General features: G+C 73.8%; 55 protein-coding genes (2 of these 55 only partly in view). 29 read left to right on the top strand and 26 right to left on the bottom strand.

Annotated elements, in window-relative coordinates; all coding sequences use genetic code 11:
* Positions 1-1,277 carry the 5' portion of a histidine kinase gene (locus ACQPY0_RS29000; protein ID WP_432994772.1) on the bottom strand. The gene continues 511 nt to the left of window position 1, outside the view, so the window shows 1,277 of its 1,788 coding nt (coding positions 1-1,277); its start codon is at positions 1,275-1,277; its stop codon lies off the left edge, out of view.
* A 149-nt stretch (positions 1,278-1,426) separates the two neighbouring features.
* A complete protein-coding gene (locus ACQPY0_RS28995) occupies positions 1,427-2,182 on the bottom strand; it encodes an alpha/beta hydrolase family protein (protein WP_432994770.1) in 756 nt (251 codons plus the stop codon).
* Positions 2,183-2,551: 369 nt separating this feature from the next.
* On the opposite strand from ACQPY0_RS28995, the gene ACQPY0_RS28990 reads away from it, so the two are divergent.
* Positions 2,552-3,631, top strand: coding sequence for a glycoside hydrolase family 11 protein (locus tag ACQPY0_RS28990; RefSeq protein WP_432994768.1), 1,080 nt, complete (start codon positions 2,552-2,554; stop codon positions 3,629-3,631).
* A 70-nt stretch (positions 3,632-3,701) separates the two neighbouring features.
* On the opposite strand, the gene ACQPY0_RS28985 is transcribed toward ACQPY0_RS28990, so the two are convergent.
* Entirely contained in the window at positions 3,702-5,039 is a 1,338-nt protein-coding gene (locus ACQPY0_RS28985; protein ID WP_432994766.1) for a M20/M25/M40 family metallo-hydrolase, read from the bottom strand.
* A gap of 54 nt (positions 5,040-5,093) precedes the next feature.
* Here ACQPY0_RS28985 and ACQPY0_RS28980 point away from each other — a divergent pair, with 54 nt between their 5' ends.
* The 4 genes from ACQPY0_RS28980 (at position 5,094) to gdhA (ending at position 8,353) form a co-directional block, all read left to right on the top strand.
* Positions 5,094-5,408 carry a hypothetical protein gene (locus ACQPY0_RS28980; protein WP_432994764.1) on the top strand — a complete coding sequence of 105 codons (315 nt, stop codon included), beginning with the start codon at positions 5,094-5,096 and terminating at the stop codon, positions 5,406-5,408.
* 148 nt (positions 5,409-5,556) lie between these two features.
* On the top strand, positions 5,557-6,396 hold the full coding sequence (locus tag ACQPY0_RS28975; protein ID WP_432994762.1) for a rod shape-determining protein: 840 nt from the start codon (positions 5,557-5,559) through the stop codon (positions 6,394-6,396).
* Between the two features lie 82 nt (positions 6,397-6,478).
* Positions 6,479-6,796 (top strand): TraR/DksA family transcriptional regulator, encoded by a 318-nt coding sequence (locus tag ACQPY0_RS28970; RefSeq protein WP_432994760.1) that lies wholly within the window; start codon positions 6,479-6,481, stop codon positions 6,794-6,796.
* Between the two features lie 210 nt (positions 6,797-7,006).
* Positions 7,007-8,353, top strand: a complete 1,347-nt coding sequence (gene gdhA / locus ACQPY0_RS28965) for an NADP-specific glutamate dehydrogenase (protein ID WP_432994758.1) — start codon at positions 7,007-7,009, stop codon at positions 8,351-8,353.
* 40 nt (positions 8,354-8,393) lie between these two features.
* Here the strand turns inward: gdhA and ACQPY0_RS28960 are convergent, their stop codons facing one another.
* The gene (locus ACQPY0_RS28960; RefSeq protein ID WP_432994756.1) at positions 8,394-9,638 is read right to left on the bottom strand and encodes a PucR family transcriptional regulator; all 1,245 of its coding nucleotides are present in this window, start codon (positions 9,636-9,638) and stop codon (positions 8,394-8,396) included.
* Between the two features lie 384 nt (positions 9,639-10,022).
* Between ACQPY0_RS28960 and ACQPY0_RS28955 the strand changes: the two genes are divergently transcribed.
* On the top strand, positions 10,023-11,039 hold the full coding sequence (locus tag ACQPY0_RS28955) for a cellulase family glycosylhydrolase (protein WP_432994755.1): 1,017 nt from the start codon (positions 10,023-10,025) through the stop codon (positions 11,037-11,039).
* 94 nt (positions 11,040-11,133) lie between these two features.
* Complete coding sequence (locus ACQPY0_RS28950) at positions 11,134-12,594, top strand: glycosyltransferase family 2 protein (RefSeq protein WP_432994753.1); 1,461 nt, start codon at positions 11,134-11,136, stop codon at positions 12,592-12,594.
* A 37-nt stretch (positions 12,595-12,631) separates the two neighbouring features.
* Here ACQPY0_RS28950 and lgt read toward each other — a convergent pair whose 3' ends face one another.
* From lgt to ACQPY0_RS28935, 3 genes are all read right to left on the bottom strand, one after another.
* On the bottom strand, positions 12,632-13,477 hold the full coding sequence (gene lgt / locus ACQPY0_RS28945) for a prolipoprotein diacylglyceryl transferase (protein WP_432994751.1): 846 nt from the start codon (positions 13,475-13,477) through the stop codon (positions 12,632-12,634).
* A gap of 111 nt (positions 13,478-13,588) precedes the next feature.
* The gene (locus ACQPY0_RS28940; RefSeq protein WP_432994749.1) at positions 13,589-15,235 is read right to left on the bottom strand and encodes a metallophosphoesterase family protein; all 1,647 of its coding nucleotides are present in this window, start codon (positions 15,233-15,235) and stop codon (positions 13,589-13,591) included.
* Between the two features lie 174 nt (positions 15,236-15,409).
* Complete coding sequence (locus tag ACQPY0_RS28935; protein ID WP_432994747.1) at positions 15,410-16,039, bottom strand: RNA polymerase sigma factor; 630 nt, start codon at positions 16,037-16,039, stop codon at positions 15,410-15,412.
* Between the two features lie 114 nt (positions 16,040-16,153).
* Here ACQPY0_RS28935 and ACQPY0_RS28930 point away from each other — a divergent pair, with 114 nt between their 5' ends.
* From ACQPY0_RS28930 to amaP, 7 genes are read left to right on the top strand one after another with little or no spacing between them, the layout of a single operon-like run.
* Positions 16,154-16,648 (top strand): Asp23/Gls24 family envelope stress response protein, encoded by a 495-nt coding sequence (locus ACQPY0_RS28930; protein WP_432994745.1) that lies wholly within the window; start codon positions 16,154-16,156, stop codon positions 16,646-16,648.
* Positions 16,645-16,980, top strand: coding sequence for a hypothetical protein (locus tag ACQPY0_RS28925; RefSeq protein ID WP_432994743.1), 336 nt, complete (start codon positions 16,645-16,647; stop codon positions 16,978-16,980). The genes ACQPY0_RS28930 and ACQPY0_RS28925 overlap by 4 nt, the downstream gene beginning before the upstream one ends.
* Positions 16,977-17,207 (top strand): hypothetical protein, encoded by a 231-nt coding sequence (locus tag ACQPY0_RS28920; protein WP_432994741.1) that lies wholly within the window; start codon positions 16,977-16,979, stop codon positions 17,205-17,207. The genes ACQPY0_RS28925 and ACQPY0_RS28920 overlap by 4 nt, the downstream gene beginning before the upstream one ends.
* Before the next feature lie 26 nt (positions 17,208-17,233).
* Positions 17,234-17,413, top strand: a complete 180-nt coding sequence (locus ACQPY0_RS28915) for a hypothetical protein (RefSeq protein WP_432994739.1) — start codon at positions 17,234-17,236, stop codon at positions 17,411-17,413.
* Between the two features lie 59 nt (positions 17,414-17,472).
* On the top strand, positions 17,473-17,796 hold the full coding sequence (locus tag ACQPY0_RS28910) for an Asp23/Gls24 family envelope stress response protein (protein WP_432994737.1): 324 nt from the start codon (positions 17,473-17,475) through the stop codon (positions 17,794-17,796).
* Positions 17,797-17,820: 24 nt separating this feature from the next.
* On the top strand, positions 17,821-18,357 hold the full coding sequence (locus tag ACQPY0_RS28905; RefSeq protein WP_432994735.1) for a DUF6286 domain-containing protein: 537 nt from the start codon (positions 17,821-17,823) through the stop codon (positions 18,355-18,357).
* Positions 18,357-18,932 carry an alkaline shock response membrane anchor protein AmaP gene (gene amaP / locus ACQPY0_RS28900; protein ID WP_432994733.1) on the top strand — a complete coding sequence of 192 codons (576 nt, stop codon included), beginning with the start codon at positions 18,357-18,359 and terminating at the stop codon, positions 18,930-18,932. The genes ACQPY0_RS28905 and amaP overlap by 1 nt, the downstream gene beginning before the upstream one ends.
* A gap of 28 nt (positions 18,933-18,960) precedes the next feature.
* Here amaP and ACQPY0_RS28895 read toward each other — a convergent pair whose 3' ends face one another.
* Positions 18,961-19,839 (bottom strand): undecaprenyl-diphosphate phosphatase, encoded by an 879-nt coding sequence (locus ACQPY0_RS28895; RefSeq protein ID WP_432994731.1) that lies wholly within the window; start codon positions 19,837-19,839, stop codon positions 18,961-18,963.
* A 90-nt stretch (positions 19,840-19,929) separates the two neighbouring features.
* On the opposite strand from ACQPY0_RS28895, the gene ACQPY0_RS28890 reads away from it, so the two are divergent.
* Positions 19,930-21,285, top strand: coding sequence for a sensor histidine kinase (locus tag ACQPY0_RS28890; protein WP_432994729.1), 1,356 nt, complete (start codon positions 19,930-19,932; stop codon positions 21,283-21,285).
* Here ACQPY0_RS28890 and ACQPY0_RS28885 read toward each other — a convergent pair.
* Positions 21,275-21,964: an HAD family hydrolase gene (locus ACQPY0_RS28885; RefSeq protein WP_432994727.1), complete on the bottom strand. Its 690-nt coding sequence runs from the start codon at positions 21,962-21,964 to the stop codon at positions 21,275-21,277. The genes ACQPY0_RS28890 and ACQPY0_RS28885 overlap by 11 nt on opposite strands.
* Before the next feature lie 67 nt (positions 21,965-22,031).
* Positions 22,032-22,238 (bottom strand): DUF7489 domain-containing protein, encoded by a 207-nt coding sequence (locus ACQPY0_RS28880; RefSeq protein ID WP_432994725.1) that lies wholly within the window; start codon positions 22,236-22,238, stop codon positions 22,032-22,034.
* Positions 22,239-22,500: 262 nt separating this feature from the next.
* Here ACQPY0_RS28880 and ACQPY0_RS28875 point away from each other — a divergent pair, with 262 nt between their 5' ends.
* On the top strand, positions 22,501-23,097 hold the full coding sequence (locus ACQPY0_RS28875) for a hypothetical protein (RefSeq protein WP_432994723.1): 597 nt from the start codon (positions 22,501-22,503) through the stop codon (positions 23,095-23,097).
* A gap of 33 nt (positions 23,098-23,130) precedes the next feature.
* Positions 23,131-24,003: an alkaline phosphatase family protein gene (locus ACQPY0_RS28870; RefSeq protein WP_432994721.1), complete on the top strand. Its 873-nt coding sequence runs from the start codon at positions 23,131-23,133 to the stop codon at positions 24,001-24,003.
* A gap of 220 nt (positions 24,004-24,223) precedes the next feature.
* On the opposite strand, the gene ACQPY0_RS28865 is transcribed toward ACQPY0_RS28870, so the two are convergent.
* The 3 genes from ACQPY0_RS28865 to ACQPY0_RS28855 are packed head-to-tail and all read right to left on the bottom strand — an operon-like array spanning position 24,224 to position 26,689.
* Positions 24,224-24,688 (bottom strand): M48 family metalloprotease, encoded by a 465-nt coding sequence (locus ACQPY0_RS28865; RefSeq protein WP_432994719.1) that lies wholly within the window; start codon positions 24,686-24,688, stop codon positions 24,224-24,226.
* Complete coding sequence (locus ACQPY0_RS28860; protein ID WP_432994717.1) at positions 24,685-25,527, bottom strand: BlaI/MecI/CopY family transcriptional regulator; 843 nt, start codon at positions 25,525-25,527, stop codon at positions 24,685-24,687. The genes ACQPY0_RS28865 and ACQPY0_RS28860 overlap by 4 nt, the downstream gene beginning before the upstream one ends.
* Positions 25,528-25,552: 25 nt before the next feature.
* Positions 25,553-26,689, bottom strand: a complete 1,137-nt coding sequence (locus tag ACQPY0_RS28855; RefSeq protein ID WP_432994715.1) for a glycosyltransferase 87 family protein — start codon at positions 26,687-26,689, stop codon at positions 25,553-25,555.
* Between the two features lie 146 nt (positions 26,690-26,835).
* Here ACQPY0_RS28855 and ACQPY0_RS28850 point away from each other — a divergent pair, with 146 nt between their 5' ends.
* The gene (locus ACQPY0_RS28850; RefSeq protein WP_432994713.1) at positions 26,836-27,555 is read left to right on the top strand and encodes a COG4705 family protein; all 720 of its coding nucleotides are present in this window, start codon (positions 26,836-26,838) and stop codon (positions 27,553-27,555) included.
* A 10-nt stretch (positions 27,556-27,565) separates the two neighbouring features.
* On the opposite strand, the gene ACQPY0_RS28845 is transcribed toward ACQPY0_RS28850, so the two are convergent.
* Positions 27,566-27,922 carry a winged helix-turn-helix domain-containing protein gene (locus ACQPY0_RS28845; RefSeq protein WP_432994711.1) on the bottom strand — a complete coding sequence of 119 codons (357 nt, stop codon included), beginning with the start codon at positions 27,920-27,922 and terminating at the stop codon, positions 27,566-27,568.
* A complete protein-coding gene (locus tag ACQPY0_RS28840) occupies positions 27,919-28,626 on the bottom strand; it encodes a hypothetical protein (protein ID WP_432994709.1) in 708 nt (235 codons plus the stop codon). Before ACQPY0_RS28840 ends, ACQPY0_RS28845 begins: the two co-directional genes overlap by 4 nt.
* Before the next feature lie 259 nt (positions 28,627-28,885).
* Here ACQPY0_RS28840 and ACQPY0_RS28835 point away from each other — a divergent pair, with 259 nt between their 5' ends.
* The 3 genes from ACQPY0_RS28835 to galE are packed head-to-tail and all read left to right on the top strand — an operon-like array spanning position 28,886 to position 31,550.
* Positions 28,886-29,896 (top strand): MGDG synthase family glycosyltransferase, encoded by a 1,011-nt coding sequence (locus tag ACQPY0_RS28835; protein ID WP_432994707.1) that lies wholly within the window; start codon positions 28,886-28,888, stop codon positions 29,894-29,896.
* Positions 29,893-30,600: a polysaccharide deacetylase family protein gene (locus ACQPY0_RS28830; protein WP_432994705.1), complete on the top strand. Its 708-nt coding sequence runs from the start codon at positions 29,893-29,895 to the stop codon at positions 30,598-30,600. The genes ACQPY0_RS28835 and ACQPY0_RS28830 overlap by 4 nt, the downstream gene beginning before the upstream one ends.
* Positions 30,597-31,550 (top strand): UDP-glucose 4-epimerase GalE, encoded by a 954-nt coding sequence (gene galE / locus ACQPY0_RS28825; protein WP_432994703.1) that lies wholly within the window; start codon positions 30,597-30,599, stop codon positions 31,548-31,550. The genes ACQPY0_RS28830 and galE overlap by 4 nt, the downstream gene beginning before the upstream one ends.
* A gap of 52 nt (positions 31,551-31,602) precedes the next feature.
* Here galE and ACQPY0_RS28820 read toward each other — a convergent pair whose 3' ends face one another.
* Together ACQPY0_RS28820 and ACQPY0_RS28815 are read right to left on the bottom strand one after the other, a co-directional pair.
* Positions 31,603-32,292, bottom strand: coding sequence for a response regulator (locus tag ACQPY0_RS28820; protein ID WP_432994701.1), 690 nt, complete (start codon positions 32,290-32,292; stop codon positions 31,603-31,605).
* Entirely contained in the window at positions 32,289-33,404 is a 1,116-nt protein-coding gene (locus ACQPY0_RS28815; RefSeq protein ID WP_432994699.1) for a sensor histidine kinase, read from the bottom strand. The genes ACQPY0_RS28820 and ACQPY0_RS28815 overlap by 4 nt, the downstream gene beginning before the upstream one ends.
* A gap of 193 nt (positions 33,405-33,597) precedes the next feature.
* On the opposite strand from ACQPY0_RS28815, the gene ACQPY0_RS28810 reads away from it, so the two are divergent.
* Entirely contained in the window at positions 33,598-33,930 is a 333-nt protein-coding gene (locus tag ACQPY0_RS28810; protein WP_432994697.1) for a DUF6223 family protein, read from the top strand.
* 128 nt (positions 33,931-34,058) lie between these two features.
* Here ACQPY0_RS28810 and ACQPY0_RS28805 read toward each other — a convergent pair whose 3' ends face one another.
* A complete protein-coding gene (locus tag ACQPY0_RS28805) occupies positions 34,059-36,557 on the bottom strand; it encodes a DUF4118 domain-containing protein (protein ID WP_432994695.1) in 2,499 nt (832 codons plus the stop codon).
* Positions 36,558-36,676: 119 nt separating this feature from the next.
* Between ACQPY0_RS28805 and ACQPY0_RS28800 the strand changes: the two genes are divergently transcribed.
* Positions 36,677-36,802 carry an ArsR/SmtB family transcription factor gene (locus ACQPY0_RS28800; RefSeq protein ID WP_432994693.1) on the top strand — a complete coding sequence of 42 codons (126 nt, stop codon included), beginning with the start codon at positions 36,677-36,679 and terminating at the stop codon, positions 36,800-36,802.
* A 13-nt stretch (positions 36,803-36,815) separates the two neighbouring features.
* Here ACQPY0_RS28800 and ACQPY0_RS28795 read toward each other — a convergent pair whose 3' ends face one another.
* Positions 36,816-38,039, bottom strand: coding sequence for an MFS transporter (locus tag ACQPY0_RS28795; protein WP_432994691.1), 1,224 nt, complete (start codon positions 38,037-38,039; stop codon positions 36,816-36,818).
* 262 nt (positions 38,040-38,301) lie between these two features.
* Between ACQPY0_RS28795 and ACQPY0_RS28790 the strand changes: the two genes are divergently transcribed.
* The 4 genes from ACQPY0_RS28790 to ACQPY0_RS28775 all read left to right on the top strand — a co-directional run bounded on the left by ACQPY0_RS28790 (position 38,302) and on the right by ACQPY0_RS28775 (position 45,579).
* A complete protein-coding gene (locus tag ACQPY0_RS28790; RefSeq protein WP_432994689.1) occupies positions 38,302-39,414 on the top strand; it encodes a hypothetical protein in 1,113 nt (370 codons plus the stop codon).
* 221 nt (positions 39,415-39,635) lie between these two features.
* Positions 39,636-41,630 (top strand): acyltransferase family protein, encoded by a 1,995-nt coding sequence (locus tag ACQPY0_RS28785; protein WP_432994688.1) that lies wholly within the window; start codon positions 39,636-39,638, stop codon positions 41,628-41,630.
* A 25-nt stretch (positions 41,631-41,655) separates the two neighbouring features.
* On the top strand, positions 41,656-42,972 hold the full coding sequence (locus ACQPY0_RS28780) for a hypothetical protein (protein ID WP_432994686.1): 1,317 nt from the start codon (positions 41,656-41,658) through the stop codon (positions 42,970-42,972).
* 138 nt (positions 42,973-43,110) lie between these two features.
* Positions 43,111-45,579, top strand: a complete 2,469-nt coding sequence (locus ACQPY0_RS28775) for an Hsp70 family protein (RefSeq protein WP_432994684.1) — start codon at positions 43,111-43,113, stop codon at positions 45,577-45,579.
* A gap of 63 nt (positions 45,580-45,642) precedes the next feature.
* Here the strand turns inward: ACQPY0_RS28775 and ACQPY0_RS28770 are convergent, their stop codons facing one another.
* The 4 genes from ACQPY0_RS28770 to ACQPY0_RS28755 are packed head-to-tail and all read right to left on the bottom strand — an operon-like array spanning position 45,643 to position 50,000.
* A complete protein-coding gene (locus tag ACQPY0_RS28770; RefSeq protein WP_432994682.1) occupies positions 45,643-47,556 on the bottom strand; it encodes a dynamin family protein in 1,914 nt (637 codons plus the stop codon).
* Positions 47,557-47,572: 16 nt separating this feature from the next.
* Positions 47,573-47,839 (bottom strand): hypothetical protein, encoded by a 267-nt coding sequence (locus ACQPY0_RS28765; protein ID WP_432994680.1) that lies wholly within the window; start codon positions 47,837-47,839, stop codon positions 47,573-47,575.
* Positions 47,840-47,859: 20 nt separating this feature from the next.
* Positions 47,860-49,638, bottom strand: coding sequence for a dynamin family protein (locus tag ACQPY0_RS28760; RefSeq protein ID WP_432994678.1), 1,779 nt, complete (start codon positions 49,636-49,638; stop codon positions 47,860-47,862).
* Positions 49,635-50,000 carry a hypothetical protein gene (locus ACQPY0_RS28755; protein WP_432994676.1) on the bottom strand — a complete coding sequence of 122 codons (366 nt, stop codon included), beginning with the start codon at positions 49,998-50,000 and terminating at the stop codon, positions 49,635-49,637. The genes ACQPY0_RS28760 and ACQPY0_RS28755 overlap by 4 nt, the downstream gene beginning before the upstream one ends.
* A 65-nt stretch (positions 50,001-50,065) precedes the next feature.
* On the opposite strand from ACQPY0_RS28755, the gene ACQPY0_RS28750 reads away from it, so the two are divergent.
* Positions 50,066-50,647 carry an RNA polymerase sigma factor gene (locus ACQPY0_RS28750; RefSeq protein WP_432994674.1) on the top strand — a complete coding sequence of 194 codons (582 nt, stop codon included), beginning with the start codon at positions 50,066-50,068 and terminating at the stop codon, positions 50,645-50,647.
* 3 nt (positions 50,648-50,650) lie between these two features.
* On the opposite strand, the gene grpE is transcribed toward ACQPY0_RS28750, so the two are convergent.
* From grpE to ACQPY0_RS28735, 3 genes are all read right to left on the bottom strand, one after another.
* Positions 50,651-51,517, bottom strand: a complete 867-nt coding sequence (gene grpE / locus ACQPY0_RS28745; protein WP_432994672.1) for a nucleotide exchange factor GrpE — start codon at positions 51,515-51,517, stop codon at positions 50,651-50,653.
* Positions 51,514-52,230 (bottom strand): hypothetical protein, encoded by a 717-nt coding sequence (locus ACQPY0_RS28740; protein ID WP_432994670.1) that lies wholly within the window; start codon positions 52,228-52,230, stop codon positions 51,514-51,516. Before ACQPY0_RS28740 ends, grpE begins: the two co-directional genes overlap by 4 nt.
* A gap of 113 nt (positions 52,231-52,343) precedes the next feature.
* A complete protein-coding gene (locus ACQPY0_RS28735; protein WP_432994668.1) occupies positions 52,344-54,518 on the bottom strand; it encodes a CATRA conflict system CASPASE/TPR repeat-associated protein in 2,175 nt (724 codons plus the stop codon).
* Positions 54,519-54,719: 201 nt separating this feature from the next.
* Between ACQPY0_RS28735 and ACQPY0_RS28730 the strand changes: the two genes are divergently transcribed.
* Positions 54,720-54,985, top strand: the 5' end (the start) of a protein-coding gene (locus ACQPY0_RS28730; RefSeq protein WP_432994666.1) for a tetratricopeptide repeat protein. It continues 2,758 nt past the right edge of the window; only the first 266 of its 3,024 coding nucleotides appear in the window; the start codon lies at positions 54,720-54,722; its stop codon lies beyond the right edge, outside the window.

Here is a 54,985-nt window from a genome sequence, read left to right as displayed (position 1 = left end):
CCGGTGTTGTCCAGGCGTGTGACGGCCCGACGCAGGTACGCGGCGGCGACCGCGAGGTTCTGCTGCGCGCCGTCGTGCAGGTCGCGCCCGAAGCGCTGCCGCTCGGCGTCGGTGGCCTCGACGATGCGTTCCCGCGACCGTTCGACCTCGGCGAGCATCTCCCCCGCCAGGCGCTGCCGCTCCAGCGCGACGGCAGCCCCGCCGGTCACGGCGTCGAGCCGGACCGGGTCCTCCAGCAGCGCCGGGTCGTGCACGAGCACGGCCAGGGGCCGGCCGTCGAAGTCGATCCGGGTGACGGCCCGGGATGCGTCGTTGTCCGGCAGTACCACGGGATGGCCCTCGTCGTCGACGTAGCAGCGGCCGGCCCCGTCCCACAGCCCGACCTCCGCCGTCGCGTCCCCCAGGCTGCGCCGCAGCAGCGCCCGCAGCGCCGGCACCGTCCCGCCGGCCGGCGTGCCGAGCTCCACCAGCAGCGTGTCGACCCGCGTCGGCCCGATCCGGACCCGCAGCACACCGGCGAGGAACCCCAGCGGCAGCAGGCAGCACCAGACCTTGTACGCCAGCAGCACGACCTGGGCGGCGGGGCTGTCGTAGCCGGCGACGCCGCCCACCGCCGTGGCGGTGGCGCCACCGATGCCGGTGACGAAGACCGGGGCGAGGATCAGCCGCATCGGCCGGCCGGCGACGAAGAACCGGTGCAGCAACACCGCGACGACGCCGCAGGCGACGATCCCGCCGCCGAGCTGCATGCTGTCCACCACGAACTGGACGAACCGCGGGTCGTCGCGGATCATCAGCAGGTTGGCGGGCTTGACCTGGCCGCGGCTGACCGGGTTGTAGAACAGGACCCCGATCGCGGGCCAGACGACAGCGACGAGGTAGGCCAGCGCGGCCAGCACCCGCTGGGCCGGCGACGTGAGCCGGCCGGTCGGATACGCGAGCACGAGGTGCGCGCCGAGCGCGGTCGAGACGTGCGAGAACAGGCCGCCGACGGTGAACACCCACGGGATCCAGGAGAACTGCAGGTCCTCCGCGAACCAACCGGTGCCGAACAGGACCATGAGCAGGCCGGCCCGGTTGGCCGGCCGCCGCACGTGGGCCACGACGCCCGCCGCGAGGAACAGGAGCCCGGTCACCCCGCCGAACACCAGATCCGGCACCGGATGCGAGCCGTCCTCGGCCTTGAGCACGAGCCCGGCGACCCCGAGCGCGGCCCCGCCCGCGGCCAGCGATGCCACCAGCACCGACGACCGCGGCGAGTGACCCTCCCAGCCCATGCGCCGCCATCCCTCACCCAGCGTGTGCAGCCGACCAGCGCCGCGCGCTCCCCTCGGGTGCCGATTGTCCCGGACGGCGCGGCCACGATGACAACCACCGATCGGCTGCATTCGCCGGGCCGCCACGCGCTGCGCCCGGAACGCCCGTTCTAAGCCGGTGGGGCGGCGGTGCGCAGGAAGTCGTCCACGGCCTTGGTGGCCTCCGGGGCGCCCTCGGCGGCGATGGTGAGCAGGCCCGTGCCGTGCAGCCGGCCCTCGACCAGGACCAGCTTGCGGGCCTGGCCGGGGGTGTCGTCGTACATCGCCTGCGCCGACGCCGCGAACGCGCTGTCGCCCTTCGCCGCCACGTAGAGTGCCGGCGCGGTCAGCCTGGGCACGGAATCCAGGGCGCGCTCGCCGGCGTAGTCGCCGGGGCCGGACAGGCTGATCACCGCGGCCGGCGGCGGGTTCAGGGCCGCCGCGGCGATCAGGGCCGCCGTCGCGCCCCGCGAGGCGCCGATGAGCACGATCTCGCCGGAGCCGCCGGTGCGGGCGAAGGCGGCGGCCGCGGCGACGTCGTCGGAGTTGTGGCCGGACTCGGCGCGGCGGGAGCGGCCCTCACCGTTGAAGTCGAAGGCCAGGACGCGGTACCCGGCCGCCGCCTGCCGCTTCGCCCACGACAGCCACGAGCAGCCGGTGGTGCTGGCCTGCGGGGCGAGCACGAGCGTGACGGCGCCGGTGCCGAGGACGTAGGCGGCCAGATGAGCCCCGGTCCTGCCGGGGAAGGTCACCTGCTTGTCGTCGAGCTCCGGATCGCCGCACAGGCCGTGGGTCGGGCTCGGCGCGGCGGCCGCGCTCGGCAACGCCGACGTATCCGCCGTAACGGATTTTTCGGAATTGGACGCACAGGCCGCAAGCAGCAGCACGCAGCAGATCCCCGTCAAGATGCGCATACCGTTGCGACCAGCGAACCGGCCCGGGAGTTGCATCACGATTCGATGGACATCCCGGGCCGATGCGGCACAACCGCCCGGCGGCGCCGGGCAATCCGCCGCCGCCGTGACGGCGATCACCCGATGCCGCGGTCGCGAGAACGTTTTCTGAAAGGAGCCGAAACTTCCGGCGATCCGGGCCGGTCCACAGGAGCTGGATCGAGCCCGGCCGACGTGCGGAAATACCCGCTGAATCGGCGGTCGTAGCTTTCGCGGCACTACCGGGAATTCTTGACACGCCGTGGCGCGCGGCAGCACGCTGCACCATCGATCGACGTCGAAATCGAACGAAGGGACGCGCGCATGAAGGTTCTTTCCGGGCGGCGGGGTCGGGTACGGCTCGTGGTCGGCGGTGTCTGTGCCGTTGTGCTGGCCGCCGGCTCGATCGCCCTGACCGGCGTCGCCCACGCCGAGGCCGACCGGACCGTCACGTCGAACACGACCGGCACGCACAACGGCTACTTCTTCTCCTACTGGAAGGACAACGGGAACGTCACGATGAACCTGGGCGCCGGCGGGTCGTACAGCGTCCAGTGGAGCAACATCAACAACACCGTCGTCGGCAAGGGCTGGAAGCCGGGCTCCAGCCACACCGTCAACTACTCCGGCACGTTCAACGTCAACGGCAACGGCTACCTCGCGTTGTACGGCTGGACGACCAACCCGCTCATCGAGTACTACGTCGTGGAGAACTACGGCAGCTACAACCCGAGCACCGGCGCGCAGCGGCTGGGCTCCGTCACCACCGACGGCAGCACCTACGACATCTACCGCACCCAGCGCGTCAACCAGCCCTCGATCATCGGCACGGCGACGTTCTACCAGTACTGGAGCGTGCGCCAGCAGAAGCGGACCGGCGGCACCATCACCACCGCCAACCACTTCAACGCCTGGGCGAGCCTGGGGCTGAACCTCGGCGCCCACGACTACCAGATCCTCGCCACCGAGGGCTACCAGAGCAGCGGCAGCTCGAGCATCACGGTGAGCGAGGGCCCGGGCGGCGGCGGAACCTCGTCGCCGCAGCCGAGCCCGACGGGGCCGTCGACCCCGTCGAACCCGGGTGGCGGCTCCGGCAGCTGCCAGGTCACCAACGCGGTCAACCCGTGGAACACCGGCCTGACCGACAACATCACCATCACCAACACCGGCTCGACGCCGATCAACGGGTGGGCGCTGAGGTTCACGCTCGCGTCCGGACAGGCGATCACGTCGGGCTGGAACGCCACCTACTCGCCGGCCAGCGGGCAGGTGACGGCGAGCAACGTCAGCTACAACGCCGCCATCCCGCCGGGCGGCTCGACCACGATCGGCTTCCAGGCGACCCACACCGGCAACACCGCCGCACCGAGCGGCTTCACGCTCAACGGCACCGCCTGCCGCTGAGCGCCCGGCCGGCCGGGTCCGGAACCCACCGGACCCGGCCGTTGCGCAGGCGGCCAGGTCCGACGGTTCGTCAGCTGTTCAGCAGCAGCCGCGTCAGGACCCGGGTGCCGAACTGCAGGCCGTCGACCGGGACACGTTCGTCGACGCCGTGGAACAGCGCCGTGAAGTCGAGGTCCGGGGGCAGCCGCAGCGGCGCGAACCCGAAGTGGCGGATGCCGAGCCGCTGGAAGGACTTCGCGTCAGTACCCGCCGAGACCATGTACGGCAGGACCCGCGCTCCGGGGTCCTCGGCCGAGATCGCCGCCGCCATGGCGTCCACCAGGTGTCCGTCGAAGGTCGTCTCGACGGGCGGAAGGCTGTCCCATTCCCGCTCGACGTCGGGTCCGAGCACCTCGGCGAGGGTACGTTCGAAGGCCTCCTCGCGGCCGGGCAGCATGCGGCCGTCGACGGTGGCCTCGGCCAGCGATGGCACCACATTGGTCTTGTAGCCGGCGTTGAACATCGTCACATTGGCGGTGTCGCGCAGCGTGGCGCCGATCATGCGAGCGAGCGAGCCGAGCCGGGCGACCGCCGCCTCGGGGTCGTCCTCGTCGAACGGCACGCCGGTCAGCTCGCCGACGCCCTGCAGGAACTCGCGCACCGGGCCGGTCAGCACGATCGGGAAGCGGTGGGCGTCCAGGCGGGCGACGGCGGCGGCGAGCTTCGCCACGGCGTTGTCGGCATGCAGCATCGAGCCGTGGCCGGCGGTGCCGCGGACCTTGAGCCGCAGCCACATGATGCCCTTCTCCGCGGTCTCGACCAGGTAGGCGCGAACGCCGTCGCGCACAGTGAGGGAGAACCCGCCGACCTCGCTGACGGCCTCGGTGACGCCGTCGAAGAGCTCCCGGCGGTGCTCGACGAGCCAGCGGGCGCCCTGGAAGCCGCCGGCCTCCTCGTCGGCGAGGAAGGCGAAGACGATGTCGCGGGGCGGGACCGTGCCGTCGCGCTTGAACTGCCGGGCGACGGCGAGGCTCATCCCGACCATGTGCTTCATGTCGATGGCGCCGCGGCCCCAGACGTAGCCGTCGCGGACCTCGCCGGAGAACGGGTGGACGGTCCACTCGGAGGCATCGGCGGGCACGACGTCGAGATGGCCGTGGACCAGCAGCGCGCCGCGCCCGGGGTCGGCGCCGGGCAGGCGGACGATCACGTTGCCGCGACCCCGGCCGCCGGACTCGACGTACTCGGGCTCGTAACCCGCCTCGGCGAGCCGCTCCGCGACGTACTCGGCGGCGGCCCGCTCGCCGGTGAGCGTCGCCGGGTCGCCGGTGTTCGTGGTGTCGATGCGGACAAGGTCGCTCACGAGGCCGGTGACCTCGTCGGCCGCGGATCTCGTACGTCCCGCCGGCGGCAGGTTGAGAGCAGTCATAGTCTGCATACCGTATGTACTCAGTATGGATTCGTCCACGATCACGCTCGTGCCATGACAGCATTGCGGCGGGTGACATTGCCGGTGACCGGCAATGAGGCCCGGGTGAGCTTGCCGACCGGTGCCGGTGTGCATCGGTGGCCGATGGCCGATGCTGGAAATTCCTTTTCGGCACGGCTTGCAGGGGTGGTGAGGATGACGACCGGCACGTTGCCCGGCGGGCGAACCGCCGCCCTGGTCGCCGCCCGCCCCTGGCCGAGCGATTCGCCTCATATCCGGCCGACGTGGCCGGGCGCCGCCGACTCCTCGCGCACGTGCCGGCAGCCGTCGCCGCCGGGCCGCAAGGTCACGTCGACCACCGCCCGCTGACCGTCGCCGCGCACCGCGACCGCGCTGCGGGCTGGGCCCAGCCGCCCGCTCGACACTCCGCAGCCCGCCGCCATCGTGCCCGGCCGGCAGCCAGAAAACCTCCGCCACCGTCACGGACCGCGTCCGGATACCCGAGAGGAGAAACCCAGTGCTCACTGAACCAACTGACAGCATCGCCCCCGAAGGCCTGGGCAATCGCCGGGGCCGGGCCGGGATGGCGCCTCCCGCGGACGGCACTGTGCCACTCGAGCCCGCGGCCGTCGGGATCGACCTCGGCAGTGCCAACACCCGGATCTGGGCATCCGGCCGCGGCACCTTGCACTCCACCAACCCGGCCCCGGCCGCCGTGGAACGCTCCGGCCCGGTTGTCCGCGGCCGGATCACCGACCCGGGGGCCATGCGGCTGTTGCTGTCCGGCCTCTTGTGCGATCTGCCACGGCCGCTGCCCAGCGGCGCCGTGGTGGTGGCGTGCCGGCCCGTCGGCATCGGCTCGCAGGCCGAGTCCGCCCTGCGCGCGGTGGTGACAACCGCGCTCGATCCGGCGCGGCTGCTGTTCATCGACACCGTGCGCGCCGCCGCGATCGGTGCCGGCGCGGCACCCGGCCCCTTGCTGATCGCGGATGTGGGCGCGCACCTGACCGAGGTTGCCGTGCTCTCGGGCGGTGTGATCGTCGCCGCCCGGCGGCATGACATCGGATTGCGCGACAACGCCGGTGGACCCGACCCCGAGGCGGCGATCATCGCCGCCGTCGTCGACCTCGTCGGCGAGGTGCGCCGCCAGTCCGAGCATCGCCAGGCCATCGCGGCGGCGATGCGCGGCGGTTTGCTCCTCGTCGGTGGCGGCGCGACCCACGTGCGGCTGGCGGCCCGCATCGCCGGCGCCGCCGGCACACCGGTACGCCGCCCCGCCGCACCATATCTGGCCGCCGTGCGCGGCGCGGGCCTGGCCGCTCTCGCCGCGCTGCGTCGCGGTGCCATGCGGATCTGACCACACGCAAATTCAGGTACTTCGCACGGTTCAACCCTGTTGCTGCAATTATTCCTTTTTCCACCAGTTGATGGGAGACCCGATGAGCATCGGCACCGGCCCGAGCACCGACACGTTGCGCCAGACGCTCGAGGCGCAGCTACGCCAGCACTCCGAGGACCTCGCGGCGCTCACCGCCGCCGGCGCCGACCCGGGCGGCACCGGTGAGGATCCGGACACCATCGCCACGCGCGCTGCCGCGGCCCGCCGCGCGATCGAGGAGATCAACGCCGCACTGTCCCGCGTCACGGCGGGCACCTACGGCCGCTGCGAACGCTGCAGGAACCCGATTCCCGACGCCCGGCTGGAAATTCTGCCGCACGCCCGGTTCTGCGTGCCCTGCCAGGCCCGCGCGAGCTGACCGGCTTCCGCCGACTGTCATCGCCGGTGTGTGGATCAACACGGAATGTCGCGCCGGCGCCCTCCGAGATGCGAGGATGGCGAACCATGCTGTTCGGCGTGGACGAACAGCTGGCGCCGCCTAGCAGAGGGTGATGACGGTCCACAACGGTGTGGGCGTCTCAGCATTGCAGTGACCGATGCTCGGACCCACCACACCGGAGGGATGACCGTGTCGACACGGGAAAAGCTTGACTCGATCTTCGCCGCGGTCATGCGCCGCAACCCGGGTGAGAGCGAATTCCATCAGGCGGTGCGGGAGGTGCTCGACAGCGTCGCCCCCGCCCTGGACAAGAACCCGGGGTTCGCCCAGGCGAAGATCATCGAGCGGATCTGCGAGCCGGAGCGGCAGATCATCTTCCGGGTGCCGTGGGAGGACGACCGCGGTGAGGTGCACATCAACCGCGGGTTCCGGGTGGAGTTCAACTCCGCGCTGGGTCCGTACAAGGGCGGGCTGCGGTTCCACCCGTCGGTCTATCTCGGCATCGTGAAGTTCCTCGGGTTCGAGCAGCTGTTCAAGAACGCCCTGACCGGCATGCCGATCGGCGGGGGCAAGGGCGGGTCGGACTTCGACCCGAAGGGCCGGTCCGACCGTGAGGTGATGCGGTTCTGCCAGTCGTTCATGACCGAGCTGTACCGCCACATCGGCGAGTACACCGACGTGCCGGCGGGTGACATCGGCGTCGGCGGCCGGGAGATCGGCTACCTGTTCGGGCAGTACAAGCGCATCACGAACCGTTACGAGTCCGGGGTCCTCACCGGCAAGGGCCTGGCCTACGGCGGTGCCCAGGTGCGGCGGGAAGCGACGGGCTACGGTGCGGTGTTCTTCGCCGAGGAGATGCTGCGCGCCGCCGGTGGCAGCATCGACGGCCAGCGGGTGGTGGTCTCCGGCTCCGGCAACGTGGCGATCTACGCGATCGAGAAGATCCACCAGCTCGGCGGCCTCGTGGTGGCCTGCTCCGACTCGTCCGGATACGTGCTCGACGACAAGGGCATCGACGTGGCGGTCCTCAAAGAGGTCAAAGAGGTGCGGCGGGAACGCGTCGAGCAGTACGTCCGCCACCGCCCGCACGCGACGTTCGCGCCGGGAGGAAGTGTGTGGCGGGAGGTTCCGTGCACGGTCGCCATTCCCTGCGCCACGCAGAACGAGATCGACGAGGTTGACGCTGCCGCCCTGATCGCCGGAGGGTGCACCACGGTGGTGGAGGGAGCCAACATGCCGACCACGTCCGAGGCGGTGCGCCTGTTCGCCGAGGCCGGCGTGCGCTTCGCCCCCGGCAAGGCCGCCAATGCGGGCGGGGTCGCGGCCAGCGCGTTGGAGATGCAGCAGAACGCCAGCCGCGACTCGTGGACGTTCCCCTACTCCGAGCAGCGGCTGCGTGACATCATGCGCGACATCCACGCCCGCTGCTACGCCACCGCCGAGGAGTACGGCATGCCGGGCAACTACGTCGCCGGCGCCAACATCGACGGTTTCCGGATGGTCGCCGAGGCGATGCTCGCTCAAGGACTGATCTGACCCGCGCCCGGCTGCCTGGGAGACAGCCGGGCAGCATGGGCTACGCGGTGCTCGGTGGCGCCTCAGCCGGCCAGTTGAGGACCTTGGCGCCGAGCACCGCGGCCTGCAAGGTGAACCGGTGCGCCGGGTCGGCCGCGTCGTAGCCGGTCAGGGTCCTGATCCGAGCCAGGCGATACGTCACCGTGCGCACTGACACGTGTAGCCGCCTGGCCGATTCGGTGGCCACCCCGCCGGTGGTGAAGTACGCGTCCAGGGTGTCCAGCAATGCTCCGGCGCCGCCGCGGGCCTGCAACAGCGGACTGAGCACCGCGGAGACGAGATCGACGATGGCGGGTTGGTCACGCAGCAGCACCCGGTAGATCAGCAGGTCGTGTGCGGTGATGACGCTCTTGTCGGCGTTCAGCCGCCCGGCCATGGTCAGCGCCTCGCGGGCCTCTTCATAGGAACGGGCGATGCCGTACAGGCCGGGGTGGGGGCGGCCGACCGCGACCCGCCACGGTCGCCCGTGCCTGAGGCGGTTGAGCTCACCGTGCACCAGCCAGCCGAGATCGCTGTCCTGGCCGGCGCCGGGTCCCGTCCGGCCGGCCTCGACGGCCTCGGCAGGGGCGAGGACGACCAGCAGGCCCTCCTTGGTGGCGACCAGGACGTCGCGGTCACCGAGCCGGTCGAAGACGACTGCTTCCAGGGCGCTGATCGCCGTGTCCGTCTCCGGCAGCCGCCGGCTCGGTGCGGCCAGCGCCACCTGGTGCACCCGGGCGAGGTCGAGCCCGAACGGCTCCGCTCGCTCGACCACGCTGCCGAGGTCGGAGTCCCCGCGCAGCAAGTCGTCGATCAACTCCCGGCGCAGCGCTTCCTCCCGGCGGACCAGGTCCCGGCGAGCGACCGCGTAGCCCTCGGCGAGCGTGGCGACCGCCTCATCGATGACTTGCAGCACCGCCGCCGCGGCCGCGCGCACAACCTCGCTGTCCGCGGAACGCACCACCACGGGCAGGTCCTGCCACAGCCGCCGGGCCGCCGACAGGTACAGCTGCACCACCCGTCCGGCCGAGATGCCCTGTTCGGCGGCCTGCCGGCCGAGCTGACCCACCGCGTCCAGTTCGGCGCGCCGGGGTCGGCGTCCGCTGACCGCCGCGTCGGCGAGCATCGGCAGGTAATCGCCGAGCAGCCGCACCGGAACACCGCCGGCGTCGCGAGCGGCGGCGGTGGCGACGTCGGTCAGCCACGCCTGCCGCTCCGGCGGCGGTGCGGGCACGGCGGCACGTCGCTGCCGGCTGCTGTCGGCCAAACCGGGCCCACCTCCCACCCGCATCCACCCCGCCGGGCAGCGCGGGTGACCCCCTTCGACAGCGGCGCCACAGCCGGCGCCGGTCGTCGACCTCAGCGATCACCGGGCCCCTGATTGCCGACCACCGGCAGTTTACCCGCTGCCGTACTCGCCCCGCGCCACGCCGGACCCCACCGCCGACGGCCGCGGGTGACTGGGCGGGTGATCCGATCACCCGTACACTCGACCGCACGCCGCCGGGGTCGAAGGTGACCAGTAGGACGGCGATGGGCCGACGGACACCTTCCGCGACGACGGGGTGCTTCTCCGCCGGCTTCCTGCCCGACGTGGCTTGAAGCCACCCGCGACTTCGCCAGGTCAGGCGATCGAAGCCGACGGAGATACATGAGGAAGACAGTTACCGTGGGTGCGGTGTGCGCCGCGCTCATCGCGATCGTGTTCGTGTTCGCCGTCTCCCGGCCGTCCCGGTCGGGCAGCCCGGTCCAGTCGCCACGCGGCGCCGCCGGGCTGCACGTCAGCGGGGCCGGGATCGCCGAGGGCGGTGGCAGCGCATTCGTCATGCGGGGCGTGAGCCACCCGTACGCCTGGTACCCGGCGCAGGACCGCGCGTACGCCGACGTCAAGCGGCTGGGCGCCAACACGCTTCGGGTCGTGCTGGACTCCGGCGTCGGCCCGGACCGGGTCACCGGCATCATCGCGCAGTGCAAGGCGAACCGGCTGATCTGCGTCCTGGAGTACCACGACACCACCGGCCACGGCGAACAGCCGGGCAGCGTCTCGCTGGACAAGGCGGCCGACTACTGGGCCGGGCTGCGCGACGTGCTCGCCGGCCAGGAGGCCTACGTCGTGGTCAACATCGGCAACGAGCCCTTCGGCAACACCGGCGCCGAGGCATGGACCGCCGCGACGGGCTCGGCGATCCGCAAGATGCGCTCGGCCGGCCTGCGGCACCTGCTGCTGGCCGACGCGCCGAACTGGGGCCAGGACTGGTCCGGCGTCATGCGCGACAACGCCCGGTCGGTCTTCGACACCGACCCGCAGCACAACACCGCGTTCTCGGTGCACATGTACGGCGTGTACGACACCCCGGAGAAGGTCGCCGGCTACCTCGACGCGTTCCGGCACACCGGCGTGCCGCTGGTGATCGGCGAGTTCGGGTGGAAGCACACCGACGGCGCGGTGGCCGCCGACGCCGTCATGAGCGAGGCCCAGGCCCGCGGGATCGGCTGGCTGGGCTGGTCGTGGAGCGGCAACAGCGGCGGCGTGGAGTACCTCGACCTGGCCGACCGCTTCAACCCCGACCGGCTGACCGCATGGGGCGAGCGGCTCTTCAACGGCCCCGGCGGCATCCGGGCCACGGCGCGGGAGGCGGCCGTGTACGCCGGCCGGCCCGCCGCATAGCCGAGATCCGTCGCCGGTACTCCCCCAAAGGTAAGCCCCGGTTCCGCACCCCGGCCCGGGCCGACACCGCGACGCCACCGGGTACCTGCGGGCCGTGGGACCTTCCGAGGCGGTGCGTCCGGGGCAGGACGCCCGGCTGAGCGGCAAGGCCCGGCCCGCGGCCCGGCTCTCGCGCTGGCGGCCGGCGTACCTCCCGCTGATTCTGGCCTATCTGGTGATCGTGGCGAGCGACTTCTGGGTCACCGGCTCCTACGCGGGGCGGCTCGGCTGGCCGCTGACCATCATCTGGACCTGGCCGATCGTCACCACGCTGACCGGCATCATCGGCCTGCGCCGCACCCGGCGGGCGCTGCGCCGGTCGGCCGAGCGGTGGTCCGGGCACGGGGTGACGACCAGCGACGACCTCCTCGTCGTCGCCGTGCCCACCGTCGGGCGGCACGACACGTATCCGGCGCTGGAGCGCTCCGTGCTGTCGTATCTGGAGTACCTCCCCCGCTGCTTCCCCCGGCTGCGCGTCGACATCGTCGTCGACGAGGGATGCGAGGCGGCCGGGCACATCGCCGCGCTGGCCGCCGGCAGCGACCGGGTCCGGCTGGTCACCGTCCCGCGCGCCTACCGCACCCGCAAGGGCACCCGGTTCAAGGCGCGGGCCACCCACTACCTGCACGAGCTGCGCATCCGCGAGGGCGAGGCGCGCGATGACGTGTGGGTCCTGCACATGGACGACGACACCGGCGTCGGCCCCGACACCGCCCTGTCCATGGCCCGCTTCCTCGCGGAGCAGTCCCGCTCCGGCGACGACGCCCGGCATCTGGCCCAGGGCATCCTGACCTATCCCCGCGAGTACGCGGTCAACCGGCTCACCTGGCTCGCCGACGCGGCCCGCCCCGCCGAGGACGTGGGCCGCTTCTCGGCGTGGACCGGCAGCGGTACCCCCCGGGCGGGCGTGCACGGCGAACTGCTGCTGGTCCGGGCCTCGATCGAGGCGACGATCGGCTGGGACTTCGGACCCCGCAGCCTAGTCGAGGACGCCCAGTTCGCGCTCATCTTCAGCGCCCGCTACCGGGGCCGCAGCGCCTGGTTCGCCGGCCGGTCCTACGGCGCGTCGCCGGCCACCCTGCGCGACTTCTTCAAGCAGCGGGAGCGGTGGTCGTGGGGGCTGGCCGCGCTGGTGTTCAACCGCTCGCTGCAGCTTCGCAACCGGGTCCTGCTCGCCTACTCGGTGATGTCCTGGGTGGTCGGCCCGATCCAGAACGTCGCCGTCGTACTGCTCATCGCCTGGCTGATCGCCGATTCCAACACGTCGCCGGTGACGAGCCTGGTCATCCCGCTGTGGGCGCTGAACATGGCCTACGTGGTGTGGATGTACTGGGAGGGGCTGCGGGTCAACGCGGAGGTCTCCGGCGACGGCCGGCGCCGCTGGTGGGAGCCGGTCGCCGTGTTGGCGCTGATCCCGGTCTTCGGCATGATGGAGGGCCTGTCCGGCCTGCGGGGCTTCCTCAAGTTCGCCCGGCGGGTCGAGAACCGCTTCGCGGTCATCGCGAAACCGTCGTGACGCCCCGGCACACGTCGGCGTTGAGTCGCCCGCACGCTCAGGGCGCGGCGCGGCCGCTCACCGGCGAGGCGGCCGGCTCCGGCGGCGCCGGGGCCCGCGGGCGGGTCCGCCACAGCGTGACGACGGCGGCGGTGAAGACGACGGCGCAGGTCCACGTGTTCAGGCGCAGGCCGAGGATGTGGTTGGCGGTGTCCACGCGCAGGGCCTCGATCCACACGCGGCCGACCGTGTACACCGCGACGTACAGGATGAAGACCCGGCCCCCGCTCAGGTGGAAGCGGCGCTGCGCCCAGATGATCAGGGCCGCGGCGGCCAGGCACCACAGGACCTCGTACAGGAACGTCGGGTGGTACAGCGCGACGTCGGGCGTGGCGGCCGGGCGGTGCTCCGGGTCGATCCGCAGCGCCCAGGGCAGGTCGGTCGGCCGGCCGTACAGCTCCTGGTTGAAGTAGTTGCCGAACCGGCCCATGGCCTGGGCGATGGCGAGCCCGGGCGCGCCGGCGTCAGCAAAGGCGGGCAGGGAGATGCCGAGCCGGCGGCAGCCGATCCACGCGCCGAGGGTGCCGAGGGCGACCGCGCCCCAGATGCCCAGGCCGCCGTCCCAGATGTACAGGGCGCGGATCGGGTCGTGGCCGGGGGTGAAGTACAGCTCCGGGTCGGTCAGCACGTGGTAGATGCGGCCGCCGGCGATGCCGAACGGAACCGCCCACATCGCCACGTCCATCACGTCCTCGCGGCGCCCGCCGGCGGCGACCCAGCGCCGGGTGGTGAGCAGGACCGCCACGACGATGCCGGCGAGGATGCACAGCGCATAGGCCCGGATCGGCAGCGGGCCGAGGTGCCACACGCCGCGGGCCGGGCTGGGAATGGCGCTCAGCAGCATGCCACCACTGTTCCACAGTGGCTGTGGGTCGCGGTACCTCGTCCCCGAGCCGGCCCCGCCCGGCACAGTCCCGGTGCGGAACCGGGGTGTGCGGACGGGGCCGGGGTGGCCTCAGCGGCCTGTTTGCGGCCTGGCCACCTCGACTTGGTTGATCTGCTTGCCGGTGAGCACGTCGAACGCGCGCACGATCGTGCGGTCCGGGTACACCGCGATGGTGAGCACCGACGGCGACTCGGGCCGGTCGGTCGCCGAGTCCTCGTCCCACGGGTTGTCCGGGCTGGGCGCGAACTCGATCGCCAGCGCACCGGTGTTGACCGCGGTGTAGCCGTCCGGGTGCCCGCCCTGGGTGACGACCCGCGCCGACCAGTCCCGACGGTACGGCGACCAGTGCGTGTGCCCGCTCAGGTAGATCACGTTCGGGTACTTGCCGACGATCGACTCGAGCTCGAAGTCACGCGGGCCGTTGCCGTAGCCCTCGACGTACGTGCCGGAGACCGTCCACTCGAACGGGTAGTGCTTCATCACCAGCACCTGCTTGCCCTGGCGCGCCCAGTACGCCAGCCGCTGCGTCAGGAACGCCACCTGCGCGTCGCTGATCTGCTGCTTCGCCTCCTCCGCGACGCCACTCTCCTCGCCCAGCACGATCACCGGCACACCGCCGACGACCTTCTCGTACCACGGCTTGTCGATGCCCGCGCCCCACTTGTTGGCGAACGCGAGGAAGTTCTTCTGCTGCTGCTCAGGGGTCAGCACCCGGCTGCGCCGGTCGTGGTTGCCGATCGCGGGCAGCACCGTGGGCAGCCGGTGCCGGGCGAACACGGCGCTCACGTCGGCGTACTCCTTGACCTGCTGCTCCTGGGTCTGCTCGCGCGGCCCGCTGATGATGTCACCGTCGAGGAGGAACGCCTTCGCGCCCGGCGCCTCGCGCTTGAGCAGTTCCAGCGCGCTGTCGGTGTACGGCAGGCCCTCCACCTGAATGTCGCTGAGCACTCCGAGCGTGGTCGCCTTCGCGCCACGAGGCAGCGCCGGCAGCGGGGTGCGAACCACCACGTCGTCGACCGCCCAGTACATCTGCGGACGGTTGTTGCTGTACGTGAAGCGGAACACGGCGGTACGGGCGCGCCGCGGCACGTCGACCCGGAGCACCTCCTGACCGGACATGACGTCGTCGCCGCCGTTCGCGCTGATCCGGGCCGCGGAGTAGCGCAGGATCTCCTTCTCCGCCCCGCCGTCGAACGCCACGGTCACGCGGCCGACCGACTTGTGCGCCTGGCGGTACTGCGAGGAGAAGACCAGCTCGACCGTGTTCTTGCCGCCGACCGGCACGCCGGGGCTGACGAGCGTGCTGTTGACCGGGTGATCCCCGTCGACGGTAGCGCCCTTGGCCGCCGCCACGCCGTTGTCCGCCACCGCGAGCACGCCGCGCGAGCGGGAGAACTGGTTACGCGCGTCGAGGAAGCAGCGGGAGTCCAGCGGCCGGTTCTGCTCCGGGTCGCAGCCGACGCCGGCCGGCGCGGCCGCCTTGAACCAGTCGTTACGCTGGGTGAACGTCCAACCACGCCAGCCGGCGGGCGCGCCGTCGGTCTGCACCTTCCAGGCATTGCTGGCGCCGTCGAAGTCGCCGCGCCAGAGCGTCTGATGCCCGGTCTGGCCCTGGCCGGACCCGCTGGCCTGCGCGGAGGGAACAGCGACGACGGGTAAGAGGGCGAGCGCCGCCGCGCCCGCGAGCAGCAGATGTCGGGTTCTGGGTTGAGCCATCACGTCTCCTGACTGAAGCAAAAGGTAGGCACACCCTGACCAGATTGATCAACATGCGGGTGAACACCGTGCTCCGGCCGAATGAGGAGACGATGGTGAGTGAAGCTCGCGTTCGGGGCGCGACAGCGGTCCGGTCGCGGCCGGCTGGCCGGCGGTGCCCGGTCGAGCGCCGGGTCACCGCCAGTCGTGCAGCCTGGTGGCGAGCGTGCGCCGGGCGCGGTACAGGTGGCTGCGGACCGCCGCGACGGTACTGTGCGTGATCTCGGCGATGGCGTCGTAGCTGAGCCCCTCGAACTCGTAGAGGACCAGCGCGACCCGCTGGGCGGCGGGCAGTTCGGCCATGGCCGCGGTGACCGCGCCGGCGGCCAGGTGCTCTTCGGCCCGCTCCGCCGGGCCGCGTGCCGGGTCGGCCGGTTCGGGCGCCGCGTCGAGCGGCCGGGTCCGGGCGGTGCGGGTGCTCTTGTTCAGTGCCCGGGTGGTGACGATGCGGTACAGCCAGGTGGCGAAGCTGGCGTCGCCCCGGAAGGCGGGCAGGGCCAGCCAGGCGGCCAGCAGAGCCTCCTGGGTGACGTCCTCGGCGTCCTCGCGGCTTCCCAGCATCCCGAGAGCGACCCGGTAGGCGCGCGGGGCGTGGCGTTCCACGAGCACCCGGTAGGCATCGAGGCAGCCCTCCCGTGCGCGCCGCACCAGGAGGGTGTCGTCGATCGCGGCATCCACGGGTCCCGGGGGCGGCCGCACGCCCTCGGGCAGGGGGCCGGCCGCGGTTCGGGCCGGCCCCCTGGCGGTGGGGGAACGGTGGCCCATGGGGCGTGTCGTGCCCACGAGCGTGCAAAGAAACCCTGCGGCTGGTGCGCGAGGTTTCGCCGTCGCTGGTGTCCAACTATGAGTGGCCCTCGATCACGAAGGAGCGCACGTCCCATGACCCAGACCCAGACCGCGTCACGGACCGGCACGACCGCCGAGACGACGCCGGCGCCCCGCACCGGCACGCAGGTCAGCGCCGCGGCCCCGCAGAACCGGCTCGCCACCGAGGAGGGCAAGATCAGCGTCGCCGAAGGCGTGGTGCAGAAGATCGCCGGCATCGCCTGCCGGGAAGTCAGCGGAGTCCACGCCATGGGCAGCGGCGGCACCCGCGCGTTCGGGGCGCTGCGGGAGCGCATCCCGGGCAGCACCGGGCCCAACGTCGCCCAGGGCGTCGGTGTCGAGGTCGGGGAGACACAGGCCGCGGTCGACCTGGACATCGTCGTTGAATACGGGGTCGGTATCGCCGACCTCGGCCATGGCATCCAGCGCAACGTCAAGCAGTCCATCGAGCGGATGACCGGCCTGGAGGTCGTCGAGGTCAACGTCAACGTCGACGACGTCCACCTGCCCGAGTCCGACGAGGCGCGCAGCGAGGCGCGCGTGTCATGACGACCGCTCCCGCTTCGCCGGCGGCCGTGGTGCACGGCGTCGACGTGGCGGCGGTGGCTGCCGCGGTGCGCGCCTGCCCGGCCGTGGTCGGCCTGCACGCCGGCCCCCGCGGCGGCCCGGCGACCTACCTTCCCGGCCGGCAGGTCGACGGCGTACGAGTCACGCCGCAGACGTTGCAGATTGCGATCCGGGCCCGATGGGGCGTGCCCGCCGCCGAGGTCGCCGCGCAGATCCGTCACGCGTTGCGGGCCCTCGCGCCGGGCCGGCGCGTCGACGTAGTCATCGCCGACGTGACCGACCCACCGCGGGCAGCGGTGGAGCGGGAGCGGTGAACGAGGAGCTTCGACGGAAGGCACGGCGACGGGCGTTCATCCGGACCAACCATCCCGACCGCGGCGGCGACACGGCCGTCTTCATCGCCGGGTTGGCGGCATTCGACGAGCCCGATCCGCCGGAAACGCCCCGGCTGGTCCGGGTGACCGTCGTGCGGCGCCGGCCGTTGCTGGTCCGGCTGCTGCGGGTCCTGGCCCGGCATCGCCGACCGACGCGGGTCCACTAGCCTGAGTCCACAGGGACGTGAGAGCCATGAACCGTATCGCCTTCGGCACCGCAGTGGGCATGGCGCTGGGATTTGCGGTCGCCTTCGGCAGCTTCGGCCAGATGCTGATCGTCGCGGTCTTCACCGCGCTCGGCTACGGCGTCGCCAAGGTGGTCGCCGGCGAGGTGGACCTGCGCGGCTACCGGATCACCCGGGGCGGCAAATGATGCCGGCCGGGCCGCAGCCCCGAACGGCCGAGCGACCGCCCGGGCGGGTCCGCGACGGTGTGCCCGGGTCGATCACCATCACCGAGAAGGTGGTGGCGAAGCTCGCCTCGCACGCGGTGCTGGACCTGCCCGACGCCGCAGCCGCCGCGCCCCGCACGCTCGCCCGGAGCACGCCCAGCGCATCCGCCCGCGTCGGTGGCGAGGTCGCCGTCATAGACTTGGAGATCGCTGTGCGCTGGCCGGTGTCGGTGCCGCAGGTCACCGCCGCGGTTCGCCGTCACGTGCGCGAACGGCTGGCATCCCTGACCGGCTTGACGATTGCCGAGGTCCGCATCGTCGTGACCGACCTGGCCACGCAGATCCCGTCATCCCGGGTACGGTAGCGACCACGGGGCAGGAGGCCCGCTGTGAGACTGCTCAACCGGCTGCTCACCCTGATCGTCAGCCTCGCCCTCATCGCGGGCGCGATCGTGGTGGTGGTCGACGTCGTCGCCGTCCTGACCGGCCAGCGGCCCACCGCCGTGGACTGGCTCGGAGCGTACCGGTGGGCCGGCCAGGCGACCTGGGCCGACCTCGAGGTCCGGATCGTCTGCCTGCTGCTCGCCCTGGTCGGGCTGGTCCTCCTCGGCATGGAACTCAAACCACGCCGGCCCGCCCGGCTGACCACCCACAGCGACGACCCGGCCACCGACGCCGCGTACACCCGCCGCGGGGTCGTGCAGACCGTCCAGACCGCGGTCACCGACGTCGACGGCATCGACGACGCCGCGGTCACCGTGCGGCGCCGACGCGTCCGTGTCCGCGCGAGGGCCTACGCGCGCGAGCCGGCACCGGCCGCCGCGCTGCGCGACAGCGTCACCCAGGCCGCGCGATCGCGCCTCGACGCTCTGCAACTGCGCCGGCCCCCGAAGCTGACCGTGCGAATCTCCGCCAGGGCGCACTGATGCACGCCGACCGCGCCAACCGGGTCGTGCTGGCCCTCCTCGGACTGCTCCTGCTGGGTCTCGGCGTGACCGGACTCCTGCTCGGAGCCGGTGTCTTCGGCGGCACCGCGGCGCACCGGACCCTGGTGGACAACGGCGTCGTCCGCTTCGTCATCGCGCAACGCGACTGGCTGTGGCCGGTCGTGGCGGTGATCGCGGTCGTCGTCGGGCTCTTGGCGCTGCGCTGGCTGCTCGCCGTCCTGTTCTCCTCCGGACGGCTCGCCGGCATCCCCGTGGCCGGCGATCGCGCCGCCGGCCGTACCACCCTCATCTCCGCGGCGCTGCGCGACGCCGTCTCCGGTGAGATCGAGCGGTACCGCGGCGTGCGCTCCGCCCGCACCCGCGTCGAAGGCGACCCGGCCGATCCGCGGCTGGCCGTCTCCGTCCGCGCCGACCGCGACGCCGACCTGGCCGAGTTGCGTCAGAACATCGAGAAGAACGCGCTCACCCACGCCCGGCACGCCCTCGACGCGCCCGGCCTGCCCATCCGGCTGGACCTCACCACCGCGCGGCGCGCCGGCCCACGGGTCACCTGACTCCGCGTATGCACCGGCGTCGTTGGCGTCAAGTTCGCAGGGTGAGCCAGGCCAGGCTGAGGGCGCCGGCGGCGAGGCAGTAGTACGCGAACGGGGTCAGGGTGCGGTGCTCGAAGTACCGGGTCAGGAAGCGCACGGCCAGGTAGGCCGCCACGAAGGAGGCGACACTGCCGGCCAGGACCTGGCCGTGGATGCCCGTGCCGAGCGGGCCGAAGAGGTCCTTCACCTTCAGCACGCCCGCGGCCAGGATGACCGGGGTGGCGAGCAGGAAGGAGAAGCGGGCCGCGTCCTCGTGGGACAGGCCCTTGAACAGGCCGGCGCCCATCGTCGCGCCCGAGCGGCTGATGCCGGGCAGCAGCGCGAGGACCTGGGCGCTGCCGATCTGCACGGCGCGGCCGAGGCTGCCGGAGGCCAGGCGCTCGTCGGGGTCGCCCGCGTCGGTGGCCACGGCGCGGCGGCGGAGGCGCTCGGCGCCGAACAGGATCACGCCGTTGAGGACGAGGAAGGCCGCCGCGGGCGCCGGGCGGCCGAGCACAGTTCGGAACGTGTGCTCCAGCAGCAGGCCGGTGACGCCGACAGGGATCGTGGCCACGATGATCATCCACGCGAGGCGCTCCTCGGGGGTGATGATTCGGCGGTACCGCAGCGACGAGGCGAAGCCGCCGAGAATCCGCAGCCAGTCGCGCCAGAAGAACAGCAGCAGGGCAAGGGCCGTGGCCACGTGCAGGCCGACGATGAAGGCGAGGTACGGCGACTCCGGCGCGGACACGCTCAGGTCCTGCGCCCACCGGCCGCCGACGAGGGCCGGGAGCAGGACGCTGTGGCCCAGGCTGGACACGGGGAACAGCTCGGTCACGCCCTGCAGGAGGCCGACGACGATCGCCTCCGGGTACGTCAACTGGTGCATAGGCCCCGATCCTGGCCGGGCGATGCTGAGAGCAGCTTGAATCGGCCCGGTTCAGCGCTCGTTCAGGGCCGGTGACCTAGCGTCGGGCCGATGAGGCGGTTCATGGAGCGGATCCGGCAGCGGCTCGGAGTGCGGATGCGCTCGGCCCTGGCCGCGGCCGCCGTCGTTGCCGTCGCCTCGATGCTCACCGGTGTCACGTTCGTCATCGCCGCGCGGGTCATCCTCACCAGGAACGTCGACCAGAGTGCGAGCGACCGGGCGGCGCAAGTGGCCGGGGCACTCGACGACGAGGAGGCGCTGTCGGCGGTGATGCGGCCGTCGCTGCGGGACCGCACGATCGTGCAGGTCCTCGACAGCAACGGCAAAGTCCTGCAGGCCTCCGCACTCATCGCCGGCGCCCAGCCGATCTCCACCCTGCGCCCACAACCCGCACAGACGAAACGGGAACAACGACGACTGAGCGTCGCCCACGACGAATACTTCCGCATCACCGCACTCGGCGTCACCACCCCAACCGGACCCCGCACCATCCTCGCCGGACAATCCATCGACGAAATCGACGACGGCACCGAAGCCGCCATCGGCGCCCTCGCCATCGGCCTACCCCTACTCACCATCACCGTCGGCGTCGCCACCTTCCTCTTCGTCGGCCGCACCCTGCGCCCCGTCGACGCCATGCGCCAACAAGCCGAAACCATCACCGGCCACAACCTGCACACCCGACTCCCCGTCCCACCCACCACCGACGAAATCGCCGCCCTCGCCACCACCATGAACACCATGCTCGACCGCATCGAAACCGCCACCGAAACCCAACGCCGCTTCGTCGCCGACGCCTCCCACGAACTCCGCAGCCCCCTCTCCACCGTCCTCGCCGGACTCGACCTCCTCACCCCCAACCCCCACATCGAACGCATGCGCCGCGAAAGCGAACGCATGGCCAGACTCATCGCCGACCTCCTCCTCCTCGCCCGCGTCGACGAACACACCCTCCACCTCCGCCGCGAAGACGTCGACCTCGACGACCTCGTCTACACCGAACGCGAACGCCTCCACACCCAACACCCCAACCTCCACATCACGACCCACACCAACCCCGTCCGCATCAGCGGCGACCCCCACCACCTCCAACGCGCCCTGCGCAACCTCGTCGACAACGCCGCCCGCCACGCCACCACCACCATCGACATGACCGTACGAACACACCACAACACCGCCGAAATCACCATCACCGACGACGGACCCGGCATCCCCGCCCCAGACCGCCACCGCATCTTCGACCGATTCGTCCGCCTCGACGAAGACCGCTCCCGCACCGCCGGCGGCACCGGCCTCGGCCTCCCCATCGCCCGCGACATCACCACCGCCCACGGCGGCACCCTCACCGCCGAACAAGCCCCAGGCGGCGGCGCCCTGCTGCGGCTACGGTTGCCCGTCACTCGCTAGGTCGTCGAAGTCGATCAGCGCGCTGACCGCTTGCCGCATTGTGCTTCGCAACCAGGTCCGGGAGTTCGTCCAGCGAATCGATGCGGAACAGGCACCGAGCGGACACGGCTGGGATGTCGAGGATGTGACCCCACGGACCGCGCCGGATCAGGCAGGCCTTCATACCGGCCGCCATGGCCGGGCGTGCATCGTTGTCGGGCCGATCGCCGACGTACAGGATCGAAAACGTATTGCCACCGCCTTCGCGAATGACCCGCTCGAAAAAGGCCGGTGACGGCTTCTCCACGCCCCAACCGCCCGACGTGCCGATCACGTCCACGGAGAGGTTGAGAGCGCGGAGGCTCGCCTCAGCATGAGCCGGCTGATTGCCGGCCAAGCCCACGAACAGGCCCTGATCCTTTAAGGAGGTCAGGCACGCTCGCGCGTCGGGGTAGAGATCCTCTTCGCCGAACGACTCCGGCTTGCCGGCAACTGCTCGGCGCTCGAGCTCGGCCGCGAGGTCGAAACCGGGCCGGAAGACCTGGAAGGTCTCCCGATAGTCCAGACCCCGGGCGATTACCGCACCGAAGACCGCCGAAAGCGTGTGCCGTGGAACGCCGAGCCAGTCCGCCCAGGCCTCGAACTCACGGGACTCGTCGAGAATCGTCCCGCCGACATCGAGGAAGATCGTGTCGATCACTTGTGTTCCCCCGTCACGGTCGCGCTACCGGTGGATCATAGGCGGTGCCTCGGTCCTTCCCGGCCGGTCAGCCGCGATGTGGCTTTTCGCCTTCCGGTTTCACGAGCCGGTCGCCCACCTCGAGCTGGTTCCACAGGTCCCGATCCACCTTGACGTCCACGTGTGTTCCGTCGTCGAGCCGAATCTCAAGGCGTCGGTAGAGATTGGAGCCGTCCAGCAGTGCGCGCGACTTCTTCGCGACGGTTCCGCTCCATGTGCTCTCGTTCGCAGTCATCGAACTCCTCCTGTCAACATGTACCAACCGTAGGAATCCGCGGGATCGGGCGCCTCCGGCGCGAGACGGGTCTTGCGTCTGCGACTTCAGGATGAGGGCCGGGGGCCGGCCAGCCTGAGGTCGTACGCGCTGAGCATCGGCGGTGCCAGGTCCGCGGCAGGCTCCTGGCAGCATTCCCTCAGGTTCGCCCCGGATGCTGTGAACGATGAAGGCGCAGGCAGCGGGCCTGCACCGGGGGGTGACAGGAGCACACCACGTGTCCATGAAGTCGATAACGAGCGTCAAGCGGATCGGTTTGGCCGCGGCCGGCCTGGGGGCGACCGGCGTGCTGGTGTTCGGGGCCGCGTCCCTGGCGAGCGCGGAGACGACCTCGCCGTCGCCGAGTGCCTCGTCCAGCGCCCCTGCCGAGCGGGGCGGCCACGACCGCCGCGGGTCCAATGACACCGCGGTGACCGGCGACGAGCTGGCGAAGGTGACCGCCGCCATGAAGGCGAAGGACTCCGGTGTCACGGTGACCGGCGTCCGCAAGGACTCCGACGGCTCCTACGACGTCGTCGGCACCAAGGACGGCGCCAAGATCTTCTACGACGTGAGCGCGGACCTCAAGACGTTCACCCTGCACACCGGCGGCGGCAAGGGCGGCCGAGGCGAGTGGAAGGGCACCGCGGTGACCGGCGACGAGTTGGCCAAGGTGACCGCCGCGATGAAGGCGAAGGACTCGTCCGTCACCGTGACCCGCGTCCGCAAGCACTCCGACGGCACCTACGCCGTCCTCGGCACCAAGGACGGCGCCAAGGTCTTCTACAAAGTCAGCGCCGACCTCACCACCTTCACCCAGAACACGCACGCCGGCAGGTGACGCCCGGCACGGCGCCGGGGTATGCATGTCCAGGTGAGCAAGGCTTGGTTCCACATCGCGGCGGTGCTTGCCCTGGCCGGCTGCACCGCCTCCCCGGCGCCGTCGTCACCGGCGGCCGTCCCGTCGTCACCGGCCGCGCCGCCGTCGCCGGCCTCTTCGCCCGGGCCCGGGCACGTCGTGGTGGCGGTCTTCGAGAACAAGGCGTACCAGCAGCTGGCCGGCAGCTCCAAGGCGCCCTACCTCAACGCGCTCATGGCGCGCGCCGCGGTGTTCACCGACGCGCACGGGGTCGCCCACCCCAGCCAGCCGAACTATCTCGCGCTGTTCTCCGGCTCGACGCAGGGCGTCACCGACGACCACTGCCCGGTGCGGGCCGGCGCGGCGCCGAACCTCGCCCAGCAACTGCAGGCGGCCGGTCACACCTTCGCCGGCTACTCCGAGGGCCTTCCGGCGCCCGGCTACCGCGGCTGCTCCACCGGCCGGTACGCGGCCAAGCACAACCCGTGGGCCGACTTCGACAACGTGCCCGCCGCGGCGAACCAGCCCTACACCGCGTGGCCGGCCGATCCCGCCCGGCTGCCCACCGTCGCGTTCGTGATCCCGGACCTGTGCGACGACATGCACGACTGCGGCGTCGCCACCGGGGACGCGTGGGCCCGCGAACACCTCGACCCCTACCTGCGATGGGCCGACACCCACGACAGCTGGCTCGTGGTGACGTTCGACGAGGACGAAGGCACCAGCGGCAACCGCATCCTCACGCTCGTCGCCGGCGCGGGGGTCACGCCCGGCCCGCGGGCCGGCACGGTGGACCACTACTCGGTGCTGCGGAGCATCGAAGACCGATACGGGCTCGCCCCGCTGGGCCGCGCCGCCGACGCGACACCCCTGCCGCTGCACGCCTGACAGCGCCTCGACCCGGATCATGCGACCGCCGCCCGGGCCGCCGGGCGCCCGCCAGGCCGGCAGCCGCACAGCGATCGCCAGGTCGAGCACCGGCACGGCGAACAGCGCGGAGGAGAAACGCCGCCGGCGCCGCGCTCGGAGTCCGCGCTCAGGCCGCCGGCAGCCAGGCGCGGAACAACTCGACGAACGCGGCCAGTGCCGCCGCGCTCGGAGTCCGCGCTCAGGCCGCCGGCAGCCAGGCGCGCAGCAGCTCGACGAACTCGGCCAGTGCCGCCGCGGCCGCCGCCAGTGACAGGCCGGCCACGACCACGGTGCCGCCCACGGTCGGGCCGCCGCGGCGTAGTGCCTGGGGCGCGGGACGGGTGAGGGCCTCGACGCGCCTGCGTGTGCTGGAGCCGTCGAAGCCGAGCACGGTGCGGGGGCCGTGGGCGGCGAGCGCCACCTTGGCGATGGTCCGCGCGACGAGCCGGCGGTCGGCGACGCTGCGGGCGGCGTCCTCGTCGGCGCTGCGCTCCACCAGCAGGCCGACGGCCGACTCCACCGGCCGCAGCAGCGGGTTGACCGCCGTGGCCATCGCGGCGAGCGCGGTCGTGCGGTGGTGCCGGCGGTGCAGGTGGGCCCGCTCGTGGGCGAGGACGGCGGCCCGCTCCCGCGCGTCGAGCAGGCGCAGCAGGCCGCTGGTCACCAGGACGTGGCCGCGGCGCCCGGCGCGGGGCGGGACGGCGACCGCGCGGGGCTGTCCCAGTCGGCGACGATCAGCCCGGAGCGGGCGTGACCCGCGCCGTGCAGGTCCCGGGTGATCGCCCGGCTCCGGCGCAGCCGGGCGGCGAGCCGCCAGCCGATCCAGCCCAGCGCGAGGGTGGCGGCGACGGCGACCGGGTCGGGAATGGGCTCGGGCAGCGGGCGGCCGCCGGCGCCGGCCAGGTGCGCGTAGTGTTCGAGCGCCGGGAGGTCGTCGGCGAGGGTCGCGGCGACGAGCGCGAGACAGACGACGCTGGAGACCGCGGTGACCAGCGCTCCGGCCGCCAGGGCCCGGGCGGCGCGCTCGGGGCGGCCCGCGCGGGCGGCGAGCCGGGCCAGTGGCAGCAGCACCGCGGGCAGGAGCAGGATCGGCAGCACCGGCAGGCGCAGCAGCTCGAGCACGTCAGCCCTCCCCGGGCCCGGGTCGCGCAGCAGTGCCCGCAGCACGTCGGCGTCGGCGGGGTCGAGCCCGGCGGTGAACTGCCGCAGGACGGCGCGCCGGTCGCCGGGGCCGTCGAGCGCGGCGCGCATCCGCCGGGCCGCGGCAGTGGCCTGGTCCTCGGCCGGGAAGTACTCGTAGCCGCGCCCGCCGGTCACGTTCGCCCGCCGCCGCACCAGCCCCTTCTCCTGCAGGCGGGTGAGGATGGTCTGGACGGTGTTGTACGCCAGGTCGCTGTCCAGCTCCTGCTGCACCTGGGCGGGGCTGAGCGGGCCGGGCGCCGCCCACAGCAGCGCCATGACGTCCGACTCGAGCGAGCCCCAGGCCCGCCGCTGCGGACTCATCGGCACGCCGGGCGCTGGTGACGGCTCATCGCAACACAGTACCGGGGCCGGCGGCGACCAGGTCGTATTGTGAGCGGCGCACGCGGCGCCGGTCGAACAGCACGCCGCAGGCGGCCACGAACAGGGCGACGAGCGCCCAGCCGTGCACCAGGTCCGGCATCGGGACCCAGCGGGCGACGAACAGGCCCAGGCACGCCGAGATCGTCCACCACGGCAGGTTGTGGCGGGAGCCGGCGTAGTCCCAGATGACGGTGGCGACGACGACGCCGGCGATGTAGTACTTGTTGCCGCCCGGCTCCAGCACGAGCCGGGACGCGACCACCAGGAGCGGGATCGCCGGCCAGCGGCCCCGCCGGACCGCGAGCGCGCCCAGGGCCAGCGCGAGGACGAGTTGCGCGGGGCGATCCCACGACGGGGTCCGGGCGTCGTGGATGCCCAGGGCGTGCAGCGCCGAGACGGGGGCGTTCTGGATGGTGTACCGCAGCGCGTTGCTCGTGCCCGGGTCCCCGGCGAAGAACGGCACCCACGCCGCGGCGACCGTCGCCGCCAGGGTCGCCACGGCCGCGAGCCGGTGCCGGCGGCCGGGCAGCAGGAGCAGCAGCGCCGCGAAGCCGATCGCCCACGGCTTGGCGTCGGTGGCCAGGCCCAGCAGGAGCCCGGCGAGCCAGCCGTGGGCGGCGCGGGCGGCCCGCAGCGCGCCGACGGACAGCAGCAGCGCGAGGACGTCGTCGAGGTGGGCGACGCCGACGGCGAGGAACATCCACACGGGCATGAAGTACGCCGCGGCGATGGCTAGCCAGGCGTCGTCGCGCTGCCACCGCGGGACCAGCCCGCGCACGAGCCACAGCAGGAGCAGCCCGGCGGCGGCGCCGAGGATCTGCCAGCCCAGCAGCGCGACCCAGCCGCCGGCGGGCAGCAGTGGCAGGACCGCCAGGAAGCTCAGCGGCCCGATCTGCAGGACGGGCGCGGCGGCGTACACGTGCAGGCCCCCGGCGACCGCGTCGTCGGCGTCGGCGAGCGCGGACGCGCCCTGCTCGAAGAAGTGCCAGGACGAGCCGCCGCCGACGGCCATGATGCCGAACCACGCGGCCGCCCACGCGATCACCAGATACGCGATCGTGCGCCGGGTGAGCGGGCGCGGGATGTGCAGGCGACGGAGCATCGCCGGACGGTAGGCGCGAGCACCTGAGGTACCGCTGAATCGCACTGCCCCCGCGATTCAGGAAGGCTTCAGTGTCCGGTTGTGACGATCCCCGGATGGAGCCGAAAAGATCGGATTTTGCCCGTATTGCCAGCAAGGTTCCGGAGGTGACCGTCTACTTCTGGATCATCAAGGTGCTCGCCACCACCGTTGGCGAGACCGCCGCCGATCTGCTGAACTTCCGGCTGGGGCTGGGCCTGGGCGGCACGACGGTGGCGATGTTCGTGGTGCTGGCGATCGCGCTGTTCCTGCAGTACCGCGCGCCGCGGTACGTGCCGTGGCGCTACTGGCTCGTCGTCGTGCTCGTCAGCATCGCCGGCACGCTCATCACCGACAACCTCACGGACTCCTTCGGGGTGCCGCTGGAGGTGACGACGGCCGTGTTCGCGGTGGCGCTGGCGGTCGTGTTCGTATGGTGGTACCGCAGCGAGCGCACGCTGTCCATCCACTCGATCACCACCCGCCGCCGGGAGACGTTCTACTGGGCCGCGATCCTGGTGACCTTCGCGCTGGGCACCGCCGCCGGCGACCTGCTCGCCGAGTCGCTGAGCCTCGGCTACCTGGTGTCCGCGGCCCTGGTCGCGACGGTGATCGCGTTCATCGGCCTGTTCCACGGCCTGCGCGTGCTCGGCGGCGTGTTCGCGTTCTGGGCCGCGTACGTGCTGACCCGGCCGCTCGGCGCGTCCCTGGGTGACTGGGTCGCCCAGCCGGCGGACTCCGGCGGGCTGAACCTCGGCACCGTCGGGCCGAGCGTCGTCTGCCTGGCCGCGGTCGTCGCCCTGGTGGGCTACCTGACCGCCTCCAGCAGGGACCAGATCCCGGCATAGCCGGTGTGCGCTACTGGACGTTCGAAGTCTCGACGCGGGCGATGAGCTGCTTGAGCCGCGCGATCTCCGCGGCGAGCGCGGCGTGGCCCGCCGGGGTGAGGGTGATCCAGGTCCGGCCGCGCTTGCCGGCGTAGCCCTTCTCGACCTCGACCAGACCGGCCGTCTCCAGCACGCCCAGGTGCTGGGAGAGGTTGCCGGCGGTCAGCTCCAGCTGGGTCCGCAGGTAGCCGAACTCGACCCGGCGGGCCTCGTGCGCGATGGTCAGGATGCCGAGCCGGACCCGCTGGTGCACCACGTCGTCGAGCCCGGTGACCGGATGCGGGGACTCGGTCCCGTCCGGCGCCGAGGTGTCGACGGGGCCGGTCACCGGGGCCGCCGCAGCCGCTGCGCCAGCGCGAAGCCGGCGCTGCCCAGCAGCAGCACGCCGCCGCTGATGACCAGCGGTGGCACGAGTTCCCACCGGCCGCCCCAGTGGACCCCCCACCCGAAGTTGATCGGCACCAGCACCACCGCCAGGTGCCCCAGGGCGAACAGCAGCAGCGCGACGTGCCGCTCCAGAAAGGCCAGCACCAGCAGCGCCAGCCCGATCCCGCCGATCGGGGTGAGCAGCCGGAACAGGATCTGGACGAAGACGGGCGGGTGCAGGAGCTCCTGCGGGTCAGGGACGATCCAGGCCCCGGCGCCGGCGACGACGGCGCCGAACAGCACCACCGAGAGCGCGACACCGGTGAGCACGTACGGCAGCGCCCGGGTGTCCACTCCCCGGGCCCGGGCGACCCGCCGATACCCGCGGGCGATCACCACGTAGGCCAGGACCATCGCCGCCAGCCAGTAGGACTGCGCGGCCGGCTCCCAGACCTTGCACACCTCACCGCCGTCCACCGCCCGGCAGTTGGTCACGATCCCGTGGCGGTACAGGTTTGCCGGGATCGCGCCGAACGTCACCAGGGCCAGCACCAGCAGCGGCAGCCACGTCACCCGCTGGGCCAGACGGACCCGGCGCGCGAATTCGCGCACGTCAGCCAGCAGCCGGCGCGGATCGCCGCCGGCCGGAACCGCATCTGAAGTCATGCCAATAGGTTTCCACAACAAACCGATTGGCGCTAGTAGCAAAATGGGTCAGCGCCTCGAGACCGTCCCGCAGTCCGATGAGCAGGCTGGCGAAGAACACTCGCGTAAGCTCCTACAACTTGTAGGTGACTGTCAAGCCGGGCGCCACGGTACGACTCGAAAGTTGAAGCGAACTTGAGTACCCCACAAACGCCGCGAAACGGTCACGCGGGGGCCTGATTCAGGCTTCTTTCAGCTGACCCGTCCCACCATCCGCCGCATGACCCAGCGCATCGTGGTGTTCTCCGCAAGCTTCGGGGCCGGGCACGACGGTGTCGCCGCCGAGCTCGATCGGCGCCTGACCGCGCGCGGCTTCGCCGTCGAGCGCCACGACTTCGTCGACCTCGTGCCGAGCCGGATCGGGCGCGTGCTGCGCGAGGTGTACCACCGCCAGCTCACCACCGCCCCACGCACCTGGGGCTGGCTGCTGTCCGCCGCCGGCGCGGGCGCCGGGACCGCCGCCCGGATGACGGCGCTGGCCGGGCCGGCGCTGCTCGACGCGGCCGGGCCGGACGCGGCGGCTGTCGTGTCCACCTATCCCCTCGCCGGCCAGGCCCTCGGCCGCCTGCGCGCGCAGCGCCGCCTCGCCGCGCCGGTCTGCACGTACCTCACCGACCTGTCCGTCCATCCACTGTGGATTCACCCGGACGTGGACGTCCACCTCGCGCTGCACGACGACGCCGCCCGCCAGGCCAAGGAGCTCGGCGCCGCGGACGTGCGCGTCGTCGCCCCGGCGGTCGGCCCCGGCTTCGGCCCCACCGAGCCGCCGGCGGGCACACCGCGCGCGCTGGTCGTCGCCGGGGCCTGGGGCGTCGGCGCCGTCGAGCGGACCGCGGCCGACATCGCCGGCACCGGGCTGGCGGTGCCGGTCGTCGCCTGCGGCCGCAACGAACACCTCCGCCACCGTATCGCGCGGACCGGGCGCGCCGTCGCGCTCGGCTGGGTCGACGACATGCCCGCGCTGATGCGCAGCTGCCGTGTTGTGGTCCAGAACGCCGGCGGCCTGTCGTCGCTGGAAGCGCTGACGGCGGGGCGGGCGGTCCTGACGTACCGCTGCATCCCCGGCCACGGCCGCACCAACGCCGAGGCCCTCGACCGCATCGGCTGGGTCCCCTGGATCCGCGACCGGGCCGCCCTGGCCGGCGGGCTGTGCGCGGCCCTCGACGGACCGCCGCGCTTCGCACCCGCGCCGGCCCGCCCCGAGGACGTCATCGCGGAGATCGCGGCATGAGACGGGGAACGTCCGCTGTGGAGCTGGCGGCGACGCTCGCGCCGCCGCTGACCGCGATCATGCCGCTGCGGCGCGCGTTCATGCCCGGCCTGGCCGGTGTCGGGCGCGCCGGCCACGTCGCACTCACTTTCGACGACGGGCCCGACCGCCGCTCCACGCCGAGCATCCTGCGCATCCTCGACGAGTACGGTGTACGGGCCACGTTCTTCCTGCTCGGCTCCATGCTCGACGCCGACCCGCAGCTGGGCCGCGAGCTGGTCGACAAGGGCCACGAGGTGGCCGTGCACGGCTGGCACCACCGGTGCCTGCTGCGCCGCGGACCGGTCGCCACCGACCACGACATCGCCCGCGCCCGGCGGCTCGTCGCAGCCGTCACCGGGCGGGACCCGCGCTGGTACCGCCCGCCGTACGGCGTGTTCACGCTGGCCGCCCTGCGCACCTGCCGCCGGCTGTCGCTCACCCCCGTGCTGTGGACGGCCTGGGGCCGCGACTGGGAGGCCGGCGCCACCCCGGACTCCATCGTCCGCACGGTCACCCGGCGCCTGTCCGGCGGCGGCACGGTGCTGCTGCACGACACCGACATCACGTCCGCGCCCGGCTCCTGGCGGCGCACCGCCGACGCCCTCCCGGTCCTGCTGGACTGGGCCCGGCAGCGCGGACTTTCGGTCGGGCCGCTCGCCGAGCACCCGGCGGTGCCGCGGTGACCTGGCTGGTGACCGGCGGCGCCGGCTACATCGGCGCGCACGTGGCCGGCGCCCTCGGGGCCGCGGGCGCGCCGGTGGTGATCCTCGACGATCTGTCCACCGGAGACCCGCGCCGCATCCCGGCGGGCGTGCCGCTGCTCGTCGGCGATGCCGGCGACCCGGCCACGATCCGCGATGTGCTGCACCGCCACCGCATCACCGGCGTCATGCACCTCGCCGGCAGCAAGTCCGTCCCCGAGTCGTTCGAACGCCCGCAGTGGTACCACCGCCAGAACGTCACGGTCGTCGAAACGGTTCTCGCCGCCATGGCCGAGGCGGGCGTACCCTGCCTGGTGTTCTCGTCCTCCGCCGCGGTGTACGGCCGGCCGGCCTCGCACAGCGTCGCCGAGGACACCCCGGCCCGGCCGCTCAACCCGTACGGCCACAGCAAACTCGACGCCGAGCGCGCGGTCGCCAACTCCCCCGGCGTGTCGTGGATCGCCCTGCGCTACTTCAACGCCGTCGGCGCGGCCGCCGACCACCTCGGCGACCGCGGCACCACGAACCTGCTCCCCCGCGTCTTCCACGCCGTCCGCACGGGCGAGCCGCTGACCGTGGCCGGCACCGATCTGTCCACAGCGGACGGCACGGCGGTCCGCGACTACGTCCACGTCGCCGACATCGCCGCCGCCCACGTGGCCGCGGCGTCCGCCGTCGGCTCGCAGCGCCGCGCCCGCGTCTACAACGCCGGCACCGGCACCGGCCACTCCGTCCTCGACGTCATCGACGCGGTCGAACGCGTCACCGGCGCCGCGGTCCCGTGGATCGCGGGCCCGCCCCGCGCCGGCGACCCGGCCTCGGTCATCGCCGACGTCACCCGCATCGGCGCCGAACTCGGCTGGAAGGCCCGCCACATCCTGGACGACGCCGTCCGCTCGGCCTGGCGCTGCTCGAGCGCCGGGAGCCCGTGAGGCACTCGACGCGTCGGATGCCCACGTCAACCGGTCGGTGGACGCGACGAGGCTACAACGCGGTGTACGGCGGTGCGGGTCGTGCGCTGCGCGGGGTGACGAGGCCGGATTCGTAGGCGATGACGACGAGCTGCGCGCGGTCGCGCGCGTGCAGCTTGGTCATGGCGCGGTTGATGTGGGTCTTCGCGGTGACCGGGCTGATCGCCATCCGGGTGGCGATCTCGTCGTTGGACAGGCCGTGCGCGGCCAGGGCGACGGCCTCGCGTTCGCGGGTCGTCAGCTGGTGCAGTGCGGCCGTGAGGTCGTCCGGTGGCGGCTGGGTGACATAGCGGTCGATCAGCTTGCGGGTGATCGACGGCGCCAGGAGCGCGTCGCCGCGGGCGGCGACGCGCACGGCGTGCAGGAAGTCCTCCGGGAGGATGTCCTTGACGAGAAAGCCGGCGGCCCCGGCCCGCAGCGCGTTGAGGACGTACTCGTCCAGGCCGTAGTTGGTCAGGACGACGACGTGGACCGCGGTCAGGTCCGGGTCGGCGGCGACGCGCCGGGTCGTCTCGATGCCGTCGACCACGGGCATCCGGATGTCGACGAGCATGACATCGGGCCGGTGCTGGCGGGCCAGGGCCACCCCGTCGGCGCCGTCGCCGGCCTCGGCCACCACCTCGATGTCGTCCTCGGCGTCGAGCAGCGCGCGGAACCCGCTGCGGATGAGCGGCTGATCGTCGACCAGCAGGACACGGATCACGAGGAACACTCCACCGGAAGCTCGGCGCGAACGGTGAAGCCATGATCGTGGCGCGCCGCGGTGCGCAGCCGGCCGCCGAGGGCGGTCACCCGTTCGCGCATCCCGAGCAGTCCGACTCCGGGGACCGGCGCGGACTGCGGCGTCGCCCGCCCGTCGTCGTCGATCTGGACGACCACGGCGTCGGGCTGGTACTCGATACGAACCGACGCGGTGCTCGCCGCGGCGTGCCGGGCGACGTTGGTCAGCGCCTCCTGGACGATGCGGTACGCCGTGCGCTCCACCGCGGCCGGCACCCCGGCGTGGTGCCGCCCTTCGATCGTCAGGGACGCGTCCAGGCCGCTCGCCCGGGCCCGCGCCACGAGGTCCGGGACGTCGTGGAGCCCGTACGGCGGGGCCCGGTCGTCGTCGCGCAGCGCCTCGAGGGTCGCACGCAGTTCGCGGGCCGCCTCCCGGCCGGCGTCGCGGATCGCCAGCAGCGCCTCCGTGACCGGTTCGCCGCGCTTCTGGGCCAGGTGTACCGCGGCCTCGGCCTGGACCTTGATCACCGAGATCTGGTGGGTGAGCGAGTCGTGCAGCTCCCGGGCGATGTGCAGCCGCTCCTCGTCGGCTCGGCGCCGGGCCACCTCCTCGCGGGTGCGCTCGGCCTCCTCGGCGCGGCGCTCGGCCTGGCGCAGCGCCTCGCCCGCCGCCCCGGCGGCGATCAGCCAGGCCAGCTCGAGCACATCCCGGGCCTGGACGAACGCCGCGCCCGCGGGCAGGCCCGAGGCCATCGCCGCCAGGGGCAACGCGGCCAGCACGAGCACGCTCGACGCCACGGTGGCGGCCCGGCGGCCGGCCCGCATCGCGGCGTACACCGCGACCAGGTAGGCCACGGCGAAGACGTTGAACCCGGCCGCCCGGTAGCCCACCGCGCACAGCCCGGTGACGACCAGGACGGCGACCGGGGCCGACCGGCGCGCGGCCAGCGCCAGCCCGCCGGCCGTCAGCAGCGCATAGCCGACCGCGTCGAGCCCGGCGGCGGGGTGATGCTCGGACAGCCCGGAGACCACCAGAATCGCCGCCACGCCGACGGCGATCAGCCAGTCCCCGGCGCCGATACGTACACCGCTCATCCGGGCACCATAGCCGGGTGTTCGCCCCGGCGGCTCCTGCTCACGGACCGTCCGCGGCTACCGCGTCCGCAGTAGGCCCGGCCCCGCTGCCACGTCGGCGGCAGCCGGCAATGCCGACGCCGGCACGATGCGCCGGGGTGGCCCCGGCGGACAGGATCAGCGGCACAAGCCCCGCAACGACGAGGAGAACGCCATGTCTGTCCCGATTCTGTACGCCGCGTCCGCTGTCGGCGCGTACACCCTGACCGCCGACCGGGTCGTGGCGTCCGTGGCGGCGCTGGTCGCATTGGCCGGCGCGGTCGTCGGTGGCCTGGCGCTGGCCGGCCGCGGCGGACCTCGGGGACCGGTCGCCGCGCTGGTGACGGGGGCGGCCGGTCTGGTCGCCGGCGGGCTGGTGGTGGCCACCGCCGACGGTGGCCCCGGCACCGGCAACGGCATCGTCGGCGGCTACGTGGCCATCGTGCTCGGGCTGGGCGCCGTCATCCTCGGTGGCCTGGCCCGGGCCCGGTCACGCCGTGCCGCCTGACCGGCGCCCGCGGTCCGGACGCGCCTCCGGCCCCGGCGAATGGCAGACGGGGGCCGGCCCCGCCGATCGGCGCGAGCAGCGATCCGAATGCCGTGGACCCGAGCGGGAAGAGGATCGCCGGACCGCCGTCACCGCTCGGGCCCGGCGGTCCTGGGCAGCGTGAGGCTGACGGTGAGCCCGCCGCCCGGGGTGGCGTGGCACTGCGCCGCGCCGCCCATGGCCTCGGTCAGTGCACGCGCCGCGCAGACGGGGAGGCTGCGGGCCGGGTCGAGGCCGGTCGCCGCGCGGGCCGCGTCGGCGGGGCCGCGCTCGGGCCGGTCCGGCACCCGCGGGCCGTGGTCGATGACGTTGATGGAAAGGCGGTCGGGCAGGACGGTCGCGGTCACCGTGGCGGGCGCCGAGCGCGGGCTGCGGTCGACAGCGTTGGCCGCCAGGGTCGTGACGGCGCGGGTGAGCAGGTTGGCGTCCGCGATGACGTCCGGCAGTTCGTCGGGGGTGTCCACGACGATGTCGCGATCGCCCGGGCCGAGGTCGTCCAGCATGGCCGACAGGACGTCGTCGAGCTCGACGGGGCGCAGATGGATGTCCAGCGCTCCCGTGCTGGCCCGGCCGAGGTGCTGCAGGTCAGTGAGGATGGTGGTGATCCGGGCGAGGCTGGACTGACCGGCGGCGGCCAGCCGGCGCCGTTGTCCGTCGCCGGTCTCCAGCCGGGCCAGCGTGTCGCGCAGTTGCGCGAGCGGCGCCCGCAGTTCCCGCTGGGTGGACAGCAGCATCAGCGTACGCGTGCTGTCGGCGACGCTACGCTGATCGGCATCGGCGGCGTACGCGGCCAGCTGCCGGCGGTCCTCGCCGGCGGCGATCTGCGCGGCGCACGCCACCAGGACCCGCTGGTCGGCGTCGCTGAGCAGGCGGCCCCGCCCGGCCAGGGTGAGCGTCGGCTGAACCGGGACGCTGGTGTCGGCCTCCGCCGGGTCTTCGGGCGGCTGGTCGCCGGACGAGGCCAGCACGTGCCAGCGCTGCCCGGGGCCGCCGGCCGGTCGGCGTTCCAGGAGGCTCACCGCGTCCAGCCCGAACAGCTGCCGGATCTGCTCCAGCTGGGCCGGCAGCGCGGGGTCGCCCAGCGCGGCCGAGGCCAGCGCGCTGAGCGCGCCGGCCTCCGCCGAGGCGCGCGCGGCCCGGCGGGTCTGCCGGGCCGCGGTCTCGATCGCCCAGCTGACCAGGATCGCGACCACGACGAACACGACCAGCGCCGCCACGTCCGCAGGGTGCGCGACGGCCGGGCGGGACCGCGGCGGCGCGAAGTAGTAGCCGGCGGACAGCGCCGCCGCCAGGGTGGCCGCCAGGGCCACGTACATCCCGCCGGTCAGCGCCACCGCCAGCAGGGCCAGCAGGTCGCACAGCAGTGCGCTGGACAGCGTGAACCTCCACTGCAGCCCGGCCATGGTGAAGCCGGCCAGCAGCAGGACCGCGAGGGCGGCCCCGGCCAGGTGGCGTCGCAGCCCGAATCCGCGGCCCGCGCGGGGCGGCCACAGCCTGGGCGGGCCGGCCGCCTGCTCGTGCGTGACCATGTGGACGTCGATCGGCCCCGACAGGCGGGTGACCCGGGCGCCGACGCCCTCGCCCGCCAGCGCCGACATCGGCCACCCTCGGCGGCTGGCGCCCAGCACGATCTGGGTGGTGTTCTCCGCCTGGGCGAACTCGATGATCGCCTTGGCCACGTCGCCACCGACGATCTGGTAGTAGCGGCCCCCCAGCGACTCGACGAGGGCCCGCTGCGCGGCCAGCGCCAGGTGGCTTCGATCGGCCAGCCCGTCGCACGGCATCACGTGGACCGCGAGCAGATCGGCGCCGTGGATGCGCTCGGCGACCCGGGCGGCGCGCCGGACGAGCGTCTCACCCTCCGGGCCACCGCTCAGCGCCACCAGGATGCGCTCGCGGGTCTCCCAGCCGGTGCCGATGCCGTGCTCGGCCCGGTACCGCTGCAGCCCCTCCTCGACCCGGTCGGCCAGCCACAGCAGCGCCAGCTCCCGCAGTGCGGTCAGGTTGCCGGGCCGGAAGTAGTGGGTCAGCGCGGCCTCGATGCGGTCCGGCGGGTAGACGTTGCCGTGCACCATCCGCCGCCGCAGCGCCTCCGGGGTCATGTCGACCAGCTCGACCTGCTCCGCCGCCCGGGCCACCGCGTCGGGCAGCGTCTCGGCCTGCGTGACCCCGGTGATCTGCTGCACCACGTCGTTGAGCGACTCCAGGTGCTGGATGTTGAGGGTCGTGACCACGTTGATGCCGGCGTCGAGCAGCTCCTCGACGTCCTGCCACCGCTTGGCGTTGCGGGAGCCGGGCACGTTGGTGTGCGCCAGCTCGTCGACCAGGGCCACCTGCGGTTGCCGGGCCAGTACCGCGTCCAGATCCATCTCGGTGAACTGGGCCCCCCGGTACTCGCACGCCCGCCGGGGCACCACCTCGAGCCCGTCGGTCATCGCCGCGGTCAGTCTCCGGGCGTGCGGCTCCACGAACCCGATCACGACGTCGGTGCCCCGCGACCGGCGGCGCTGCCCCTCGGCCAGCATCGCGTAGGTCTTGCCCACCCCCGGCGCCGCACCCAGGTAGATCCTCAACCGGCCCCGTGCCATGGCAATCGCCTCCACCTATCAGCATCGGCCGGGCAGGTCGTACCCGTCGACCGTTTGTGCACTCCCCCGCCGGCAGTCGATCCTCGACCGCCGCTCGGACGGACCGATGCCGGTCGGCGATGTCCCAGCACCTCAAGGTCCTCAAGGACGCCGGCCTGGTGCTCGACCGCCAGGAGGGCACCCGCCGCCTGTACCAGGTCGACCCGGAGGGCCTGGCCATGCTGCGCGCGCACCTGGCACCGTGAGCCGGCGGCCGCGTCACCCCGCCGGTGCCGCGACAGCGTCGTCGGCGTGGGCGATGCGGGTCAGCTGCGGCCACAGAAGCGCGACGAAGACCGCCGAGCCGGCGAAGGCGAACCAGAACGGCGCCGTGACGCCGAAACGGCCGGCGAGCACGCCGCCGATCGCCGACCCGGCGACCAGGCCGCCGAACACGCAGACCGTGTTGACGCTGTTGACCCGGCCCTGCAGGTGGGCCGGCACCGCCCGCTGCCGCACGGTGATCGACGTCGTGCCCCAGATGAACGCGTGCGCGCCGAACACGAACAGGATGACGCCCGCGACCAGGGCCGACCGGGTGACGGCGAGCGCGAGATGGGTGAACGTCTCGATGAGCAGACCCGCCCGCATGATGTTGCCCAGGCTGACGTGCCGGGTCAGCCGGCCGTACAGCATGGTGCCGAGCAGTCCACCGGCGGCCCCGACGGTGCTCAGCGCGCCGTAGCCGGCCGGGCCGAGCCCGAGCCGCTGGGCGGTCCAGAGCACCAGCACCGACCAGGCCGCGCCGAACGTGACGTTGAAGGTCAGAATCGTCAGCACGAGCGTGCGGACCGCGGGGTGGGCGACGGTCCAGCGAAATCCTTCGACCATGTCGCGCCGGATCCCGCCGGTCGCCCGCCCGGTGGGGCCCGCGGTGGCCGGCAGCCGCATGCGCAGCAGCATGAGCAGCCCCGCGACGACCAGCGCGGCCTGGGCCAGCAGCGGCCACACCCGCCCGGCGGCGAACAGCGCCGCACCCAGCGACGGACCGGCCAACTGGTTCATCGTGATGTACCCGGTCTGCAGGCGCGCGTTGGCGGCGGCGAGGTCGTCGCGGGCCACGAGCATCGGCGCGAGGGTCGCCGTGGTGTTGTCGGCGAACACCTCGGCCGTGGCCAGCAGGGCCAGCGCGACCAGCGCGAGCGCGACGGTGACCACGCCGGCGACGACGGCGGCGACGAGCCCGGCCAGCACGAGCACGCGCGCCGCGTGCGCGACGAGCACGATGCGCCGGCGGTCGACGCGGTCGGACAGCACCCCCGCGTGCAGCCCGAACAGCAGCGGCGGCGTCCACCGCAGCAGCGCGGCCAGCGCCACCGGGAACGGGTCGTCGGTCAGGGAGGCAACGAGCAGCGGCCCGGCCGCGAGGGCGACCCCGTCACCGAGATTGGTCGCCCATGAGGCGCCCACCAGCCAGCGGAAGGGCACACCGAAACGCTTCATGTCGATAGCAGGCTACGCCCCACAGGATCAGCAGGCGGGCGGCCGCGTCGGTCTCGATCACGCACGGTGAACACTCGTCGCGAACCCGAGGGGCTTGAGGCTGAACGGCAGTGCCCTTGGGGTCGGCCACCACGTGTCCGCCGTCCGGGTCGACCGGCCGCCGGGTCGGGGGAACCGCCGGGCCACGCCGTTGACAGGCTGAGCGGCGATGGCCACCCTGGGCCGGCACCGACCATCGGCAAAGTCAGGGAGTCACCGCGCAATGCCGTACCGTCACCGGCTGTGGATCGCCGCCACGCTGGGGATCGCCGTCCTCGTCAGCGCCGCCCTGGTCCGGGTCGCGCCCCGCGTGTCCGCAGGCAGCACCGCCGGCACCCCGGCCGTCAGCGGCGTCGCGCTCGTCAACGGCGCGACGCGCCGGCCGGTCCTGGGCCTGAGCCCGCTCACCGACGGCACGGTGATCGACCTGACCCGGCTGCCCGGCCGCGACCTCGGCCTGCGGGCGAACGCACCGGGGCCCGCGACCTTCACCCTGACCGGCGCGAACGGCGGCGGCTTCACCCGCACCGCGCCGGACGGCTACGTCGACTGCCCGCTGCTCGACACGCCGGACGCGTACACCCTGACCGTCCGGGCCGGGACCGGCGCGCCGTACACCGTGCACTTCACGGTGACCGGGACCGCGGCCGCCGCCCCGCCCGTGGACGTGCTGTTCGTCGGCAACAGCCTGCTCGGCACCGTGAACCGCGGCAGCGGCGAGGACGCCCCCGCGCTGGTACGCCACCTCGCCTGCGCCGCCGGCCGCGCACTCAACGTCACCGAGGTTATCCACTCCGGGTACACCCTGCGGCAGACCTGGGACGACGGCCTCGTCGCGACCGTGCTCAGCGGCGCGACGCGATTCGACTTCATCGTGCTGCAGGAGTACAGCACGCTGGTGGCCACGAATCCGTCAGCGGCGACGGATACCCTGCTTCGCACGTACGCCCCGACGTTCGCCCGCGCACTGAAGCCCGGCGGCCGCGTGGTCCTGTTCAAGAACTGGGCCCTGGTCGACCCGTCCCCGTTCCCGTCGCGAGCCGCGGCGAAGGCGGCGATCGACACCAACTACGCGGCCCTGTCGGCGGCCCTGCCGACACCGAACCTGCTCGCCCCGATCGGCGACGAGTTCGAGACGATCATCGCGGCCGAAGGCCCGTCGTCCCTGATCGTCGCCGACGGCAAGCACCCCAATGACGCCGCCGTCTACCTGGACGCGGTGACCCTGTACGGAATCCTGCTGCGCGAGTCGCCCCGCCATCTCCCGGACCTGTACCTGCCCGCGCCCGTCGCGTCAAAGCTCCGCTCGGTGGCCGCGACCGCGATCGGCTATTGACGTGCACGCCTCCGGGCAGCCGTACGGGACTCACCGTGGCAGATCGGAATCCGCGGCCGTTTCAGGCATCAGATTCGCGCACTCCAGCAATTCCTTCAACCTCGGGCAATTTGCCGTCGGCGCCGGTCAGGAATCCGTTTCCGGCCGCTCATGGGACTCCGAACTTCCGGCTCCGGTCGTACGATTCCGCCCGGCGGTTGATCGGAATTCGGAGATTCGCAATGGCGAATGGCAGATCGGGCGGCTGGGCGTATCTGCCCGCGCTGGACGGCGTACGGGCGCTGGCCGTACTCGCCGTCGTCGTCTTCCACGCGCAGCCGGACTGGCTGCCCGGCGGGTTCCTCGGCGTCGACGCGTTCTTCGTGCTGTCCGGGTTCCTCATCACCGGGCTGCTGCTGCACGAGGTGCGCACCACCGGCCGGGTCGACCTCGCCGCGTTCTGGGGACGGCGGGCGCGGCGGTTGCTGCCCGCCCTGCTCGTGGTCGTCGTGGCCGTGGTCGCCGCCGGCCGGGTGCTGCTGCCGGCGCCCGAGGTGGCGGCGCTGCGCTGGGACGCCCTCGCGGCGCTGCTGTACGTCGCGAACTGGCGGATGATCTTCCGCGGCGGTGACTACTTCGCCGCGACCGCGCCGCCCTCGCCGCTGCAGCACACCTGGTCGCTGGGCATCGAGGAGCAGTTCTACCTGCTGTGGCCGCTGCTCGTCGTCGCGCTGCTGCGGGCCCGGGAGTCACGCAACGCGCTGCTGACCGCGTGCGCGTCCGGGACCGCGATGGCGGCCGTGCTGTGCGCGACGTGGTTCGCCCGCACCGCCGACGTCAGCCGCGCCTACTACGGCACCGACAGCCGCGCCGGGGCGCTGCTGCTCGGCTGCGGTCTCGCCGTGCTCTGCCACGGCCGCCCCACCGCCGTGAAGAGCCGGACCTTGAGCGCCGTCGCGGCCGTCGGCGCGGCGGGCCTGGTCGCGGCCGGGGCGCTCGTGCACGGCACGGACCCGTGGCTGTACCGCGGCGGCCTCACCGCCTTCGCCCTGGCCGTCACCGCCGTGCTCGCCCACCTGCTGGCCCACCCCGACGGCCGGGCCGCCCGGCTGCTGTCGGTGCCGCCGCTGCCGTGGATCGGCCGGATCTCCTACGGGCTGTACCTGTGGCACTGGCCCCTGCTGCAGTGGCTCACCGGCGACCGCACCGGCCTCACCGGCCTGCCCCTGTTCGCCCTGCGCATGGCCGCCGCCCTGGCCGTCACCGCCGCCTGCTACTACGCCGTCGAGCTGCCCGCCCGCCGGCTGTTCACCGCCCGCCCCGGCCGCCGCCCGGCCCGCCCCGCCGGCTGGCGCACCCTCGCCCCGATCACCACCCTCGTCGTAACCGGCGTCGCCGCCCTCACGCTCGGCATCACCACCGCCCCCACCGTCGCCTCCGACGCGCCCACCGACGGCCCCGCCGACGCCCCGCTCGTCCAGGCCGCCGCCGGCGACACACCCGGCCCCGGCCCCAGCGCCGCCCAGGGCGCCCCGATCGCCCGCCCCGGCCGCAAACCCGGCACCAACCCCCGCATCGTGTTCTTCGGCGACTCCGTCTCCTGGACCATCGGCGCCTACCTGCCACCCCACCCCGGCCTCGACGTCGCCAACCGCGCCATCCAGGGCTGCGGCATCGCCCGCCTGCCCGACATCCGCTACATCGGCAGTCCCCACACCAACTACCCGGGCTGCGACCAATGGGACACCAGGTGGCGCGCCACCGTCCCCGCCGACGACCCCGACATCTCCGTCGTACTGCTCAACCGCTGGGAGCTCATGGACCGCCGCCTCGAGGGCCGCTACCAGCACGTCGGCGACGATTCCTTCAACCAGTACCTCACCAAGGAACTCACGCTCGCCGTCGACATCGCCGCCACCAACGGCGCCCGTGTGGTGCTCCTCAACGCCGCCTACACCCACCGCGCCGAACGCCCCGACGGCGGCCTGTGGCCCGAGGACACCCCCGAACGCGTCGACGCGTGGAATGCCCTGCTGGCCACCGTCGCCGCCGCGCACCCCCGGCACCCGACCGTCCTGGACCTCAACCGGGTCGTCTGCCCGGGCGGCGCCTTCACCTGGAGCATCAACGGCCTGAAGGTCCGCAGCGACGGGCTCCACTTCACCCCGGACGGCGTCAAACAGGTCATCGCTCCCTGGCTGCTGCCGAAGCTCAAAACCCTCGCCACTACCGCGTAGCCGGCGCTGTGGCAGGATGGCGCGCGTGGCAGAGGCCCTCGACCGGCATGAGCAGCGCCGCCGCGTGGAACTGGCGGGGGTGTCGGCCCGGCTGCGCGAGCTGGGCATCGAGCCCGCGTTCGGCGCGCTCACGCCGTACTACGACTTCTACGGCCGGGTACCCGGCAACCTGACCGGCCTCGTCGTCGGCGAGCCGCACGGCACCGGGCGGATGCAGGTCACCGTCGTGGCCGCCCGCCGGATCGTGCCGCCGGGCGAGGGCGGGCTCTCCGCCGACGGGCACGTGTGGACCCGCGACGTCGACATCGCGCACGACCTGAGCGGCGGCGACGACGTCGTGTTCGAGGTGACGCTGCTGGAGGGCGTCATCGACGAGCCCGAGGCGCCGGAGTCGGTGTGGGCGCCGCGGCAGCTGCTGGCCGACGACGAGGCCGTGGTCGACGCGGTGCGGCTGTGGCACGGGTATCGCGACATGCTGCGCGCCACCCCGCCGAAGCCCGCCGCGGAGCGTCGCCGGTCGCTGCGCGCGCGGGTCGCCGCCGCCCGCCGGGCCGCCGCCGGGGCGCCCCGGGTGCGCCGGGCCGCCGACGAGGCCGCCCTGGAGCCGCAGCAGCGCGCCGCGCTCGCGGCCCACCTGGCCGATCTCGACGAGTCCCGGCTCGCCTTCAACTTCCCGAGGGACCGCAGCGGGCGATACGTCAAGAGCGCCGTCGTCGCCCTCACCGGCTACGGCACGGTGCTGAGCCGGCGCGGGCCGTGGCTGACCGTGCGGGCCGACGGCGACACGCTCGTCGTCGGGGTCGAGGGGCTGATCGGGGCGAACCAGGACCACCGCTGGGACCGGCTGCCGTGGCTGTGGAGCGCCGCGCACGCCGACACCCCGGTGGCGGCCCGGTGGCAGCTTCCCGACGCCGGCAGCGCCCGGCCCGTCGTGAGCCTGCTCGACCGGCACGCCCCCGCCGAGGCGTTCGCCCGCTGCGGTGTCGAGCTCGACGAGGAGCTGACCGCGCTGCTGGCCGGATATCCGGTCACGTACGGCCTCGCCCAGCACACCGAGACGTGGGTGAAGCGGCTGTACGAGCAGCTGCAGCTGTGCGCGCCGTGGCGGCTGGCGGCGGCGTACGAGGTGCACCAGGAGGAGCGGCGCTCGGTGCGCCGGCCCACCGGGGAACCGATCGCGCTGTTCGGGCTCAAGGGGCTCAACCAGCAGTCCAAGCCGATGGTGGGCCTCGACGCCCCCGACGGCACCGCGCGCTTGAGCATGATCTGGAGCGCCAGCAACGTCCGGCTCAGCCGCGAGCTGTGGCAATGCCCCGCCGACCTGGAGGCTGAGCTCTGCTGAGGCCGGGCGCCGGATGGCCCGTTCGGCCGGAACGGTCGCCGCTACCGGCCGGACGGTGGGTATCGCCGCTACCGACGGCCGATCGTTACCGGTTCGCGCCACCATACGATGGCTTCACCGTGTGTGGAAAGGGATGCGATGCCGGTTTGGGGCCTCGGAGTCGATCTTGGAACCAGCTTCTCGGCGGCGGCGATCGCGGTCGACGACCGTGTCGAGATCCTCGAGGTCGGGCGCGAACGGCGGATACCGTCGACAGTACTGCTTGACGACGCCGGGCGGCTGCTGGCGGGCAGCCTCGCGCAGCGGCTCGTCGGCCGATCGCCGGAGCGGGCCGAGCGCAACCCCAAGCGATACGTCGGGCGCGGCCCGATGCTGCTCGGCGGCAGCCCGGTCGAGGCCGGTGACGCGCTCGCCGCACTGCTGGAGCTGTTCGTCGCCGAGGGCTGCTCGCGCTTCGACGGCGCCCGTCCGGCCGCGGTCGTGCTGACCCACCCGGTCGCCTGGGGCGAGGACCGCCGCGAGGTGCTGCGGGCCGCCGCCACGCACGTCGTGCCGGACGCGACCCTGCACCTGGTCGAGGAGCCGGTCGCCGCGGCCGTGCACTACACGGTCTCGCACAACCTCAGCGAGGGCGGCCGGGTCGCCGTCTACGACCTCGGCGGCGGCACCTTCGACAGCGCGGTGCTGGCCCGCCGCAACGGCGCCTTCACGGTCGTCGGCAAGCCCGGCGGCGACGACCAGATCGGCGGCGAGACGTTCGACGAGCGGGTCTACGAGTACTTCGGCGCCCAGCTCGCCCAGAGCGCCCCCGAGTGGTGGGAGCAGGTCTCCACCGGCGTCGAGCGGCGCTGGCTGGCCGCCGCCGCCGACCTGCTCGGCGAGGCGCGGGCGGCCAAGGAGGCGCTGTCGGAGTACGACACGGCCAGCCAGTACATCAGCGGCGCCGACGTCGATGTCGAGATCGGCCGGACGGAGCTTGAGAACCTGATCGGCACCGACATCCAGCGCACCGCCGACATCCTCGACGAGACGATCCGCCAGGCCCAGGACGACGGCGGGCACGGCGTGGCCCTGGCCGGGATCTTCCTGACCGGCGGCGCGAGCCGCATGCCGCTGGTCGAGCAGACGCTGAAGGCGCGCTACGCCGCCCAGGTCCGCACCTGGGACGACCCGAAGACCGTCGTCGCGCTCGGCGCCGCCCGCATCGCCCGGACCCACCTCGGCGCCCCGGCCCCGGCCCCTGCTCCCGCCCCGGCCTCCGCCACGCCGGCCGCGCAGCCGCCGCGACCGGCCGCCGCCCAGACCTCGCCGGCCGCGCAGAGCGCGCCGCCGGCCGCCGCCGTGCCCGACGGGGACCGCTTCGACGTCGTCCTCGCCGGCGTGGTCGAGGCCTTCGGCACCGGCCAGGACGTCTACGTGTGGTCCCGCGAGGCGCAGGCCCGGGGGGACGTGCTGCACCGGGTCGACGCCGCCTCCGGCCGGCCGGACCGGCAGCTCGCGCTCGGCCGGATCACCGCCTGGGCCGGCTCCACCGAGGGGCTGCTGGTCTCGGAGGCGTTCAGCGCCATGGCCCGGCTGCACACGCTGAGCCCCGAGCTCGTCATCCGCTCGACCCGGCCGGTGCCGACGGCCGAGGACCCGGTCCTGCTCACCGACGGAGCCGTCGGCTGGGCGTTCCTGCGGCCGTATCCGTCGGCGCTGGTCGACAACACCCTCGGCCTGCCCTGGGGCCAGACCGGCGGGCTGTCGGTCATCGAGACCAACCTGACCGCCGTGTTCGTGCAGGACAGCCCGCCGCTGGACATCGGCGAGACGGCCCGGTGGTACGTCAACGAGAACAACCACCTGCGCCGCCTGTTCGACCAGAACAGCCCGTCGGAGTCGCTGCCGATGCCGGCCCTGGGCAAGGAGGGCGCCGTCGTCGTGCTGGGCCGCTACGCGAGCAAGGCCCCGATGGGTGCCACCTACCGCCGGCCCGGCGGGTTCGCGCGCGGCCGCCACCAGCAGGTCCAGCCGTACCAGGTGGTCGTGCGGGTCACCCCCGGCGGCGACGTCCGGCACAGCCAGCGGCGCGAGAAGAACTGGCTGTACCAGGCGGTGTACCACCGCGACCAGTGGCATCTGGCGACCGAGGCGGGACTGGAGACCGGCGCCCTGGAGGGCGAGGGCACGCTGCTGGCGGCCCGCCCTCGGCCGGGCGCGCTGCGCTGGTTCCCGGCCGGCGAGCAGATGTACGCGGTCGGCGTCGAGCAGGTGCTGCCCGCCCGCGGGCTGTGGGTGGCGATCCTGGAGCCGGGCGGCGGGCTGCGCACGCTCTACCAGGAGTCCAGCACGACGCTGCTGGGCCACCTCACCAGCCGCGAGCGATCCGAGGCGCCGCAGATCGTGACCGACGGCGACGGGCTGTGGATCGCCGCCGGCGCCGGCGACCGGCGCACCCAGCTGCTGCGGGTCACGCCGTCCGGGGTGCGGGTGGCGAAGTCGGCCTCCGGGTGGCTGGAGCCGGTCGCCCCGTTCGGCGCGGGCCTGCTGTGCCTGCACGACCCGTGGTCGCAGCCCGGCGTGGCCCGGTCGAACCTCGCCCACCTGGTGACGGTGCCGCTGTAGTCCCCGGTCCGGGGTAGTCCCCGGTCTGGCGAGTCCCCGGTCCGGGGTCGTCCCCGGTCCGGGTCAGGACGGGTCGGACCGGGTCAGCCGGGCCAGGCGCTCGCCCAGGTCGGCGTGCAGCCGCTCGGCCTGGGCCGACAGGCGCTTCACGGTGGCCAGCCGGTCCTCGGCGACCTTGGCCGCCTCCCGCCGGGCGTTGGCGTCGCGGGCCGACAGCGCGGTCAGCTCGGCCCGGCGCGCCTCGGCCTCCCGGCGCTGGGCGGCCATGCTCTCCTCGACCGCGTCCTCGGCCTCGCCCCGCCAGCGGGCCAGGGCCCGGTCCAGCGCTGTGATCATCTCGCCGGCGGCGGCGTTGAACGTCTCCGCGATGAGCTGCCGGATGCCGGCCTGGCTGCGGCCCGACTGCTCGTACTGGTGCCGCCGCCACGTCACGCCGATGGCCACCGCCGGGCCGGCGATGAGCGCGATCGGCAGGAGCACCCCGGTCGAGGCGAGCATCGCGGTGAGGCTGGCCGCCATCGTGATGCCCGGCACGCCCTCCCGCAGCATGTCGAAGCTGTGCCCCGGGGTCGCCGGGCGGTTGGTCAGCCGGTTGCGGGTCGTCGTCGGCAGCTGCAGGGTCACCAGGTCGATGTCGATCGCGTCGAGGCCCATCGCGGCGAGGTACTCCGTCAGCGCCCGCGTCGCCATCTCCTGCACCTGATCGGTCAGCTCGGCCCAGGCCGCCTGCAACGACAGCTCCACGCTCTCGGGCAGCCCGGCCAGGAACTCGTCGACCTTCGCCCGGTTCGTGAGGCTCGGCACGACGGCGTCGTACGGCCGGCGCAGCTCCTCCAGCTTCGTGCGGACCATCGTGGCCACGTCCCGGCCGAGGAACTGCTGCTCGACCGCGAACCGCCGCCGCTCGCGCACCCGGGCCGCGAGCTCCTTGCCGGCCGCCTCGACCTCGGTCAGCCGCTCCTGCAGCGTGTCCCGGCTCTGCGTGGCCGCGACCAGCCGGTCGTGCTCGGAGATCGAGACGGCCCGCAGTACCGCGTCGGTGCCGGCCAGGACCTTGCCGCAGCGGGCGATCTCGCGATCGCCGGCGCAGGAGCGGATATAGTCGGCGAGCCGGCCCATCCCGCTGCGCTCCCACAGCGCGTCGGCCCGCTCGTTCTGGCCCAGGGCCCGCCGGGCCGCGGAGGCCTCGGCGAGCTTGGCGCTGACCGGGATCCAGGGCGCGTCAAGCAGCCGCCGCACCCGCCCGCCGTGCGCCGGGTCGTCGGCCGCGCGGGCCGCGAACTCGCCCAGCCGCCGCCGGTTCTCCTCCAGCAGCTCCTGCCACGACGAGGAGTCCTCGACCATGGTCAGCACGAAGGCGACGACCTCGACCCGCTGCGCCGCCTCGGCCAGGAACTCCAGCTCGTGGCGCAGGATCGGCTGGTCCTGGGCGGAGACCGCGAACAGCAGCGCGTCGGCCTCCTGCAGCATGGCCATCGTGGTGTGCCGGTGGCCGACCGTGAGGCTGTCCACGCCCGGGGTGTCGACGAGGCGTACCCCGTCGAGCAGCGGATGCTCCATGGCGATCTCGACGCCGACGACGTCGCGGCGCTTCTGCGGGTCGCCGAGCGCGGAGGCGTAGTCGAAGATGTCCTCCGGGGTGATCGGCAGGCTGGCGACGCGCTCGCCGGAGCGGCGGCGGACCGTCACCGACAGCTCGGGGCCGCGGCGCACCGCCAGGTAGGTGTGCGTGGCGATGTCCACGTCGACCGGCAGCAGCTCCGGGCGGTCCACGAGCGCGTTGAGCATCCGGCTCTTGCCCCGCTTCTGCGCGCCGGCCACCACGATCGTGGCGGTGAGATCCTTCCACCGCGCCGCCTCCGCCGCGAGCACGCCCGCGAGGTCCTCGCGGCCGCTGCGCTTGGCGAGGGTGTGCACCTCGTTGGCGTGCACGAGCACCGCCTGCACGACCGACGGGCGGTTACGCTCCGATGTCATTCACGCTCCCCCGGGCTCAGCCCACGCGGCCGGTCACGGCCGACCAGATCAACTCGAACGCGCCGCACACCGCGGTCACCGCGCGCTTCTCGGGCGCCGGCAGCGGGCGGTGCAGCAGGACGCGGAACTGCGCGGCGAGCTCGGCGGCACGCTCGGCGACGGCGGGGGCGGCGGCGGTCGAGTCGAGCCCGACCTGGGCGGCCCGGTCGGCCCCGGACAGCAGCGCCGAGAGCGCCTCCCGCAGCGCCGGTGCCAGCCGGGGCGAGCGCAGCAGTTCCGCCACCTCGGCGTCGACGGCGACGGCTACGCCCGGTCTGGCTCCGTGAGGCTTCGCCGAGACGAACCCCGGCCGGGCGCCGCTCGCGGGCGCGGGCGCGGGCTCGGACGCGGGCTCGGACGCGGACGCGGGCTCGGGCTCGGGCTCGGGCTCGGGCTCGGGCTCGGGCTCGGGCTCGGGCTCGGGCTCGGGCTCGGGCTCGGGCTCGGGCTCGGGCTCGGGCTCGGGCTCGGGCTCGGACGCAGGCCCGGACGCAGGCCCGGACGCAGGCCCGGACGCGGGGCGGGGCGCGGGGCGGGGCGCGGGCGGGGCGCGGCCGGGGCGGCGAGCTCCTCCAGGACGCCGAGGACGTCGCGGGCGCGCTGGCCGGCGGCGACGTTGCCCGTCGTCATGGCCAGCCGGCGCCAGCGGATCGAGCGCTCGCTCGCGACCCGGGCGACCTGCTGCGCCGAGGCGTCCGGCGGCAGGCCCAGCTGCGCGGCCGGGGCGTCCTCGCGGGCCAGTGCGACCAGCTCGGCCAGCATGTCGTCGTCGAGGCTGAGCTGGCCGCGGCCGACCGCGTCGAGCGCGGCGAAGACCCGCAGCCCGCGCAGGCCGGCGGTGAGCGGGCGGCCCTCGTCGACGGCGTCGGCCAGCGAGGCCAGGGCGGCGCGGTCCGCGGCCCCGGCCGGCGCCCGGACCAGGCGGCGCAGCGCACCGATCGCGGCCAGGGCCTTGAGCTGGGCGGCCCGCTCGGTGAAGTGCCCGATGCCGGCCGCGACCGAGCCGGACGGGCCCGACGGGCCGGACGCGGCGGCCCCGGGCCCCGCGGTGCCGAACCCGGACGCGGCCAGCAGGGCGGCGTGGACGCCGTCGAGGTCCAGGCCCGGGCGCTCGCGCAGGGCGGTCGCCGCGGCGCGGATGCCGTAGCGGTGCAGCCGGGCCATGAGGCGCCCGTGCGCGGGCGAGGCCGCCGCGAACTCCTCCACGTCGAGCAGCCGGTCGTCGAGGTCGAGCTCGTCCAGGGCGGCCAGCTCGCGCAGCGCGGCCAGGTCGGCCGGGTCCAGCAGCCGGGCCCGAGCGGTCTCGGCGAGCAGCCCGACGACCGGGACCACGTCGAAGACCGAGGTCCGCAGCTGCTCGTAGGCGCGCCCGGCGAGCCGCCGCGCACCCGGCCACGGGTCGGCGGCGTCGCCGCGGCGGTCGACCTGGCTGAGCACGGCCAGGGTGTTCACGCCACTCATGCCGCAGGCCGCGGACAGCGCGCGGAAGTCGGCGAGGGCGCCCGCGTCGAAGCGCTGCACGTATCGCAGCACGTAGATGAGCGCCTGCGCATGGTCGGTGCCGTCGGTGCCGAACACCATCCGCCGGGCGGCCTGCTCGTTCGCGGCGGCGACGGTGTTGACCCCGGGCGTGTCGATGACGGTCAGGCCCCGCAGCGCCGGCAGCTCCAGCGTCACCCGCAGCCGGCGGATCCGCTCCGGCGGGGCCGGCAGGTGCTGCGGCGGCCGTCCGTCCGGGCCGAGCTCGGCGGCGCGGGTGGTGCCGTCGAGCAGCTCGACGTCGACCCGGCCCTCCTCGGAACCGTACTCGTACCAGGTCACCACCCGCGTGCACTCGCCCGCGTCGGCCGGCGCGACCGAGCGGCCGAGCAGTCCGTTGACGAGCGTCGACTTGCCGCCGCTGACCGCGCCCGCCACGGCGACCTGCAGCGGCTGGCGCAGCCGGTCGCCGACGGCCTTGACCCGGGCCCGCAGCCCCGGCTCGCGCAGCCGGACCGCGGTCGCGTCGCACAGCAGCGCGACGGCCGTGTCAGGTGCGCTCATGCCAGGTCTCCGAGGTCGTGGTGGTGCGCCGGGTCGTCATGGTGATCGAGCCCATGCTGATCGTAGTGACCGAGGCCGTGATGATCATCGTGCTGATGGGCAGGATCGGTCTCCCACCATCGGTACTCCTCGTGCCAATGCGTCGAATCGTGGTGCGGATCGTCGGCGGGGTCGGCCGTCATGTCCGTAACGCACCACTGCACCGGCGGTTCCGGGCTCGCCGGGTCGAAGGTGTGTGCGTACATGGCCGAGCGCTCGTGGTCGTACAGGTGCGTCCCGACGTCGAACAGCGCCCGCTCGAGGGCCGAGCGGTCCCCGGAATCATCGTCCGGAAGGGCGAAGTCAGCGAACCCACCGTCCATTACCGCGTCCCGGTCGGCCAGGACTGCGCCGCGGCGCTGCCACGCCGGCCGGTCGGCGTGGTTGGATGCTGAACCGTGGTGGTGCTCGCGCGGCGGTGCCGGTGATGGCCGAGGCCGCGGCGGCGCCCGCCGAGACGCGCCTCGTCGCGGCCGCCCTGGCCGGCGACCAGGACGCGTTCCGTGACCTGTGGCGCCCGGTGGAGCGCGCCGCATTCGGCGTGTGCCTGCACCTGACCGGCGAGCGCAGCGACGCCCTCGACGCGCTGCAGGAGACGCAGATCGCGGCGTGGCGGCACCTGTCCCGGTTCACCGGCCGCGGCCCGTTCGCCGCCTGGGTGCTCGCCATCGCCCGCAACGCGGCCCGCGACGTGCTGCGCCGCCGCGCGAACGCCCGCGAGCTCGGCCTGGAGGCGGCCGGCCCCGACCCGGCCGACGGCGCGCCGCTGTTCGCCGAGGTCGTCACCGACGTGCTCGGCGTGCGGGCCGCGCTGCGCGCGCTGCCGGTCAACCATCGCGAGGCACTCCTTCTCTGGGCGGGCGGGCTCACGTACGACGAGGTCGCCGCGACGATCCAGGCCCCGGTGAACACCGTGAAGGTGTGGATTCACCGGGCCCGGCAGCGGCTGCGGCGCGAGCTGACGCAGTAGGCGTCAGCGCGCGCGGTAGACGAGCACCTTGGGCAGGCGCAGCACCCGGTCGCCGTCGACGTAGCCGCACTGGGTGGTCTCGGCGACCGTGTCGTGCAGCTGCGGCGACGGGGCCGGCACCGAGCCGACGACCTCGTGCAGCTGGCCGTTGACCCGCACGTCCTGCACGAGCGTCTCGGTCACGCCGACGTCGCGCAGCGCCTCGAGCAGGGCCCGGGCCAGGCGCGGGTCACGCTCCAGGAGCTGGTCGCGGTACCGGATGGCGGCCTGGACCAGCTCGGCCCGCCGCACGCCCGGCTTGGCCAGCAGCCGCTCGACCTGCTGGGTCAGGGCCGGGCTGATGCCGCTGGCGGCGATGTCGCGCAGCGTGTGCCCGAGCCGGGTCTCGTCCTGCCCGGGCGGGCGCGTGCGCGGCGGGGCCTGGGTCGCCGCCCCGGCCGTGCGGGCGAACGGGGTGACGCCGGCCTGGGTCTGCGACGGCGGGCCGGCCAGGCCGGTGTACCCGGCGGGACCGTACGCGGCGGCGAGGCGCTGCCGGCGCTGCCACCACACGAACGCGCCGGCGCCGCCGCCGAGAACGACGACGGCGAGCAGCCCGATCCCGATCGCCGCCCCGTTGCCGCCGTCCGGCCCGGGCGCTCCGGTCGAGGGCGAGGAGCTCGGGGCCGGGCTGGCGCACGCGCTGGCCGGCTGCCCGTTCGGGTCCGGGTTCTGTCCCGTCCCGCCGCTGGGGGCGCCGTCGCCGGCCGGGGGCGCGGACGAGGCCGGAGCCGGGCTGGGGCATGGCTCGGCCGCGGCGGGGGACGCCAGCGGGACGAGCGCGGCGGCGGCGATCACGGCGACCGCCGCCAGACGGGCGGACCGCGTCACGCGCCACGCTCCATCTTGCTCTCCCACACGGCCCAGTCGGCCTGGCTGGTGGCCCGGTCGGTCTCGATGGCGTTGTCGGTGGCCTGCTGGTGGGCCTGCTCGCTGGCCTGCCGGTCGAGGTCGCCCTGGTGGATGTCGTTGCTGACCTGCCGCTGGTACGTGTACCCCTGCATCGACTGGGCGTTGCGGGCCGCGTTCGAGGCGTGCTCCGTGGCCGCCTGGACCTCGCCCGGGTCCTGCGAGCCCGGGTTCAGCGCCTCGTGGTAGATGGTGCCGGCGTCGTGCATCAGCGAGTTCACCGAGCTCGCGACGGCGGCGTTGTCGCCGGTCAGGCCGAGGTACCCGGCATTGCCCCCGTAGCCGCCGTCGGTGGGGAACGGGCCGCTCGACACGGCCTGCGTCTGCGGGTAGCTGCCCGAAGCATCGGCGTGGCCGGTATCGAACGGGCCGGCCGCCGTGTACGCCTGATCCGCCAGGCCGTCGGCGTTGCCGTCCACGTACATGACGTCGGCGTGCCCGTCATGGTTGAGGTCCATGTACTGCACGTCGGCCAGGCCGTCGCCGTTGGTGTCCACGAGCATGACGTCGGCGAAACCGTCGTGGTTGGTGTCGGTGTACTGCACGTCGAAGTGCCCGTCACCGTTGACGTCGAATGCCTGCGTGTCGACGACGTGGTCGCCGTCGAGGTCCCCGAACGCGGAGTGGTCGTCCATTGCCCTGTGCCTCCCGGAGTACGCCTTCGGAAATGCTGACGGGGCCGGCACCCGGATTGTTACACCCACCCGGCCACTTTTCCCCGGTGCGGATCCGGCGGCCTACGGCTGTGCTACCGGCGGACCGGGTCGCACCGGCCGAGCAGCGCGCGGGCGTAGGCGGCGGCCACCGCGGCGGCGTAGCCGCGCCAGCCCATCGCCATCCGGCTGTCGGCGTAGTCGCTGACCCCGCGGACCACCAGGCAGTCGCGGCCGGAGGCGAACGCCGCCCAGACGACGCCCGCCCCCTCCATCTCCAGGGCGCGGATCTGGTACCGCTCGGCGAGCTCGTCGCGGAGGCGGGCGTTACGCACCGACCGGTTGCCCGAGCCGATGCGCCCGTGGTGGACCTTGGGCCGGCCGGGCCGATGGCCGGACACGGCCGGATCGGGGTGCGCGACCGGCCCGGCGTCCGGGTCGTCGGAGCTCCACAGCACGTCGGCGGCCGGGTCCGGGCGGGCGAAGGCGGGCCGGGCCGCGATGAGCCGGTCCAGCTCCGCCTCCCACGGCCGCTCGCCGCGCAGCGCCGCCGCCTCGAGGACCTTCGCGCGCCGTTCGAGCAGGTAGTCGGGGCGGGGCTGGCCCATGCGCGGCTCGGCGCCGCCGGGGCGGTCCACGACGTGGTCGTAGTCGACGACGCCCCAGGTGCCCACGACGATGTCGCCGAGGCGGACGTGCTGGGCGGGGCGGTCGGGCGCGGGCACCCCGGCCGCGATGCCGACCATCAGCACCCGCTCGACGGTGGTGAAGCTGCGCAGCAGGTGGGCGACACCGGCGGCCGCGTCGTGGTTGGCGGTGGCGCCGAGCATGGTCAGCACGACCGGGTGGGGCCGCCCCGCGTCCGTGCTCGGCACGGTCCCGACCGCGTAGACGGCGCTGTCGCCCTCGACCGACCGCTCGGTCACGTCGTCGAGGAGCGCGAGCATCGCGTCGTACTCCTCCGGCATCGCGGCGATGATGCCGATCACGGCTCCGGCGGGCGACGGCGGCGCGGCGGCGCGGCGGGCGCGCTCGCGGGCGTTGGCCAGATATCGCAGGTCGTCCTCGACGGTCTGCGCGAGCCAGGCCGCCGTCTCCCGGTCGTCCAGCAACAGTCCGCCGGCGTCCGTGCCCAGGATCGTGCCGAGGTTGTCGCGGGTGATGGCGACGGTGAGCCGCAGGTCGTCGAGCCGGGTAATCAGCTCCGTCAGGCGGTCCCCGGCGCCGGCCGACGCGCCGGCGCGCACCTCGGGCTCGGCGGCGAGCCGCACGCGCACCTCGTAGCGCAGCCGGGCCGCCTCCAGCAGGTGCCGGGCGAGCGGCGGCGTCGCCGGGCTCCGGTCCGACCAGACGAGGGCCCCGAGCTCGGCCTCGCGATCGGCCGGGGCGAGGGCGAGGATCGTGCGCCGGGCCCGGTCGTGCTCGTCGTACGGCGGCAGCTCCCACAACGTGCAGCCGCCGACGACCGCCGGGTCGGCCGCCCACGGCTCGCCCGGGTCGGCCACGGCGCTCGGCGGGCCGCTGCCGACCCGCACCACCGCGACACCGAGCAGCTCGCCGGTGTCGTCGCCGAGGATCTCGGCCCACTGCCGCTCCCCCGCCGCCCAGCCGGGACCATCCGCGCCCGGCCCGGCCAACCAGGCGATCGACAGCACGAGCGCGTCCGGCTCCCGGCGCAGCACCATCTGGACCGACCCGTCGGCCCGCTGCCGCCCCGCCAGCAGCGGCCCGGCCGGCACCGCTCGCGCCTCGGCGGGCGGGTCGACGTCCGGCCCGGGCGTGCCCAGCGGCGCCGCGGTCGCGAGGATCCGCGCCGCGTCCGTCCACAGCCGACGGATGCGCTGGTGGGCAGGCTCCGCCCAGGGCCCGTCCAGCGGCGCGAACGCGTGCACGACGAGCTCCTGCTTGACCGCGCCGGCCGCGGCCGGCGCGGTCAATGCGGGCAATGCGGGCGGGGCCGGCGCCGGAGTCGGGCGGGGCGGGTCCTCGCCGGTGAGCGTGCGCACGAGCATGGCGCGGCGCAGCCGCAGCGACTTCGGGGCCGGCACGCTCAGGTCGATCGGGTCGATCCGGAACGGGCTGCGCGCCTCCAGTTCCGTCACCGCCCGGGCGAGGGCTTCGAGATCGGCGGCCGCGGCCACGTCCTCGACGGCCCGGGCCACGGCTGGCCACTCGTCGCCCGGCAGGTGCCAATTCGGCAGTTCCGTCAGCGCGTCCAGCGCCCGTTGCCGTACGTCGGCGGCCTCGGGCGTCGCGTCGGCGAGGTCCATGCCGACCGACTGTAGCGGCGACGCGGCCGGGCGGGCGGACGCGCGCTCGGCCACCCCGCCACATCGCGGACACCGAACGGCCCGCCCGCGCCCCGCAACGGTGGAGCGATTCCGGGTGCCGCGCCGGTACCGTCGACGCGTGACCGCCGACCCATCCGGCCCACCGTCGCGGGCGGCCCACGTCCACCGCGGGATGTGAGCATGCCGATGCCCGGCTGGGCGCGCCGGGTCGCCGCCGCCCGCGCGCACTGGAACGGCGAGCGCGCCTACCGCCGGGGCGACCTCGCCGACGCCGCCGAGCGGCTGGAGCGGGCCCTGCGGCGATGGCGGGCCATCGACCCGGACGACACCGCCGTGACCGCGATCCTCAACTCGCTCGGGCGCATCGCCGCGGACCGTGGCGACACCGCCGAGGCCGAGCGGCGCTTCCGGGCCGCGCTCGAGGTCGAGTCGCGGCGCGACGGGCC

The sequence above is a fragment of the Dactylosporangium sp. CA-233914 genome (genome assembly GCF_050942935.1).
Classification (GTDB): Bacteria; Actinomycetota; Actinomycetes; order Mycobacteriales; family Micromonosporaceae; genus Dactylosporangium.
Note: the sequence above shows the minus strand (reverse complement) of the source record. Positions and strands in the feature narration are given on the sequence as shown.

Bases quoted from the DNA above. Each gene is read 5' to 3' on its own strand.
- ACQPY0_RS28955 (WP_432994755.1), top strand. From the start codon at position 10,023: ATGAGGAAGACAGTTACCGTGGGTGCGGTGTGCGCCGCGCTCATCGCG.
- ACQPY0_RS28860 (WP_432994717.1), bottom strand. From the start codon at position 25,527: ATGAGTCCGCAGCGGCGGGCCTGGGGCTCGCTCGAGTCGGACGTCATG.
- ACQPY0_RS28990 (WP_432994768.1), top strand. From the start codon at position 2,552: ATGAAGGTTCTTTCCGGGCGGCGGGGTCGGGTACGGCTCGTGGTCGGC.
- ACQPY0_RS28750 (WP_432994674.1), top strand. From the start codon at position 50,066: ATGCTGAACCGTGGTGGTGCTCGCGCGGCGGTGCCGGTGATGGCCGAG.
- ACQPY0_RS28970 (WP_432994760.1), top strand. From the start codon at position 6,479: ATGAGCATCGGCACCGGCCCGAGCACCGACACGTTGCGCCAGACGCTC.
- ACQPY0_RS28985 (WP_432994766.1), bottom strand. From the start codon at position 5,039: ATGACTGCTCTCAACCTGCCGCCGGCGGGACGTACGAGATCCGCGGCC.
- ACQPY0_RS28895 (WP_432994731.1), bottom strand. From the start codon at position 19,839: ATGCACCAGTTGACGTACCCGGAGGCGATCGTCGTCGGCCTCCTGCAG.
- ACQPY0_RS28980 (WP_432994764.1), top strand. From the start codon at position 5,094: ATGACAGCATTGCGGCGGGTGACATTGCCGGTGACCGGCAATGAGGCC.
- ACQPY0_RS28770 (WP_432994682.1), bottom strand. From the start codon at position 47,556: ATGACATCGGAGCGTAACCGCCCGTCGGTCGTGCAGGCGGTGCTCGTG.
- ACQPY0_RS28775 (WP_432994684.1), top strand. From the start codon at position 43,111: ATGCCGGTTTGGGGCCTCGGAGTCGATCTTGGAACCAGCTTCTCGGCG.
- ACQPY0_RS28815 (WP_432994699.1), bottom strand. From the start codon at position 33,404: ATGAGCGGTGTACGTATCGGCGCCGGGGACTGGCTGATCGCCGTCGGC.
- ACQPY0_RS28875 (WP_432994723.1), top strand. From the start codon at position 22,501: ATGAAGTCGATAACGAGCGTCAAGCGGATCGGTTTGGCCGCGGCCGGC.
- ACQPY0_RS28785 (WP_432994688.1), top strand. From the start codon at position 39,636: ATGGCGAATGGCAGATCGGGCGGCTGGGCGTATCTGCCCGCGCTGGAC.
- ACQPY0_RS28840 (WP_432994709.1), bottom strand. From the start codon at position 28,626: ATGACTTCAGATGCGGTTCCGGCCGGCGGCGATCCGCGCCGGCTGCTG.
- ACQPY0_RS28755 (WP_432994676.1), bottom strand. From the start codon at position 50,000: ATGGACGGTGGGTTCGCTGACTTCGCCCTTCCGGACGATGATTCCGGG.
- ACQPY0_RS28880 (WP_432994725.1), bottom strand. From the start codon at position 22,238: ATGACTGCGAACGAGAGCACATGGAGCGGAACCGTCGCGAAGAAGTCG.
- ACQPY0_RS28740 (WP_432994670.1), bottom strand. From the start codon at position 52,230: ATGGACGACCACTCCGCGTTCGGGGACCTCGACGGCGACCACGTCGTC.
- ACQPY0_RS28915 (WP_432994739.1), top strand. From the start codon at position 17,234: ATGAACCGTATCGCCTTCGGCACCGCAGTGGGCATGGCGCTGGGATTT.
- ACQPY0_RS28810 (WP_432994697.1), top strand. From the start codon at position 33,598: ATGTCTGTCCCGATTCTGTACGCCGCGTCCGCTGTCGGCGCGTACACC.
- ACQPY0_RS28800 (WP_432994693.1), top strand. From the start codon at position 36,677: ATGTCCCAGCACCTCAAGGTCCTCAAGGACGCCGGCCTGGTGCTCGAC.
- amaP (WP_432994733.1), top strand. From the start codon at position 18,357: ATGCACGCCGACCGCGCCAACCGGGTCGTGCTGGCCCTCCTCGGACTG.
- lgt (WP_432994751.1), bottom strand. From the start codon at position 13,477: ATGCTGCTGAGCGCCATTCCCAGCCCGGCCCGCGGCGTGTGGCACCTC.
- ACQPY0_RS28795 (WP_432994691.1), bottom strand. From the start codon at position 38,039: ATGAAGCGTTTCGGTGTGCCCTTCCGCTGGCTGGTGGGCGCCTCATGG.
- ACQPY0_RS28830 (WP_432994705.1), top strand. From the start codon at position 29,893: ATGAGACGGGGAACGTCCGCTGTGGAGCTGGCGGCGACGCTCGCGCCG.
- ACQPY0_RS28930 (WP_432994745.1), top strand. From the start codon at position 16,154: ATGACCCAGACCCAGACCGCGTCACGGACCGGCACGACCGCCGAGACG.
- ACQPY0_RS28935 (WP_432994747.1), bottom strand. From the start codon at position 16,039: ATGGGCCACCGTTCCCCCACCGCCAGGGGGCCGGCCCGAACCGCGGCC.
- ACQPY0_RS28925 (WP_432994743.1), top strand. From the start codon at position 16,645: ATGACGACCGCTCCCGCTTCGCCGGCGGCCGTGGTGCACGGCGTCGAC.
- ACQPY0_RS28760 (WP_432994678.1), bottom strand. From the start codon at position 49,638: ATGAGCGCACCTGACACGGCCGTCGCGCTGCTGTGCGACGCGACCGCG.
- ACQPY0_RS28790 (WP_432994689.1), top strand. From the start codon at position 38,302: ATGCCGTACCGTCACCGGCTGTGGATCGCCGCCACGCTGGGGATCGCC.
- ACQPY0_RS28735 (WP_432994668.1), bottom strand. From the start codon at position 54,518: ATGGACCTCGCCGACGCGACGCCCGAGGCCGCCGACGTACGGCAACGG.
- ACQPY0_RS28835 (WP_432994707.1), top strand. From the start codon at position 28,886: ATGACCCAGCGCATCGTGGTGTTCTCCGCAAGCTTCGGGGCCGGGCAC.
- ACQPY0_RS28855 (WP_432994715.1), bottom strand. From the start codon at position 26,689: ATGCTCCGTCGCCTGCACATCCCGCGCCCGCTCACCCGGCGCACGATC.
- ACQPY0_RS28805 (WP_432994695.1), bottom strand. From the start codon at position 36,557: ATGGCACGGGGCCGGTTGAGGATCTACCTGGGTGCGGCGCCGGGGGTG.
- ACQPY0_RS28940 (WP_432994749.1), bottom strand. From the start codon at position 15,235: ATGGCTCAACCCAGAACCCGACATCTGCTGCTCGCGGGCGCGGCGGCG.
- ACQPY0_RS28890 (WP_432994729.1), top strand. From the start codon at position 19,930: ATGAGGCGGTTCATGGAGCGGATCCGGCAGCGGCTCGGAGTGCGGATG.